The organism is Bradyrhizobium zhanjiangense (assembly GCF_004114935.1).
Taxonomy (GTDB): Bacteria; Pseudomonadota; Alphaproteobacteria; order Rhizobiales; family Xanthobacteraceae; genus Bradyrhizobium; species Bradyrhizobium zhanjiangense.
Genome location: NZ_CP022221.1, coordinates 1,195,406 through 1,249,927 on the forward strand (window position 1 = coordinate 1,195,406; position 54,522 = coordinate 1,249,927).

At 64.1% G+C, this 54,522-nt stretch carries 62 protein-coding genes and 2 tRNA genes (2 of these 64 only partly in view); 46 read left to right on the forward strand and 18 right to left on the reverse strand.

Annotation, left to right across the window (positions count from 1 at the left end):
* Together XH85_RS05585 and XH85_RS05590 are read left to right on the forward strand one after the other, a co-directional pair.
* Positions 1 to 734, forward strand: partial view of a selenium-binding protein SBP56-related protein gene (locus XH85_RS05585; RefSeq protein WP_128931083.1) — the 3' portion only. It extends 667 nt beyond the left edge of the window; the window shows 734 of its 1,401 coding nt (coding positions 668–1,401); the start codon falls outside the window, past its left edge; the stop codon is at positions 732 to 734.
* Positions 735 to 817: 83 nt separating this feature from the next.
* Positions 818 to 1,426, forward strand: a complete 609-nt coding sequence (locus XH85_RS05590) for a hypothetical protein (protein ID WP_128937114.1) — start codon at positions 818 to 820, stop codon at positions 1,424 to 1,426.
* A 202-nt stretch (positions 1,427 to 1,628) separates the two neighbouring features.
* Here the strand turns inward: XH85_RS05590 and XH85_RS05595 are convergent, their stop codons facing one another.
* From XH85_RS05595 to XH85_RS05605, 3 genes are read right to left on the reverse strand one after another with little or no spacing between them, the layout of a single operon-like run.
* Positions 1,629 to 2,327, reverse strand: coding sequence for a DUF1045 domain-containing protein (locus tag XH85_RS05595; RefSeq protein ID WP_128931084.1), 699 nt, complete (start codon positions 2,325 to 2,327; stop codon positions 1,629 to 1,631).
* Positions 2,328 to 2,345: 18 nt separating this feature from the next.
* Positions 2,346 to 3,539 (reverse strand): alpha-D-ribose 1-methylphosphonate 5-triphosphate diphosphatase, encoded by a 1,194-nt coding sequence (locus XH85_RS05600; protein WP_128931085.1) that lies wholly within the window; start codon positions 3,537 to 3,539, stop codon positions 2,346 to 2,348.
* Positions 3,536 to 4,207 carry a transferase hexapeptide repeat family protein gene (locus XH85_RS05605; RefSeq protein WP_128931086.1) on the reverse strand — a complete coding sequence of 224 codons (672 nt, stop codon included), beginning with the start codon at positions 4,205 to 4,207 and terminating at the stop codon, positions 3,536 to 3,538. The genes XH85_RS05600 and XH85_RS05605 overlap by 4 nt, the downstream gene beginning before the upstream one ends.
* A gap of 174 nt (positions 4,208 to 4,381) precedes the next feature.
* Here XH85_RS05605 and phnC point away from each other — a divergent pair, with 174 nt between their 5' ends.
* The 4 genes from phnC (at position 4,382) to phnE (XH85_RS05625) (ending at position 8,009) form a co-directional block, all read left to right on the forward strand.
* Positions 4,382 to 5,191, forward strand: coding sequence for a phosphonate ABC transporter ATP-binding protein (gene phnC / locus XH85_RS05610; RefSeq protein WP_128931087.1), 810 nt, complete (start codon positions 4,382 to 4,384; stop codon positions 5,189 to 5,191).
* 60 nt (positions 5,192 to 5,251) lie between these two features.
* Positions 5,252 to 6,187, forward strand: a complete 936-nt coding sequence (gene phnD, locus XH85_RS05615; protein WP_128931088.1) for a phosphonate ABC transporter substrate-binding protein — start codon at positions 5,252 to 5,254, stop codon at positions 6,185 to 6,187.
* Between the two features lie 92 nt (positions 6,188 to 6,279).
* Positions 6,280 to 7,164, forward strand: a complete 885-nt coding sequence (gene phnE, locus XH85_RS05620) for a phosphonate ABC transporter, permease protein PhnE (RefSeq protein WP_128931089.1) — start codon at positions 6,280 to 6,282, stop codon at positions 7,162 to 7,164.
* Positions 7,161 to 8,009 (forward strand): phosphonate ABC transporter, permease protein PhnE, encoded by an 849-nt coding sequence (gene phnE / locus XH85_RS05625; protein WP_128931090.1) that lies wholly within the window; start codon positions 7,161 to 7,163, stop codon positions 8,007 to 8,009. Before phnE (XH85_RS05620) ends, phnE (XH85_RS05625) begins: the two co-directional genes overlap by 4 nt.
* 132 nt (positions 8,010 to 8,141) lie before the next feature.
* Here phnE (XH85_RS05625) and phnF read toward each other — a convergent pair whose 3' ends face one another.
* Entirely contained in the window at positions 8,142 to 8,870 is a 729-nt protein-coding gene (gene phnF / locus XH85_RS05635) for a phosphonate metabolism transcriptional regulator PhnF (RefSeq protein ID WP_128931091.1), read from the reverse strand.
* 157 nt (positions 8,871 to 9,027) lie between these two features.
* Here phnF and phnG point away from each other — a divergent pair, with 157 nt between their 5' ends.
* The 9 genes from phnG to XH85_RS05680 are packed head-to-tail and all read left to right on the forward strand — an operon-like array spanning position 9,028 to position 15,947.
* The gene (phnG, locus tag XH85_RS05640; protein ID WP_164940125.1) at positions 9,028 to 9,441 is read left to right on the forward strand and encodes a phosphonate C-P lyase system protein PhnG; all 414 of its coding nucleotides are present in this window, start codon (positions 9,028 to 9,030) and stop codon (positions 9,439 to 9,441) included.
* A 4-nt stretch (positions 9,442 to 9,445) separates the two neighbouring features.
* Positions 9,446 to 10,054 carry a phosphonate C-P lyase system protein PhnH gene (phnH, locus tag XH85_RS05645; protein WP_164940118.1) on the forward strand — a complete coding sequence of 203 codons (609 nt, stop codon included), beginning with the start codon at positions 9,446 to 9,448 and terminating at the stop codon, positions 10,052 to 10,054.
* A gap of 3 nt (positions 10,055 to 10,057) precedes the next feature.
* On the forward strand, positions 10,058 to 11,158 hold the full coding sequence (locus XH85_RS05650; protein WP_128931093.1) for a carbon-phosphorus lyase complex subunit: 1,101 nt from the start codon (positions 10,058 to 10,060) through the stop codon (positions 11,156 to 11,158).
* Positions 11,155 to 12,045 (forward strand): alpha-D-ribose 1-methylphosphonate 5-phosphate C-P-lyase PhnJ, encoded by an 891-nt coding sequence (locus XH85_RS05655; protein ID WP_128931094.1) that lies wholly within the window; start codon positions 11,155 to 11,157, stop codon positions 12,043 to 12,045. The genes XH85_RS05650 and XH85_RS05655 overlap by 4 nt, the downstream gene beginning before the upstream one ends.
* A gap of 7 nt (positions 12,046 to 12,052) precedes the next feature.
* Positions 12,053 to 12,850: a phosphonate C-P lyase system protein PhnK gene (gene phnK / locus XH85_RS05660; RefSeq protein WP_128937115.1), complete on the forward strand. Its 798-nt coding sequence runs from the start codon at positions 12,053 to 12,055 to the stop codon at positions 12,848 to 12,850.
* Between the two features lie 8 nt (positions 12,851 to 12,858).
* Positions 12,859 to 13,557 (forward strand): phosphonate C-P lyase system protein PhnL, encoded by a 699-nt coding sequence (gene phnL / locus XH85_RS05665; protein WP_164939768.1) that lies wholly within the window; start codon positions 12,859 to 12,861, stop codon positions 13,555 to 13,557.
* Positions 13,558 to 13,562: 5 nt separating this feature from the next.
* Positions 13,563 to 14,720 carry an alpha-D-ribose 1-methylphosphonate 5-triphosphate diphosphatase gene (locus XH85_RS05670; RefSeq protein ID WP_128931096.1) on the forward strand — a complete coding sequence of 386 codons (1,158 nt, stop codon included), beginning with the start codon at positions 13,563 to 13,565 and terminating at the stop codon, positions 14,718 to 14,720.
* Positions 14,717 to 15,313, forward strand: a complete 597-nt coding sequence (phnN, locus tag XH85_RS05675; protein ID WP_128931097.1) for a phosphonate metabolism protein/1,5-bisphosphokinase (PRPP-forming) PhnN — start codon at positions 14,717 to 14,719, stop codon at positions 15,311 to 15,313. The genes XH85_RS05670 and phnN overlap by 4 nt, the downstream gene beginning before the upstream one ends.
* Positions 15,314 to 15,335: 22 nt before the next feature.
* Positions 15,336 to 15,947, forward strand: coding sequence for a pyridoxamine 5'-phosphate oxidase family protein (locus tag XH85_RS05680; protein WP_128931098.1), 612 nt, complete (start codon positions 15,336 to 15,338; stop codon positions 15,945 to 15,947).
* Positions 15,948 to 16,118: 171 nt separating this feature from the next.
* Here XH85_RS05680 and XH85_RS05685 read toward each other — a convergent pair whose 3' ends face one another.
* Positions 16,119 to 16,850, reverse strand: a complete 732-nt coding sequence (locus tag XH85_RS05685) for an SDR family NAD(P)-dependent oxidoreductase (protein WP_128931099.1) — start codon at positions 16,848 to 16,850, stop codon at positions 16,119 to 16,121.
* A 387-nt stretch (positions 16,851 to 17,237) separates the two neighbouring features.
* On the opposite strand from XH85_RS05685, the gene XH85_RS05695 reads away from it, so the two are divergent.
* Positions 17,238 to 17,441 (forward strand): hypothetical protein, encoded by a 204-nt coding sequence (locus tag XH85_RS05695; protein ID WP_128931100.1) that lies wholly within the window; start codon positions 17,238 to 17,240, stop codon positions 17,439 to 17,441.
* On the opposite strand, the gene XH85_RS05700 is transcribed toward XH85_RS05695, so the two are convergent.
* The 4 genes from XH85_RS05700 to XH85_RS05715 all read right to left on the reverse strand — a co-directional run bounded on the left by XH85_RS05700 (position 17,442) and on the right by XH85_RS05715 (position 21,064).
* Positions 17,442 to 17,942, reverse strand: a complete 501-nt coding sequence (locus XH85_RS05700; protein ID WP_128931101.1) for a DUF6496 domain-containing protein — start codon at positions 17,940 to 17,942, stop codon at positions 17,442 to 17,444.
* Positions 17,943 to 18,003: 61 nt separating this feature from the next.
* Positions 18,004 to 18,786 (reverse strand): alpha/beta fold hydrolase, encoded by a 783-nt coding sequence (locus XH85_RS05705; protein WP_128931102.1) that lies wholly within the window; start codon positions 18,784 to 18,786, stop codon positions 18,004 to 18,006.
* 4 nt (positions 18,787 to 18,790) lie between these two features.
* A complete protein-coding gene (locus XH85_RS05710) occupies positions 18,791 to 20,086 on the reverse strand; it encodes an O-acetylhomoserine aminocarboxypropyltransferase (RefSeq protein ID WP_128931103.1) in 1,296 nt (431 codons plus the stop codon).
* A 186-nt stretch (positions 20,087 to 20,272) separates the two neighbouring features.
* Positions 20,273 to 21,064 carry an IclR family transcriptional regulator gene (locus tag XH85_RS05715; protein ID WP_164940116.1) on the reverse strand — a complete coding sequence of 264 codons (792 nt, stop codon included), beginning with the start codon at positions 21,062 to 21,064 and terminating at the stop codon, positions 20,273 to 20,275.
* A 140-nt stretch (positions 21,065 to 21,204) separates the two neighbouring features.
* Here XH85_RS05715 and XH85_RS05720 point away from each other — a divergent pair, with 140 nt between their 5' ends.
* The 6 genes from XH85_RS05720 to XH85_RS05745 are packed head-to-tail and all read left to right on the forward strand — an operon-like array spanning position 21,205 to position 25,811.
* Entirely contained in the window at positions 21,205 to 22,170 is a 966-nt protein-coding gene (locus XH85_RS05720; protein WP_128931104.1) for a Bug family tripartite tricarboxylate transporter substrate binding protein, read from the forward strand.
* Between the two features lie 3 nt (positions 22,171 to 22,173).
* A complete protein-coding gene (locus XH85_RS05725; RefSeq protein ID WP_128931105.1) occupies positions 22,174 to 22,791 on the forward strand; it encodes a flavin reductase family protein in 618 nt (205 codons plus the stop codon).
* 45 nt (positions 22,792 to 22,836) lie between these two features.
* Positions 22,837 to 23,697 (forward strand): fumarylacetoacetate hydrolase family protein, encoded by an 861-nt coding sequence (locus tag XH85_RS05730; RefSeq protein ID WP_128931106.1) that lies wholly within the window; start codon positions 22,837 to 22,839, stop codon positions 23,695 to 23,697.
* A 3-nt stretch (positions 23,698 to 23,700) separates the two neighbouring features.
* Positions 23,701 to 24,504 (forward strand): 2-oxo-hept-4-ene-1,7-dioate hydratase, encoded by an 804-nt coding sequence (hpaH, locus tag XH85_RS05735; RefSeq protein ID WP_128931107.1) that lies wholly within the window; start codon positions 23,701 to 23,703, stop codon positions 24,502 to 24,504.
* Between the two features lie 25 nt (positions 24,505 to 24,529).
* Complete coding sequence (locus tag XH85_RS05740) at positions 24,530 to 24,922, forward strand: RidA family protein (protein WP_128931108.1); 393 nt, start codon at positions 24,530 to 24,532, stop codon at positions 24,920 to 24,922.
* 13 nt (positions 24,923 to 24,935) lie between these two features.
* Entirely contained in the window at positions 24,936 to 25,811 is an 876-nt protein-coding gene (locus tag XH85_RS05745) for an amidohydrolase family protein (RefSeq protein ID WP_128931109.1), read from the forward strand.
* 73 nt (positions 25,812 to 25,884) lie between these two features.
* On the opposite strand, the gene XH85_RS05750 is transcribed toward XH85_RS05745, so the two are convergent.
* Complete coding sequence (locus XH85_RS05750) at positions 25,885 to 26,613, reverse strand: helix-turn-helix transcriptional regulator (RefSeq protein WP_128931110.1); 729 nt, start codon at positions 26,611 to 26,613, stop codon at positions 25,885 to 25,887.
* 121 nt (positions 26,614 to 26,734) lie between these two features.
* A complete protein-coding gene (locus tag XH85_RS05755) occupies positions 26,735 to 27,742 on the reverse strand; it encodes an LLM class flavin-dependent oxidoreductase (RefSeq protein ID WP_128931111.1) in 1,008 nt (335 codons plus the stop codon).
* Positions 27,743 to 27,938: 196 nt separating this feature from the next.
* On the opposite strand from XH85_RS05755, the gene XH85_RS05760 reads away from it, so the two are divergent.
* On the forward strand, positions 27,939 to 28,427 hold the full coding sequence (locus tag XH85_RS05760; protein WP_128931112.1) for a Crp/Fnr family transcriptional regulator: 489 nt from the start codon (positions 27,939 to 27,941) through the stop codon (positions 28,425 to 28,427).
* A gap of 1,137 nt (positions 28,428 to 29,564) precedes the next feature.
* On the opposite strand, the gene XH85_RS05765 is transcribed toward XH85_RS05760, so the two are convergent.
* A tRNA-Thr gene (locus XH85_RS05765) sits at positions 29,565 to 29,639 on the reverse strand.
* A gap of 328 nt (positions 29,640 to 29,967) precedes the next feature.
* Between XH85_RS05765 and XH85_RS05770 the strand changes: the two genes are divergently transcribed.
* The 13 genes from XH85_RS05770 (at position 29,968) to XH85_RS05825 (ending at position 38,729) form a co-directional block, all read left to right on the forward strand.
* Complete coding sequence (locus tag XH85_RS05770) at positions 29,968 to 30,156, forward strand: hypothetical protein (protein WP_128931113.1); 189 nt, start codon at positions 29,968 to 29,970, stop codon at positions 30,154 to 30,156.
* A 25-nt stretch (positions 30,157 to 30,181) separates the two neighbouring features.
* Positions 30,182 to 31,888: an FAD-dependent oxidoreductase gene (locus XH85_RS05775; protein WP_164940124.1), complete on the forward strand. Its 1,707-nt coding sequence runs from the start codon at positions 30,182 to 30,184 to the stop codon at positions 31,886 to 31,888.
* A 126-nt stretch (positions 31,889 to 32,014) separates the two neighbouring features.
* Positions 32,015 to 32,323 (forward strand): EthD family reductase, encoded by a 309-nt coding sequence (locus XH85_RS05780; RefSeq protein WP_128931115.1) that lies wholly within the window; start codon positions 32,015 to 32,017, stop codon positions 32,321 to 32,323.
* 313 nt (positions 32,324 to 32,636) lie between these two features.
* Positions 32,637 to 33,146 (forward strand): hypothetical protein, encoded by a 510-nt coding sequence (locus XH85_RS05785; RefSeq protein WP_128931116.1) that lies wholly within the window; start codon positions 32,637 to 32,639, stop codon positions 33,144 to 33,146.
* A gap of 247 nt (positions 33,147 to 33,393) precedes the next feature.
* Positions 33,394 to 33,948, forward strand: coding sequence for an alpha/beta fold hydrolase (locus tag XH85_RS05790; RefSeq protein ID WP_420837902.1), 555 nt, complete (start codon positions 33,394 to 33,396; stop codon positions 33,946 to 33,948).
* Positions 33,839 to 34,102, forward strand: a complete 264-nt coding sequence (locus tag XH85_RS47800; protein WP_420837903.1) for an alpha/beta fold hydrolase — start codon at positions 33,839 to 33,841, stop codon at positions 34,100 to 34,102. The genes XH85_RS05790 and XH85_RS47800 overlap by 110 nt, the downstream gene beginning before the upstream one ends.
* A gap of 267 nt (positions 34,103 to 34,369) precedes the next feature.
* Entirely contained in the window at positions 34,370 to 34,819 is a 450-nt protein-coding gene (locus XH85_RS05795) for a DUF2948 family protein (RefSeq protein WP_128931117.1), read from the forward strand.
* A gap of 263 nt (positions 34,820 to 35,082) precedes the next feature.
* On the forward strand, positions 35,083 to 36,378 hold the full coding sequence (gene hisD, locus XH85_RS05800; RefSeq protein WP_128931118.1) for a histidinol dehydrogenase: 1,296 nt from the start codon (positions 35,083 to 35,085) through the stop codon (positions 36,376 to 36,378).
* Positions 36,375 to 36,872 (forward strand): UPF0262 family protein, encoded by a 498-nt coding sequence (locus XH85_RS05805; RefSeq protein WP_091895172.1) that lies wholly within the window; start codon positions 36,375 to 36,377, stop codon positions 36,870 to 36,872. Before hisD ends, XH85_RS05805 begins: the two co-directional genes overlap by 4 nt.
* Positions 36,873 to 36,878: 6 nt before the next feature.
* Positions 36,879 to 37,346, forward strand: a complete 468-nt coding sequence (locus XH85_RS05810) for an arsenate-mycothiol transferase ArsC (protein ID WP_128931119.1) — start codon at positions 36,879 to 36,881, stop codon at positions 37,344 to 37,346.
* A gap of 155 nt (positions 37,347 to 37,501) precedes the next feature.
* Positions 37,502 to 38,131 (forward strand): Maf-like protein, encoded by a 630-nt coding sequence (locus XH85_RS05815; RefSeq protein ID WP_128931120.1) that lies wholly within the window; start codon positions 37,502 to 37,504, stop codon positions 38,129 to 38,131.
* Between the two features lie 154 nt (positions 38,132 to 38,285).
* A complete protein-coding gene (gene yacG, locus XH85_RS05820) occupies positions 38,286 to 38,468 on the forward strand; it encodes a DNA gyrase inhibitor YacG (protein WP_128931121.1) in 183 nt (60 codons plus the stop codon).
* 185 nt (positions 38,469 to 38,653) lie between these two features.
* Positions 38,654 to 38,729 (forward strand) — tRNA-Phe (locus XH85_RS05825).
* Positions 38,730 to 38,906: 177 nt separating this feature from the next.
* Here the strand turns inward: XH85_RS05825 and XH85_RS05830 are convergent.
* On the reverse strand, positions 38,907 to 39,497 hold the full coding sequence (locus XH85_RS05830; RefSeq protein WP_245473397.1) for a TetR/AcrR family transcriptional regulator: 591 nt from the start codon (positions 39,495 to 39,497) through the stop codon (positions 38,907 to 38,909).
* A 95-nt stretch (positions 39,498 to 39,592) separates the two neighbouring features.
* On the opposite strand from XH85_RS05830, the gene XH85_RS05835 reads away from it, so the two are divergent.
* From XH85_RS05835 to XH85_RS05865, 7 genes are all read left to right on the forward strand, one after another.
* Positions 39,593 to 40,438 carry an NIPSNAP family protein gene (locus tag XH85_RS05835; protein ID WP_128931123.1) on the forward strand — a complete coding sequence of 282 codons (846 nt, stop codon included), beginning with the start codon at positions 39,593 to 39,595 and terminating at the stop codon, positions 40,436 to 40,438.
* A gap of 57 nt (positions 40,439 to 40,495) precedes the next feature.
* Positions 40,496 to 41,209 carry a glutathione S-transferase family protein gene (locus XH85_RS05840; protein WP_206734816.1) on the forward strand — a complete coding sequence of 238 codons (714 nt, stop codon included), beginning with the start codon at positions 40,496 to 40,498 and terminating at the stop codon, positions 41,207 to 41,209.
* 16 nt (positions 41,210 to 41,225) lie between these two features.
* On the forward strand, positions 41,226 to 41,627 hold the full coding sequence (locus XH85_RS05845) for a nuclear transport factor 2 family protein (RefSeq protein ID WP_128931124.1): 402 nt from the start codon (positions 41,226 to 41,228) through the stop codon (positions 41,625 to 41,627).
* A 797-nt stretch (positions 41,628 to 42,424) separates the two neighbouring features.
* Complete coding sequence (locus XH85_RS05850; RefSeq protein ID WP_164940115.1) at positions 42,425 to 42,958, forward strand: TetR/AcrR family transcriptional regulator; 534 nt, start codon at positions 42,425 to 42,427, stop codon at positions 42,956 to 42,958.
* Between the two features lie 51 nt (positions 42,959 to 43,009).
* The gene (locus XH85_RS05855; protein ID WP_128931126.1) at positions 43,010 to 44,446 is read left to right on the forward strand and encodes an MFS transporter; all 1,437 of its coding nucleotides are present in this window, start codon (positions 43,010 to 43,012) and stop codon (positions 44,444 to 44,446) included.
* A gap of 39 nt (positions 44,447 to 44,485) precedes the next feature.
* A complete protein-coding gene (locus XH85_RS05860) occupies positions 44,486 to 44,950 on the forward strand; it encodes a nuclear transport factor 2 family protein (RefSeq protein WP_128931127.1) in 465 nt (154 codons plus the stop codon).
* 142 nt (positions 44,951 to 45,092) lie between these two features.
* Positions 45,093 to 46,004, forward strand: coding sequence for an alpha/beta fold hydrolase (locus XH85_RS05865; protein ID WP_245473396.1), 912 nt, complete (start codon positions 45,093 to 45,095; stop codon positions 46,002 to 46,004).
* 64 nt (positions 46,005 to 46,068) lie between these two features.
* On the opposite strand, the gene XH85_RS05870 is transcribed toward XH85_RS05865, so the two are convergent.
* The 5 genes from XH85_RS05870 to XH85_RS05890 form a co-directional block, all read right to left on the reverse strand.
* Positions 46,069 to 47,817 carry a TRAP transporter large permease gene (locus tag XH85_RS05870; protein ID WP_128931128.1) on the reverse strand — a complete coding sequence of 583 codons (1,749 nt, stop codon included), beginning with the start codon at positions 47,815 to 47,817 and terminating at the stop codon, positions 46,069 to 46,071.
* The gene (locus XH85_RS05875) at positions 47,814 to 48,482 is read right to left on the reverse strand and encodes a TRAP transporter small permease subunit (RefSeq protein WP_128931129.1); all 669 of its coding nucleotides are present in this window, start codon (positions 48,480 to 48,482) and stop codon (positions 47,814 to 47,816) included. Before XH85_RS05875 ends, XH85_RS05870 begins: the two co-directional genes overlap by 4 nt.
* Before the next feature lie 95 nt (positions 48,483 to 48,577).
* On the reverse strand, positions 48,578 to 49,717 hold the full coding sequence (locus tag XH85_RS05880) for a TRAP transporter substrate-binding protein (protein WP_128931130.1): 1,140 nt from the start codon (positions 49,715 to 49,717) through the stop codon (positions 48,578 to 48,580).
* 277 nt (positions 49,718 to 49,994) lie between these two features.
* The gene (locus XH85_RS05885; RefSeq protein WP_128931131.1) at positions 49,995 to 50,417 is read right to left on the reverse strand and encodes a CBS domain-containing protein; all 423 of its coding nucleotides are present in this window, start codon (positions 50,415 to 50,417) and stop codon (positions 49,995 to 49,997) included.
* Between the two features lie 114 nt (positions 50,418 to 50,531).
* Entirely contained in the window at positions 50,532 to 51,002 is a 471-nt protein-coding gene (locus XH85_RS05890; protein ID WP_128947201.1) for an aminoacyl-tRNA deacylase, read from the reverse strand.
* Positions 51,003 to 51,640: 638 nt separating this feature from the next.
* On the opposite strand from XH85_RS05890, the gene XH85_RS05895 reads away from it, so the two are divergent.
* From XH85_RS05895 to XH85_RS47235, 3 genes are all read left to right on the forward strand, one after another.
* Entirely contained in the window at positions 51,641 to 52,273 is a 633-nt protein-coding gene (locus XH85_RS05895) for a DUF1326 domain-containing protein (protein ID WP_128931132.1), read from the forward strand.
* Between the two features lie 78 nt (positions 52,274 to 52,351).
* Positions 52,352 to 53,116, forward strand: a complete 765-nt coding sequence (locus XH85_RS05900) for a DUF2182 domain-containing protein (RefSeq protein WP_164940709.1) — start codon at positions 52,352 to 52,354, stop codon at positions 53,114 to 53,116.
* A 333-nt stretch (positions 53,117 to 53,449) separates the two neighbouring features.
* On the forward strand, positions 53,450 to 54,522 hold the beginning of the coding sequence (locus XH85_RS47235; RefSeq protein WP_128931134.1) for a bifunctional diguanylate cyclase/phosphodiesterase. The gene runs 1,498 nt beyond the window's last position; only the first 1,073 of its 2,571 coding nucleotides appear in the window; its start codon is at positions 53,450 to 53,452; the stop codon falls past the right edge of the window.

Sequence of the window (54,522 nt, forward strand, 5' to 3'; positions counted from 1 at the left end):
CGAATAAATATGGCCATCGTCTCCACTTCTGGGATCTTCGCGCCCGTCGCAACGTCCAGACCATCGACCTCGGCGCCAATCATCAGATGGCCCTGGAAGTACGACCGGCGCATGATCCGGTTCGCGAGTACGGCTTCGTCGGCGTCGTGGTCGACACCACGAATCTCGAAGCATCGATCTGGACCTGGTGGCGAGACGGCGGGACATTCCACGTGGAGAAGACGGCGACGATCCCGCCCGAGCCTGCGCCAAAGGAGAAGCTCCCGCCGCTGCTGCAGGGCTTTGGCGCCGTGCCGCCGCTGGTGACCGATATCGACCTGTCGATGGATGATCGTTTTCTCTATGTCTCGTGCTGGGGAACGGGTGAAATGCGCCAGTACGACGTCAGTGATCCGCGCAAGCCAAAGCATGCAGGCTCGGTCCACATCGGCGGCATCGCGCGCCGCACGCCGCATCCGAACGGCAAGGCATTCGCGGCCGGTCCGCAGATGGTCGAGATCAGCCGCGACGGCAGGCGCGTGTACTGGACCAATTCGCTCTATTCCACGTGGGATGACCAGTTCTATCCCGACGGAGTTCCGGGCGTGGAGGTCATGGCCAATGTCGGTCGCGACGGCGGCCTCGAGCTCGACAAGGATTACTTCGTGAGCTTCCCCGACGGATATCGTGCGCACCAGATCAGGCTGGAGGGCGGCGATTGTTCGACGGACTCCTTTTGCTACCCGTCGGCCTAGATTGGGGACACGCGAGCCCGGCGCTTGGCTGGCTCTGGCTCGCGCTTGTTGCGAGCGGTCTCTATCACGGGATCAATCCGGGGATGGGATGGCCGCTCGCCGTTTCGGCCGGGCTCCTGGACAAGAGCCCCCGCGCGCTCTTCCGTGCATTGTTGGCTCTGGCGGCCGGACATCTCCTGGCAACGCTTCTCGTTCTGCTGCCATTCGCGCTGCTGCTCGTGCTGGCCGAGTGGCAGCGTTCGATCCAGATCGGTGCGAGCCTTCTCGTCATCGGCTTTGGCGTCTATCGGCTGATCGAGCGGCGTCATCCGCGCGCGCTGGCCCGAATTCCGCCAACGCAATTGGCGCTCTGGTCATTTGCCGTTGCCATTGCTCACGGCGCCGCCTTGATGCTAGTGCCGATCTATCTCGGTCTCTGCCAGGCCTTCGAACTCGATGCCGGCCATGAGGCCGCCGGCGCGCTAATGAAGGCAAGTCTTGTGAAGACAAGTCTTGGGATGGCGGTGCTGGTGTCACTGGTGCACGTTGCCGCCATGATCGGCGCGGGCGGATGTCTGGCGTGGCTGGTCTACCGCTATCTCGGATTGAGGTTTGTCTCGCGAAACTGGTTCAATCTGGATCTGATCTGGGCGACCAGCCTCATCGTGGTTGGCGTCGTGGCGCTCGCCTTCAATCTGTCGAGCCGGCAGTGACAAAAGCGGAATGGCGTTAGGTTGAATCGATTGCCGCGGGTGGTTCACCTCTCCCGCTTGCGGGAGAGGTCGGCGCGAAGCGCCGGGTGAGGGCTTTCTCCTCTTGGGGATTGCCCCATCGCGGAGACACCTTCTCCCCAACCCTCTCCAGAGGGAGTGCACCTCGCTCGTTGCAACGATCAATGCCTCATCCCATCAAGCTTTATCGCGCCAAAGCCCACTCGCCGACGATGCGGAAGCGAGCCTTGGGATCATCCTGCTTGAACAGCGCGATCCGATCTATCGTCAGCGCATCAAGCTTCAACGTCGCAAACCTCCTCCGCAGCATCTCCAGAATCGGCCCGCGGCGCTCGGCGTCCAGCCGTCCCGTCAGCGTCATGTGGAAGCGGAATTCTTCCATGACGTAAGGGTAACCCCAGCGGTCGAGATAGTCGCGCTGCCGCTCGCTCAGCTTCTCAGGCCTGCGACGTGCGCGATCTTCCGCCGTCATCGCGGCGCGGAACGAGTCGAACTCGCGAGCGCAATCGGCGGCGAGCTGCTGGAGCGTGTGGACGGGCTCAGCCGGAATGACGGCAATGAAGCAGCTGATGGAATCGACGACCGGTCGGATCGCCGGGATCGGCCGCGGCTTGCTGGCGAATGCCGCACAGGCTGCCGCAAGCTCGGCCTCGGTCCTGCCGGCCGCCAGCGTCATCGGCGCCTTCAGCGTGCCGTGGAAGCCGTATTTGCGGGGATCGGCGGTGACGTCGCGCCAGTCGGCCGCGACATGCAGTGCCTCGCGCGGAAACGGCACCTCGTCGCTGGTGTAGGCATCGTAGCCGAGCAGCTCGGCGCCAAAGCGGGAGAGGGCGCTGTCGGCGCCGGCGGCAAAATAGATCGCGTAGCGGAGAAAACCTGTCATTGCCTCAGCATAGCCAATTCATGCCGCAACGACAGTCTCGCGTGGCATCGCCGCCGCTGTGAGCAGCCGCGTCGCATCGGTGAGATGCACGAGCTTGCCGCCTGATATCACGGCGATCAGCCGCGGCCGCAGCTGCACGCTATCGTCGACCAAAAGAATGTCGGCGCGGCGTCCTTCCGCGAGGATGCCGCGATCGGTGAGGCCGGTTGCACGGGCAGGCCCGGCAGAGACCAAATCCCAGGCCTTCTCCAGCGGCAGCAGGCCGTCGGCGGCGAGCCGGAATGCGGCCAGCAGCTGTGCGGGATAGTAATAGTCCGACGCCAGCACCGAGCAGAGGCCCTTGGCGATCATGTCCGACGCCCTGGTCCAGCCGGTGTGGCTGCCGCCGCGCACGACGTTCGGCGCGCCATAGACGATGGCATCGCCGTGGCTTGCTGCCGCCCGCGCCGTCTCCGCGTTGATCGGAAACTCGGCAATCATCGCACCGAGCTCGCGAAACTCCTGGCGCATCGCCGGCGTCGCGTCGTCATGCGAGAGCATCCGCACCCCGGCAGCGCGGGCCGTAGCGGCGAGCCGCGACACGGAGGCTGGAACGTCGGCGGCGCGCGCCACCACACGTTCGACTAGCCGGTCAAACTCCTCGCTCGATAGCCCGGTGCGCTCCACCATCCGGTTGCGCTTGCGAGGCTTGGCCATGTCGGCAACGGTGCCGTCCATGTGGTCATTGAAGGCGAACAGGTCGACGCGGCCTTCGGCGAGCCACTGGCTGATCTCGGCCTCGGCATCGAGATTGTAGGTCTCGTGTCGCAGATGGAAGCGGGTGTCGGCGGCGAATTGCGGACGCTGCCTCTCGATCGCCTCCATCAGGCCGCGCGCATTGTCGGCGCTGCGCAGGCCCGGCTCCCACGAGCAGGTCGTGGCGTGGAACACCGTGGTAATGCCGTTGCTGATCGCCTGGCGGTCGCTGTCGGCGAGCGCGACGTCGATCGGAAAATCGACGCCGGCGCGCGGCATCATCTGGCGCTCGAAGGCATCGCCATGCAGATCGACGATGCCGGGCAACACCAGCAGGTTGCGGGCGTCGATCGCCAGCCGCGCGCTGCCGCGAGAGGCATCGACCTGCGCGATATCAGTTCCGGACACGAGAAGTGAGGTTTCGACGAGCTCGGCGCCGATCAGGGCCCGGCCGCCTTCAAGGAAAATGTCTGTCACGCGACCGCGCTTCGTTTGCTGGCAGGAGAACCGGTGAAAGAGCTCGCCCGTGCTTCGTATGTCGCGAGGAAATCTTCAATCCCGAGCCTGCGGAAATCGGGCAGCGCTTCACGCAATTTGTCGTGATCCCAGTCCCACCAGGCGAGCTTGGCGAGCCGTCCGGCGATCTCCTCCGAGAACCGTCGCCGCACGATGCGGGCCGGGTTGCCGGCGACGATGGTGTAGACCGGCACGTCCTTGGTGACGATCGCGCCGGCCGCGATCACCGCGCCGGTGCCGATGTTGCGGCCCGGCAGCACGATCGCGCCATGGCCGATCCAGACGTCGTGACCGATATGGACGTGATGCTGGCGCCGCCACTCGAAGAACTCGACATCGTCGCTCTCGCCTTCGAAGTAGGCGCTCGACCGATAGGTGAAGTGCGCCTGGGTCGCGCGGTGCATCGGATGATTGCCCGGATTGATCCGTGTCATCGCCGCGATCGAGCAGAATTTTCCGATGGTCGTGTAGGTGATCTGGGCGTCGTTGACGACATAGGAGTAATCGCCCATCGTCACTTCATGCAGGATCGTGCGCGCGCCGACCTCGGTGTAGGCGCCGAGCCTGGCCTCGTGCAGCTTGGCCGAGGGATCGATGGTCGGCTGAATCGAAAGAGCTTTGGCGGCCATGTCGTATCCGAAGCGCGAGGGCGGGGCGTTTCTCTTCGAGCGGCTTGATGACAATGTCATGACGCGGCGATGACAGGGGATGACGTGTGTTGGATCGCCGCACCGCAACGCGGATGTCACACAAGTGTTAAGCGCCGGCGTTAGCGGTGGGCTCCAGTTAATCTGGAGCGCTGCATGCTGGTGGTGGAAGGTCTGACGTGTCGCTTCGGCGCAAAAGCCGCGGTGGACGACGCTTCGTTTCAAGTCTCCCCCGGCGGCTTCGTCGGTGTGATCGGACGGTCCGGCGCCGGCAAGTCGACCCTGCTGCGGACCATCAACCGCCTGGTGACGCCGACTGAGGGGCGCATCCTGTTCGACGGCGTCGACGTCACCGCGCTGCGCGGCAAGGAGTTGCGGCAGTGGCGGGCGCGTTCGGCGATGATCTTCCAGCAGTTCAACCTGGTCGGCCGGCTCGATGTTCTCACCAACGTCCTGATGGGCCGCCTCGCGACGATGCCGGCCTGGCGCTCGCTGTCGCAGCTCTGGCCCGAGCAGGACAAGGCTCTGGCGATGTCTGCGCTGGAGCAGTTCGATATCGCCGCGCTCGCCGCCCAACGCGCGGACCAGCTCTCCGGCGGCCAGCAGCAGCGCGTGGCGATCGCCCGCGCGCTGGTGCAGCAGCCCGATATCATCCTCGCCGACGAGCCGATCGCCTCGCTCGATCCGCGCAACACCAAGATTGTGATGGATGCGCTGCTGCGCATCAACAAGCATTTCGGCATTACGGTGCTTTGCAATCTGCATTCGCTCGACCTGGCGCGCAGCTATTGCGACCGCCTGATCGGCATGGCCGCGGGCCGCGTGGTGTTCGACGGCGCGCCGTCCGCGCTGACCGATCGCGTGGCGCGCGAGCTCTACGATCTCGAAGCCGCCGACGTCATGGGCGGCCTGCCTCTCCCGGCGCCCGAGGGCGTTCCGGCGCTCGGGACGGCCGCAGCGGCCTGAGCCTCGCCTATTTAGTTCAAGTCTTTGCCTCAACCGACCTCAACCGATGAAGAGGGTAACATGATCACTCGCAGATTAATCCTCGCCGGCGCCGCGGCGCTAGCGTTCACGACCTCCGCCTCCGCGGACGACTGGAAAACCAAATATCCCGAATTGACCTTCGCGGTCGTGCCGGCGGAGAACGCCTCCGGCGTCACCGAGCGCTGGGCGCCGTTCATGACCTATCTCTCCAAGGAATTGGGCGTGAAGGTCACGCTGCGCATCGCCAACGACTATGCCGCCGTCATCGAAGGCCAGCGCGCCGGCAACATCCATATCGCGAGCTACGGCTCGGCCTCGTTCGCGCGCGCACGCCTGACCGGCGTCAAGACCGATGCCTTCGCCAACGACATCAACGCCGACGGTTCGACCGGCTACTACTCCGTGTTCTTCGTCAAGGCGAGCAGCGCCTACAAGAAGATCGACGACCTCAAGGGCAAGAATCTCGGCCTCGTCGATCCGAACTCGACTTCCGGCAACAATGTGCCGCGCTTCGAGCTCGACAAGATGGGCATCCACGATGCCGACAGCTATTTCAGCAAGGTCGTCTTCACCGGCAGCCACGAGAACGCGATGCTGGCGCTGGCGCAGGGCACGGTCGACGTTGCCGCCAACCAGTGGACCAGCGATGACGATTCGACGCTGGCGCAGATGCTGACCAAGGGCATGCTGAAGAGTGCCGATGGTTCGGCGATGAAGAAGGACGATTTCCGCATCATTCACAAGTCGGCGCCGATCATCAACGGCCCCTACGCCTACAACTCGGATCTCCCGGAAGATGCCAAGGCCGCCATCGCCAAGGCGTTCTTCGACGCGCCGAGCAAGGACAAGGCGGCATTCGACCGTCTCTCCGACGGCCAGAAGAAGGGTTTTCATCCCGCCACCACCAAGGACTGGGATGGCACGATCGAGCTGATCAAGTTCGTCGATGCGCTGCGTAAGAAGAAGGCGTCCTGATCTCAGGACGAGCTACTCGAGCCGGGTCGACGGACCCGGCTCTTTCTCTTTTTACAGGCTACTCTCTCTTACAGGCCATTCTCCCTGACAAGATGACCGTCGCGGTTTCGATCCTCCCCGAGCAGCAGCTTGCCGTGCTCAACGCCGCCTATCGCCAGGCGGTCGCGCGCAGGCGATGGCGTCTCCTGTTGGGAGCCGGTATCTTTGGCGCAGCGCTGGTTCTTGCCGCGATCGGCGCCGAAGTAAATTTGCGCACGCTGTTCACCTATTTCGGCAACTTCATCAGCTATTTCGACCGCATCCTCACACTCGACAGCGGCCAGCGGGTCTGGACCGATGTCGGCGAGTGGCTGTGGGGCTGGCGCAAATGGCTGAAGATGCTGGGCGAGACGCTGCTGATCTCCTATGTCGGCACGCTGATCGGCGCGACCTTCGCCTTTGCCCTGAATTTCTTCGCGGCGGAGAATACCTCGCCCGCGCCCTGGCTGCGCTTTGTCGTGCGTCGCCTGCTCGAATTCGCCCGCACCGTTCCCGGCATCGTGTTCGCGCTGGTGTTCGTCATCGCCTTCGGCCTAGGTCCGATGGCGGGCGTGCTCGCGATCGCGATCCATTCCACCGGCGCGCTCGGCAAGCTGTTCTCAGAGATCGTCGAGAATGCCGACATGAAGCCGGTCGAGGGAATCCGCTCGACCGGCGCGAGCTGGCTCTCCTGCATGCGCTTCGCCGTGGTGCCGCAGGTCACCGCGGGCTATGCCAGCTACGCGCTGCTGCGCTTCGAGATCAACGTCCGCGAAGCCTCTGTGATGGGTTTTGTCGGCGCCGGCGGCATCGGCCAGGAGCTGGTCGTCGCCATCCGCAAGTTCTACTACTCGGACGTCAGCGCCATCCTGCTCACCATCATCGTCACGGTCTTCATCATCGACATCACCACCGGCTGGCTGCGCGGCCGCCTGTTCGGCAAGGAGGCGCGGACGTGACGAAGCCGCACGAGGTCGACACGCGAGAGATCCGCGCGCGCTACCCCGATGTGTTCGACCGGCCGGCCTCGGCGCGGCTTGCAACGCCCGCGATGATCGTCGCGGCGTTTGCGATCCTCACTTACGGCCTGGTCGATCTCGACTTCGCGCCGTCGCGGTTCCTCGCCGGCCTCAGCCAGCTCGGCTGGATCAGCCTAATGATGATCCCGCCCGATCCCGGCTCCTCGCTGCCGGTCTATCTGAAAGCGCTGGGCGAGACGCTGTCGATCGCGCTGCTGGGCACGACGCTCGCCGCCCTGTTCGCGCTGCCGGTCAGCCTGCTGGCCGCGCGCAACGTGGTGCCGTCAATCATCCTGCGCTTCCCGGTTCGCCGCTTCCTCGATTCGATCCGCGGCGTCGACACGCTGATCTGGGCGCTGGTGTGGATCAATGTGGTCGGGCTCGGCCCATTCGCCGGCGTGCTTGCCATCGCCGTGTCGGATTTCGGCGCCTTTGGAAAACTGTTCTCGGAGGCGATCGAGGGCGCCGACCAGAGGCAGGTCGAAGGCATCCGCGCCTCCGGCGGCAGCGCGCTGCACGAGATCCGCTTCGGGCTGCTGCCGCAGGTGTTGCCCGTGATCGCCGGCCAGGTGCTCTACTTCATCGAATCCAACACGCGCTCGGCCACCATCATCGGCATCGTCGGTGCCGGCGGCATCGGCCTCCAGCTCGCCGAGCAGATCCGCGTGCTGGAATGGCAGAAGGTGTCGTTCCTTATCCTGATGATTTTGATTGCGGTTGCTGCGATCGATTTCATCTCGGGCAAGCTGCGCTTTGCGATTATCGGGCGAAGGGCTGTCGCTTAATCACCGCTGCCGTAGGGTGGGCAAAGCGAAGCGTGCCCACCGCTTCTCGCGAATCTTGGAAAGATGGTGGGCACGGCGCAAGTGCGCCTTTGCCCACCCTACGGCTCCGGTTTCGCGGAGAGAGCTCCGCTGCTACGACTCCACCAGAAACTCCACCCGCTCCGCCGCGAACCGCGAATGCTTCGTCACCAGCGGCTTGCCGTCAAGAGCGTGGTCGGTCGCATCGACCACCAGGATCGGACGTCCCAGCGCAAGATCGAGCCGGGCGGCGTCGGTCGCGTCGACGATGCCGGCGGTGATCCGGGTCGCGCCGCGGCGGTAGTCGCGAATGCCGTAGTGCTCGAGCAACTTCGTCATCGAGCGCGTCGTGGCGAACACGGCGCCTGCGCCCGGAAACAATTCCGCCGACAGCCAGGTGGTGGAGACGCAGATCGGCGTGCGGTCGGCGAGGCGGATCGCCTCGATCCGTACCAGCGGCGCACCGGTCTTCAAACCCAGTTCGCGCGCCAGCTCCCGGGTCGCGACGTCATCGGAAGCTTCGATCAGTTGGCCACGCGGCTCGCGGCCGCCGGCGCCGACGATCTCGGAGAAGCGCGTGCGCGAGCGCAGCGGATAGGCGAGCTTCTGCGCCTCGACATAGGTCCCGCTGCCGCGCTCGGCGCGCACGAGGCCGCGCTCGGCAAGCGCGGCCAGCGCGCGCCGCACGGTGTGGCGATTCACGCGGTAGGTTTCGGCGATCTCCATCTCGCCCGGCAGTTTGTCGCCGGCGGCAAAGCGGCCGTCGGCGATGCCGCGCTCGATGCCGTCGGCGACGAGGCGCCACAGCGCGACGCCCGACGATGCAGTGTCTTGCATGCTCATATCGCCGGTCAGCCTAGCCCAGAAATCACGCCTTTGTCACGAAACAGTCATGGCGCTCCACTATGAAGTTGTCTAGTATCATAGACAACTTAGAATCGGCAAGATCGGTGAACCGGTGACCCAACACAACAATCAGCAAGCCCAGCGCAAGGCCGCGATGGCCGTGCTGGCGCACGCGGAGGCGGGCGAGATCGCCGCTCGCCTCCGCAACTTAGCCCTGCCGGCCCATCAGGATCTGCGCGAAGGCGAAAACGGTCTGGTCATGCTGCGCGGCCGGGTCGGCGGCGACGGTGCGCCGTTCAACCTCGGCGAAGCCACGGTGTCGCGCGCGGCGGTCCGGCTTGCCAGCGGCGAGGTCGGCTTCGGCTACACCCTTGGCCGCGATGGTGAGAAGGCGCGGCTGATCGCGCTGTGCGACGCGCTGGTGCAGTCCTGCGATTTCAGCGCAGCCGTCGAGCGCGACGTTATCGCGCCGTTGCGCGAGCAGCTTATGACGAGGCGCCAGCAGGTGGCGGCGAAGACTGCCGCAACGAAGGTTGATTTCTACACCATGGTGCGCGGTGAGGGGTGAGGTCATGACCACGATTGCGGAACTGCCGCCGGGGTTCGCCGATAAGGTGTTGTCGGCGCAATCGACCTTCCGCTCGGTGATGGACGCGATGGCGCGGCCGGGCTCGGTCCAGCGTATCGTGCCGACAGCCGGAACGCCCCATACGATGATGCGCGGCACCGCCGCGATCGCGCTGACGCTGTTCGATCACGACACGCCACTCTGGCTCGATGCGTGCATGGCGCAAAATTCCGACGGGGTGAAGTGGCTCAAGTTCCACACCGGCGCGCCGGTGGTGCAGGACACCTCGATTGCGAGCTTTGCGCTGATCGGCGACGGCGCACTGCTTCCGCCGCTCGAGCGCTTCGCGCTCGGCACCAGCGAATATCCGGATCGCTCGACCACATTGATCCTCCAGGTCGATAGCCTGGGCGCGGGACGCAGCTTCGAGCTGCGCGGTCCCGGCATCGACGGCGCCGCGACGCTCCAGGCGTCGATCAAGCCGTTCGACCTGTTCGAGCGCCTGCGGTTCAACGAGCCGCTGTTTCCGCGCGGCCTCGATGTGGTGCTGGTCGCCGATGATGCCGTGGTCGCGATTCCGCGCACCACGCGCGTTGCGAACAAGGGAAGCTGAAGCATGTATGTCGCAGTCAAAGGCGGCGAACGCGCCATCGAGAACGCTCATCGCCTGCTCGCCAATGCGCGGCGCGGCGACCAAAGCGTTCCGGAAGTCACGCTCGACCAGATCTCGGAGCAGCTCGGCCTCGCCGTCGACCGCGTCATGAGCGAAGGCTCGCTCTATGACCGCGAGCTCGCGGCGCTCGCGATCAAGCAGGCGCGCGGCGATCTGATCGAGGCGATCTTCCTGGTCCGCGCCTTCCGTGCCACGCTGCCGCGCTACGGCGCGAGCGAGCCGGTCGACACCGGCGCCATGCGCGTGCAGCGACGGGTGTCCTCGACCTTCAAGGACATTCCGGGCGGCCAGATCCTCGGGCCGACCTTCGACTATACCCACCGCCTGCTCGATCCCTCGCTCGCCGAAGGCTTTGTACCGGAAGCACCGGCGATAGCCGAAGCCTCGACCGCGGCGACGCCGCGCGTGACGGATATTCTCGGCCGTGACGGACTGATCGAATCCTCGCCGCAGGCCGACGACGGCGCCGGCGTCGGCGATCTCACCCGCGAGCCCTTGAATTTTCCGGCGGACCGCGACCTGCGCCTGCAAAATCTGGCGCGTGGTGACGAAGGCTTTCTGCTGGCGATGGGCTATTCCACCCAGCGCGGCTATGGCCGCAACCATCCCTTCGCCGGCGAGATCCGCTTCGGTGAGGTCGAGGTCGAATTCTTCGCTGAAGACGTCGGCTTCGCCGTGCCGCTCGGCTCGATCGAGCTCACGGAGTGCCAGATGGTCAACCAGTTCAAGGGATCGGCGACGGAAGCGCCGTGCTTCACCCGTGGCTATGGCCTCGCCTTCGGTCAGAGCGAGCGCAAGACCATGTCGATGGCGCTGGTCGACCGCGCACTGCGTGCCCGCGAGCTTGGCGAGGAGGCGCTCGCCCCGGCGCAAGATGAAGAATTCGTGCTGTCGCATTCGGACAACGTCCAGGCGACCGGCTTCGTCGAGCATCTCAAGCTGCCGCACTATGTCGACTTCCAGTCCGAGCTCGGCCTGCTCCGCAAGCTGCGCCAAGAATTTGCCGAGGCCAATGCTGAGCCCATGAAGGAGGCCGCGGAATGAACGCGCCCGCCTACAATTTCGCCTATCTCGACGAGCAGACCAAGCGGATGATCCGCCGTGCGATCCTCAAGGCGATCGCGATCCCCGGCTATCAGGTGCCGTTCGCCAGCCGCGAAATGCCGATGCCCTATGGCTGGGGCACCGGCGGCGTGCAGGTGACGGCTGCGATCCTCGGTCCTCAGGACGTGCTGAAGGTGATCGATCAGGGTTCCGACGATACCACCAACGCGATCTCGATCCGCAAGTTCTTCGCCAAGACCGCGGGCGTCGCCACGACGACGGCGACGGATAAGGCGACGGTGATCCAGACCCGTCACCGCATCCCGGAGACGGCGCTGAATGAAAACCAGGTGCTGGTCTATCAGGTACCAATCCCGGAGCCGCTGCGCTTCCTCGAGCCGCGCGAGACCGAGACGCGGCGCATGCATGCGCTCGCCGAATACGGCCTGATGCATGTGAAGCTCTATGAGGACATCGCCCGCTTCGGCCATATTGCGACCGCCTACGCCTATCCGGTGAAGGTGAATGCGCGCTATGTGATGGATCCCTCGCCGACGCCGAAATTCGACAATCCCAAGATGGACAATTGTCCGGCGCTGCAATTGTTCGGCGCCGGCCGCGAGAAGCGCATCTATGCGATCCCGCCCTATACGCAGGTGGTGTCGCTCGATTTCGAGGACCACCCGTTCGAGCCTTACCGCTTCAACGCGCCCTGCGCGCTGTGTGGCGCCGAAAATTCCTATCTCGACGAGATCGTCACGGACGACAGGGGCGGACGCATGTTCGTCTGCTCGGATACCGATTATTGCGAGGGACGGCAGGCCGCCGGCCATCACGGCAGCCTGAGCGCCGCGCCGTACAAGGAGAAGGCGGGCTCACATGGTTGACCAAGACATGGCTGATCTCGATACGCTCGAAAACGACCAGCCGTTGCTGGTTGCGGAGTCGCTCAGCAAGTCCTTCGGCCGCATCGCCGCCTGCCGCGACGTTTCCTTCGCGCTCTACCCCGGCGAAGTGCTGGCGATCGTCGGCGAGTCCGGCTCGGGCAAGTCGACGCTGCTGCAAATGCTGTCGGGCCAGCTCGCGCCGAGCGCCGGCCAGGTCTCCTACCGGATGCGCGACGGCGTCACTCGCGATCTCACCACGCTGGGCGAAGCCGAGCGGCGATTCCTGTTCCGCACCGACTGGGGCTATGTGCACCAGGATCCCGCGCAGGGCCTGCGCATGGCGGTCTCGGCCGGCGCCAATGTCGGCGAGCGGCTGATGGCGGTCGGGTGGGATCATTACGGCCGCATCCGCGACACCGCGTCGGACTGGCTGACGCGGGTCGAGATCGACGTCGCCCGCATCGACGATGCGCCGCGCACTTATTCCGGCGGCATGCGCCAGCGCCTCCAGATCGCGCGCAACCTCGTCACCGGGCCGCGGCTGGTGTTCATGGACGAGCCGACCGGCGGCCTCGACGTCTCCGTGCAGGCCCGCCTGCTCGACCTCCTGCGCAGCCTGGTCGCCGAGCTGCACCTCGCCGTCATCATCGTGACCCACGATCTTGCGGTGGCGCGGCTGTTGTCGCACCGCGTGATGGTGATGAAGGGCGGCCGCGTTATCGAGACCGGTCTCACCGACCAGGTGCTCGACGATCCCCGTGAGCCCTATACCCAACTCCTCGTCTCCTCGATTCTCCCGCCATGAGCTTTTCGATGACCGCAATGATCGACGTTGCCGATGCCCAAAAGACCTTTACGATGCACTTGCAAGGCGGCATCGAGCTGCCTGTCGTGCGCGGCGTGACCTTCCACGTCAATCCCGGCGAATGCGTCGTGCTGTCGGGGCCATCAGGCGCCGGCAAATCGTCGATCCTGAAGATGATTTTTGGCAACTATCGCTGCGATAGCGGCCGCATCGGCATCCGCCATCGCGGCGCGCTGATCGATCTCGCCAGTGCCGAGCCGCGGCAGGTGCTCAACGTCCGCCGTTCCACCATCGGCTATGTCAGCCAGTTCCTGCGGGCGGTACCGCGGGTTGCCACCATCGACGTCGTGGCCGAGCCGCTGATCGTCAACGGTCTGGCGCGCGCTGAAGCACAGCAGCGCGCAGGCAGCCTGCTGCATCGTCTCAACATCCCCGAGCGGCTCTGGCAGCTTCCGCCTGCGACCTTCTCCGGCGGCGAGCAGCAGCGCGTCAACATCGCGCGCGGCTTCATCTCGGATTTGCCGATCCTGCTGCTGGACGAACCGACCGCTTCGCTTGATGCCGCCAACCGTGCCGTCGTGGTCGAGCTGGTCACTGAAAAAAAGCGCCAGGGCGTTGCCATGGTCGCCATTGTCCATGACGACGAAATCCGTCATCTGATTGCCGACCGCATCGTCGATGTCACCAGCTTCGCCGCCGCGGCCTGAAGGGAATGGATATGAACGCCAAGGACACCGTCATCGCCAACGCCAGGATCGTGCTGGCCGACCAGGTGATCGAGCAGGGCTGGCTTGCTCTCGCGGGCGGACGCATCGCCGAGATCGGCGAGGGCAGGGCGCCCGCCGGCGCCGAGAATGCCGGCGGCGACCTCATCATGCCCGGCCTGATCGAGCTTCACACCGACCATCTCGAAGCCCATTACGTGCCGCGGCCAAAAGTGTTCTGGAATCCGGTCGCCGCCGTCATCTCCTATGACGGCCAGCTCGCCACATCAGGCATCACCACCGTCTTCGATTCGCTGCGGGTCTGGCGCGAAGAGGGCGCCGAGGAAGTCGATGGCCGCGCCGGCGTGCTCGCCGCCGCAATCACGACTGCGCGCGATGCCAGCCTGTTGCGTGCCGATCACTTCCTGCATCTGCGCTGCGAAATCCCGATGCCGAGCGTCGTCGAGGAGGCCAAGGAGCTGATCGACCGTCCCGACGTCAAGCTGATGTCGCTGATGGATCACACGCCTGGCCAGCGTCAGTTCCGCGACGAGGTCAAGCTGCGCGACTATTATCGCGGCAAGGGCGGCGGCAAGACCGATGCCGAGCTCGACGAGCTGTTCGCAAAGCGCTTCGAGTACCAGAAGCAATATGCCGCGACCAACATGCGCGAGATCGTGGCGCTGGCGCATCAGTACAAGATTGCGCTGGCGAGCCACGACGACACGACCGAGGAGAACGTCGCGGACGCCGTGCGCGACGGCGTCGCCGTGGCGGAATTTCCCACCACGCTGGAGGCCGCGCGCGGCCTGCACCAGGCCGGCATCGACATCCTGATGGGCGCGCCTAACGTCGTGCGCGGCGGCTCGCACTCCGGCAACATCGCCGCGGTCGATCTCGCGCGTGAAGGCCTGCTCGATATCCTGTCGTCGGATTACATCCCGTCGAGCCTGCTGATGGGTGCGCTGCAGCTGCCCGAGCATGTGCCTGCGATCAGCCTTCCGTCGGCGATCCGCACCGTGACCAAGGCGCCTGCCGATGCGGTCGGACTCACCGATCGCGGCGAGGTCGCGATCGGCAAGCGCGCCGACCTGATCCGCGTGCATGTTGCGGGCAGCGTTCCCGTCGTCCGCAGCGTCTGGCGCGAAGGGAGCCGTGTCGCATGAGCGAAACCGCGGCCATGGCGCAGGGCTTGGCAGGCGGGACTGGTCCCGGGCGGCTGGTGCTCGTGGTTGGTCCCAGCGGTGCCGGTAAGGATACGCTGCTGCGCTTGGCGCAGGCAGCGTGTAGTGAGGATCACGAAATCGTCTTTCCACGCCGCGTCGTGACGCGGGAATCCTCCGGTCACGAAGACAATGTCGCGCTCGGCCCCGACGAATTCCGCCGCGCGCAGCAGCATGGCGATTTCGCCGTACACTGGGAGGCACACGGACATTCCTACGCGCTGCCGCTCGAGATCAACGACGATATCCGCGCCGGACGCACGGTGGTCGTCAACGTCTCGCGCACCGTGATCGGCGCGTTGCGCCAAACCTATGCCAATGTCGTGGTGGTCGCGATCACGGCGCCGCCGGACGTGCTGGCGCAACGGCTTGCCGCGCGGGCGCGACATAGCGACGGCAACATCGCGGAACGGCTGTCGCGCAGCGTCGATCATGCGCAGGCGCAGGCCGATGTCACCATCCTCAACGCCGGCAGCGCGGATTATCATGGCCGTCAGCTCCTGCGGGTGATCAGGAACGAAGGCTGGCAGGAATAACCAGCGCAACCAGGAGAGTGGAATGTCGGTGATCGAAACGGTCGAACAGCTGGAGGCCATCTATGGCGTCACCAACGATGCCTCGACCGTCAAAGTCGCCGACCATGTCACGCCGCTCTACCGCATCTACATCGAAAAGGCGCCGTTCGCGGCGCTCGCCACCATTGGACCGGAGGGTATCGACTGCTCGCCGCGCGGCGACCTGCCCGGCTTCGTCCGCATCCATGACCCCAAGACGCTGATGCTGCCGGACCGGCGCGGCAACAACCGGGTCGATTCCCTGCGCAACATCGTGCGCGATCCCCGGGTGTCGCTGATGTTCTTGATTCCCGGCTCCGGCAATGCGGTTCGTGCCAACGGCCGCGCCCATCTCTCGATTGATCCCGAGCTGCTGGCCTCGTTCAAGGTCGAAGGCAAGGCACCGCGCAGCGTCATGGTGATGAGCGTGGACGAGATCTATTTCCAGTGCGCCCGCGCCATCGTCCGCTCCGATCTCTGGAATCCAGACAAGCGCGTCGATCCGAAAACCCTGCCGACGCCCGGCCAGATTCTGGCCGAGATGAGCGAGAACAAGGTCGGCGGCGACGAATACGATCGCGCCTGGCCCGCGCGCGCCGCCGCGACGATGTGGTGAGTCTCCGTTCTCTCTCGTCTCCCTCGCCCCGCTCTTGTGGGGAGAGGGCGGGGTGAGGGGCTCGCTCCGCGTATGAGATCGTCGATAGACCTGTACCCCCTCACCCGGATTGCATCTTCGATGCAATCCGACCTCTCCCCGCAAGCGGGGCGAGGTGAAGAGGGCGCCCCCCTAATTAAACGCCATGCCGCCGCTCAGCGCGATGGTCTGCCCGGTCATGTAGGCGTTGTCGACCAGCAGCATCACCGCCTTCGCCACCTCATCCGCCGTACCGAAGCGGCCGAGCGGAATGCGGCTGACGAGCTGTTGCTGGCCGCTCATCATGTCGGTCTCGATCAATGACGGCGCCACCGCATTGACCGTGATGCCTTCCTTCACGAGGCGCGCCGCATAACCTCGCGTCAGGCCTTCCAGACCGGCCTTGGATGCATTGTAATGCGGCCCGATGGCGCCGGCACCGCGCGCAGCGCCCGAGGAGATGTTGACGATGCGCCCCCACTTCCTCGCGCGCATCGACGGCAGCACCGCCTGCGTACACAGGAAGGCGGATTTCAGGTTGACCAGGATGGTGCGGTCGAAATCGTCTTCGGTGAGATCATCGACGCCGCGCGTGATGGCGATGCCGGCATTGTTGACGAGGATGTCGATCGGCCCGAGCCCACCAGTGACACGCTCGACCATTCCGGCTACGGCCTCGCGCTGCGAGACGTCGGCGGCGATCACGATCGCGCGGCCGCCCTGCTTGCCGATCTCGCCTGCGAGCTGCTCGGCCTGGCCGATCTGCTCGCGGCAGTTGATCGCCACCGCGGCGCCTGCTTCAGCTAACGCGCGACATACGGCGGCGCCAATTCCGCGCGAGCCGCCGGTGACGAGCGCCGTGCGCCCCTTCAGATCATCCGCCATCTCCGGATCTCCCAAATCGTCTGCTTTGCGGTTGCTGGGAGCGTATCATGCCGGCCGCGCGCGGGTGTTGAACTCATCGCGAGATGAATCCGGCTGTCAGCGCTTCCTGCGGGAGAAGCGCCCCGGCGTGCCGCTATCAAATATGGATAGCCATTTCATTGACCAATCGCGGCAATCGCTCGATATTCGCAGCATCGAAACTGCTCCTCGAGCCGAAGCTGCGATATGAGAACCGATCACCAGCGAAATCCAGGCGACATGCACGCTTGCATGACGCGTCGCTGTTTCTCGGCGGCCACCGGCGCCTGTTGTTGTTGCTGACCGACTCCTAGCAGCATCCCGCAAATCTCAAGACAGGAACGCCGAAAACTCGGCGAACGAGCAGTCATGTCCCAAACCCAGTCGAACGCCTACATCATCGAGATCCAAGACCGCGCCGCCGGGATCATCACCAGAGACGCGCGTGGCTTCCGCTTCTTCTCCTCGGAGCGCCTGTTCGACAGTCTCGAAGGCCGTCAGTTCCGTTCGGCGCGCGAGGCCGAGCGCGCCGCCCACGCGGTGCTCTCCGAGCGGAGGCGGCGTCTGAGCTGATCAGCGCCGGCGCGTCCTGGTGCGTGCCGCCTTCTTGGCGGCAGCGGAGCGGGCCTTGGCGCCCTTGGTGCGGCTCGCTTTCCGCGCAGCGGCCGAACGCGACGCCGCGGTTCGCCCGCTCGCGGCGCGCTTGGCCTGCTTCGACAGCGCGCTGCGCGACGCTGTTGAGCGCGGCTCCTTCTTCAGGACGTTCTCGACGGCGCGCGATACGCGCGGCCGGCGCTTCGGGGTGCGTTTGCCCTGACCGGCCTCATAGGCATATTTGGCGCTGCGGCGCGTCGACTTCTTGGTACGCCCCTTGCGCGGCGGCGGCAGATCGACGCCGGCGCGGCGCGCCTCGGACAGGCCGATGGCGATGGCTTGCTTTGTCGACCGCGCGCCATGCTTGCCTTTCCTGATCTTGTCGATTTCGTCCTTGACGAATTCGCCGGCCTGCGTGCTTGCCGATTTGCCGGCGCGCTTGTCCTGCTTGGCTTTGCGGATGATTTCCTGTCTTGGCATGGGTCGAGTTCCCTTTGAAATCACAGGGATGCAACGCGCAAGGCCGCCGATTGATCCTTTTTCAGTTCCTCAGCGCCGCCAGCAATTCATCCGGGCGCTCGGCCATGATCATGTGTCCTGCGCCCGGCACGATGACGGTCTTCGCCTGCGGGATCGCCGCCGCCAGCGCCTTGCCGGCTTTCGCCGGAGTCATCATGTCCCGCTCGCCGAGAATGAGCGTGGTCGGCACCTTCACGCTGGCGGCGGCTTGCAGAGCATTCGCATAGGCATTGCAGGCCGACAGATCCCTGAACAGCACGCCCGGCTCGCAATGCTTCAACACGGCCTGTGCGCCGCCATGCATCCAAAGGCCCGGCGCCAGGCTGCCGCCGAGCTCGGCCTTGAAGCCGAGGCCCCAGATCGAGACCATGTCGACGGCGTCCTGGTCGTTGGCTTCGGCGGCCCTGAGCAGATCCGGGCCGACCGTCATGGTCGCGGCGGTGCCGATCAGGCTCAGCGCGGAGACCTTGTCCGGATGCCGCGCCGCCGCCTCCAGCGAGATCAGCGAGCCCATGGAATGGCCGATCAGGTGCGCCTTCGCGGCTTCTGCTGCATCCAGCAGCGCCGCCGTCCAGTCGGCCATCTCAGCGATGGTCGACAGCGACGGCCCGGCCGAGCGGCCGTGGCCGGGCAGGTCAGGCGCCAGCACCGAAAAGCCGTGATGGGCGAACCAGCGCGTGTGCAGCGCCCAGGTCGAATGGTCGAAGCCGGCGCCGTGGATGAAGACGACCGCTGGCAGCGACTTGTCGAAGTCGCGGCCGCCGGTTGCGACAAACACATCAGTGCCGTTGACGGAGAGCTTCATGGCGTCAGACCTTTTGCGAGATGCGCAGCGCTTGATTGAGATCGTCGATGATGTCGCTTGCCGTCTCGATGCCGACCGAGAGCCGCACCAGCTCCTCGCCGATGCCGGCGGCCTTGAGCTGTTCGGCGTCCATCTGCTGATGCGTGGTCGAGGCGGGGTGGATCACCAAGGTCTTGGCGTCGCCGACATTGGCGAGATGGCTGATCATGCGCAGGGATTCGATGAACTTGCGCCCGGCGGGCCGCCCGCCCTTGATGCCGAAGGAGACGATGGAGCCGGCGCCGCGCGGCAGCAGCGTCTTTGCAAGGTGATAGTCCGGGTGGTCCTCCAGCGAGGGATGCAGCACCCAGTCGACCGCCTTGTTGGCCTTCAGTGCATCCAGCACGAGGTGCGTGTTCTGCATATGCCGGTCCATGCGCACGCCGAGCGTTTCCACGCCCTGCAATAGCTGGAACGCGTTGGTCGGGGAAAGGCAGGCACCGAAATCGCGCAGGCCCTCGGTGCGCGCGCGCATGATGAAGGCGGCGGTGCCGAACTGCTCGTCGAAGACGATGCCATGATAGCCGCCATAGGGCTCGGTCAGCACGCCGAATTTGCCGGAGCCACGCCAGTCGAAGCGGCCGCCGTCGACGATGGCGCCGCCGATCGCGATGCCGTGGCCGCCGATCCACTTGGTCGCCGAATGCATGACGATGTCGGCCCCGAGTTCGATGGGGCGGCTGAGATAGGGCGTGGCGAAGGTGTTGTCGATCAGCAGCGGAATTTTCGCATCATGTGCGATCGCCGCGACCCTCGGGATGTCGAGCACTTCCAGCCCGGGATTGCCGATGGTCTCGCCGATCACGAGCTTCGTGTTCGGTCTGATCGCTGCGCGGAACGCGTCGAGATCGCGCGGTTTGACGAAGCTGGTGGTGATGCCGAAGCGTGGCAGCGTGTGTGCCAAGAGGTTGATGGTGCCGCCATAGAGCGAGCTCGACGCCACGATGTGGTCGCCGGCGTTCAAAAGCGTCGCGATGGCCAGATGCAGCGCGGCCATGCCGCTGGCGGTGCAGATCGCGCCGACGCCGCCTTCGAGCGCCGCCAGCCGCTCCTCCAGCACGCCGGTGGTCGGATTGGAGATGCGGGTGTAGATGTGGCCGGCGCGCTCCAGGTTGAACAGCGCGGCGGCATGGTCGGAATCCTGGAACACGTAGGACGTGGTCTGGTAGATCGGCACGGCGCGGGCGCCGGTTACGGGATCCGGATGCTGGCCCGCATGCAGGCTCAGGGTCTCGAAGGCAGGCGGTTTAGGCGCGGGCATGCGTGGCCTCGTTGGTCGATCGGCGGAGGCGGCTCTTGTGCCACAAAACGAAGCGCGGCGTCAGCCCATTGACAGTGATGGTTGCCTGCATGCAGCGACGACACGTGATGCGAGCCGCGGCCGCGACGGCAGTGCGCTCCCTCGCCCCGTGCTTACGGGGAGAGGCGAAGTCGCGCCGCCCGCGCCTTAGCCGCGAATGGCCTGCTCGATGATCCCAGTCTCGCGCAGCAAAATCTCCGCGACCTCCTGCTCGCGACGGGGGCCGAGCCTCGTCCGCACGGCGGAGACCGTCATCGCAGCAGCCGGCTGTCCGTCCGGGCTCTTGATCCAGGTCGAGATCGATTTCGTGCCCTGTACGAGGCCAATCTCCCGCATGTAGTAGCCGCGCCGCCGCGCCGTGGTGATCTCGCCCATCACGGTTGCGACGTCGGTCTGATAGGCCTCGAACCTCTTCTCGTTGGCCGCGACGATTTTCCGCGCGTCCTGCGCCGGCATCGCGGCGAGGATGGCGACGCCGGCGCTGGAGACGCCGAGCGGCCGGCGCGCGCCGACCTCGATCGACAGCACCTGAATCGGATAGACGCCGATCCTGCGATCGACGCACAGCGTGTCGTTGCCGGTCCGCACCGTCAGGAACAGTGTGTCGCCAATTTCAGCGGAGGCGCGCCGCAGCGAGGGATTGGCGGCGACCAGCAGCCGTGACGGCCGCGGCCGCGCGAGCGCCAGCTCCGGCACCTGGTTGCCGATCGCATAGCGGCCGGTCCGCTCGTGTCGCTCGACGATGCCTTCCTCGATCAGCACGTGGACGATGCGATGCACGGTCGGGCGGGTGAGCCCGGTTGCCCGTACCACCTCGGCCATTGGCACGCCGTCTTCGCGGCCTGCGGCCAGAATGCGCAGCACCGCGAGCGCGCGCCGGATTGCCTGCGCGCCCTGTCGCGGTTCCCCGACGTTGCGGGCCAATCTGGTCCTGTCCATAATATGGACAAGAACGCCACAATTCACTCGACAGGACAAGCGCGCATCTGGAGATTTCGCTCCGATCGAGATGCTTTTCGAATTGCCATGCGCAACGTCGCGGCATCCGAAGTGAGTTGAAGCGCCGCCGGGAGGTTAACATGAGATTAATCTGGATTGCCATCGCTGCTGCAGTCGCGATGCTGGCAGGCCCCGCATCAAGCCAGGAATGGCCGGCGCGCAACGTCAAGCTGATCGTGCCCTATCCGGCCGGCGGCAATGTCGACAGCGCGGCGCGCATCATCGCCGACAAGCTCCAGGAAAAGCTCGGCCAGCCCTTCATCATCGAGAACAAGGCCGGCGCCGGCGGCATGATCGCGGGCGAAGCCTTCGCGAAATCCGCGCCCGACGGCTACACGCTGTTCGTCGGCGCCAATGGCCCGGTGCTGTTCGCGACCGAGATCAACAAGCGCGAGGCCTATAATTGGAAAAAGGACTTCCTGCCGATCTCGACCATTTCGATGACGCCGCTGGTGCTCGAGGTGCATCCGTCCGTGCAGGCCACGACGTTCAAGGAATTCATCGATCTCGCCAAGCGCGAGCCCGGCAAGCTGACCATGGCCTCGCCGGGGCCTGGCACCACCAACCATCTGCTCAGCGAACTGATGCAGTCCAACCTCGGCCTGCAATGGGTTACCGCGCACTATCGCGGCAACGCGCCGGCGATCAACGATCTGCTCGGCGGCCAAGTGCAGTTCGCGTTCGACCAGCTCACGGTCAGCCTCCAGCACATCAAGGCCGGCCTGTTCCGCGCGCTCGCCGTCACCAGCCCGCACCGCCTGAAGTCGCTGCCTGACGTCCGGACCTTTGCCGAGCTCGGCTACAAGGATTTTGACGGCCAGACCTTCACCGGCCTGTTCGCCCCTGCGAGCACGCCGGCGCCCATCGTCGACAAGCTGCACCAGACGCTGGCCGCGATCCTGAAGGATCCGGCCGTGGTGGACAAGTTCGAGAAGCTCGGTGGGGAAGCTACAGTGATGACGCCTGATGAGTTCAAGGCCTATCTCGCGCGCGAGGACGCCAAGTGGATTCCGGTGGTGCGCAAGGCCAACATCAGGGCGGATTGATCGATGCGAATCGATCCCACCGAGCTCGGCGCCGAGCGCATCTACCGCCTGATGACCGGCATCGTGGTGCCGCGCCCGATCGCCTGGGTCACGAGCCTGTCGCGCTCCGGTGTGCTCAACCTCGCGCCGTTCAGCGCCTTCACTTTCGTCTCGCAGAAGCCGCCGATGCTCGCCATCAGCGTCGGCCGCAAGGGTGCCGATTACAAGGACACCGCGCACAATATCCTCGATACCGAGGAGTATGTGATCCACATCGCCGATACCCCGCTGATGTCCGCGGTGCACGACAGCTCGATCGAGCATCCACCTGAAATCAGCGAGGTTGAGCATCTCGGGCTCGAAACGCTGCCCTGCGAGCTCATCAAGGTGCGTCGGCTCGCCGCCGCGCCGGTTGCGATGGAATGCCGCTTTCGGCAGTGCCTGGAATTCGGCGAGGCCCGCAGCCGGCTCATCGTCGGCGAGGTCGTCATGTTCCACATTCGCGATGGCCTCGTGAAGGACGGCAAGGTCGAGACAAAGGCGCTCGATCCGATCGCGCGCATCGGCGGGCCGCGCTATGCCCGGCTCGGCGAGATCGTGACGCTGAACACCGTCTTCCAGACTCCCAAATCGACCGACTGAGCGCGCTGCCCTCGGCCGCGCCCGCGACATCATTGGAGAACGACGATGCGACTCGTAAGCTATCTCGTGGACGGAGAGCCGCGCTACGGTGCGGCCGTCGAAGGCGGCGTCGTCGATCTGACCAAGCGGATCGGCCGTGATTTCTCCGACGTGAAGGCGCTGATCGCTGCCAACGCGCTCGCCGATGCGCAGGAGGCGGTCGCCGGGCAACAGCCCGACTACGCGCTGGAAAAACTCGTCCTGCTTCCGCCGGTGCTGGCGCCGGAAAAGCTCTGGTGCATAGGCGTCAACTACGCCGAGCGCAACGCCGAATACAAGGACAATTCGGACCTGCCCAAATATCCGAGCCTGTTCGTGCGCAGCATGTCCTCGATGACTGGCTCCGGCCAGCCGATCGAGAAGCCCAAGATTTCGGACCAGCTCGACTATGAAGGCGAGCTCGTCATCGTGATCGGGCAGGGCGGCCGTCACATCCCGCGCGAGAAGGCCTGGGGCCACATCTTCGGCATGACCCTATGCAATGAAGGCACGATCCGCGACTGGCTGCGCCACGGCAAGTTCAACGTCACGCAAGGCAAGAATTTCGACCGTTCCGGCAGCATCGGCCCGTGGATCGTCACCGCCGACCAGCTCGACCCGCGCGGGCCTCACGACATCGTCACGCGCGTCAACGGCGAGGTGCGGCAGCAGGACACCACCGAGCGGCTGATGTTCCCGTTCGACTTCCTGATCTCCTATCTCTCGACCTTTGCCACATTGAAGCCCGGCGACATGATCGTGACCGGCACGCCGACCGGGGCCGGCGCGCGCTTCGATCCGCCGCGCTGGCTCAAGGTGGGAGACGTCGTCGAGGTCGAGTCGAGCCGCATCGGCGTGCTGCGCAACACCGTGGCCGCGGAGAGCTAAGTTATGCTGGATGCTGCGACGATCGAACGCCTCGCCGCGCGGCTCGATGAAGCCGAGCGCACCAAGGCGCTGATCCCGATGTTCACGAAAGAATATCCGGACTTCAGCATCGAGGATGCCTACGCGGTCCAGCGCGCCTGGACCAAGCTCCAGCTCGGCCGCGGCCGCGTCATCAAGGGTCACAAGATCGGCCTGACCTCGAAGGCGATGCAGAACGCGGTCGGCATCAATGAGCCCGATTACGGAGTGCTGTTCGCCGACATGTTCTATGCCGACGCCACGCCGATTCCGTTCGACCGCTTCCACGCGCCGCGCATCGAGGTCGAGCTCGCCTTCGTGCTGAAGGCCCCGCTGCGCGGGCCCGATTGCACCATCTTCGACGTGCTCAAGGCCACCGACTATGTGACGCCAGCGCTCGAGATCCTGGAGACGCGCATGCACCGCGTCGATCCCGAGACCGGCAAGACCCGCAAGGTGATGGATACGATCTCGGACAATGCGGCCAACGCGGCGCTGGTGCTCGGCGGCCGGCCGTTCCGCCCTCTCGATGCGGATCTGCGCTGGATCGGCGCGCTCCTGTTCCGCAACGGCGAGGTCGAGGAGACCGGGCTCGCGGCCGGCGTGCTCAATCATCCCGCAAACGGCATCGCCTGGCTCGCCAACCGCCTCACGCCGCATGACGAACATCTCGCCGCCGGCGAGGTGGTGCTGGCGGGATCGTTCACGCGTCCCGTCGACATCCGCCGCGGCGACACCTTCCATGCCGATTACGGCACCTTCGGCTCGGTGTCGTGCCAGTTCGTCTGAACCAACAACAAGCAGGGAGCGCATCATGAGTGGTCAATCGCGGCGCAAGAGCATCCATATCGGCGGCTTCAAGCATGCCAACCCGATTCCGAATGCCTGCCGCATCGGCAATCTCGTGATGTCGGGTGTCATCCTCGGCCGCGATGCGGCTGGCGTCATGCCCGAGAGCCTCGATGCGCAATGCGCCAACATGTTCGCACATATGAAGGCGACGGTGGAGGCGGCCGGCGGTACCACGGATGACATCATCAAGATGACGGTGTGGCTGAAGGACCGCTCGCAGCGCGGTCCCGTCAATGTCGAGTGGCTCAAGATGTTTCCGGACGAGCATTCGCGCCCGGCGCGCCACGCGCTGCCGATGGACAACATGGACGGCGGCGCGCTGGTGCAGTGCGACTTCACCGCCGTGATCGACTGAAGGAGTCTTGCGCATGCCGACCTATCTGCCGTTCGATCCCAATCCGCGCCGCCCGGTGAAGGCGCCGCCACCGAAGACCGTGGACAGTCAGTTTCACGTGCTCGGGCCGATCGACAAATATCCGGAACGCCCCGGTGCGGCCTATCGGATGCCGACCGCGACCTGGGAGGCGGCGCTGCGCATGCACAAGGCGCTCGGCATCGAGCGCGGCATCATCGTGCAGACCACCACTTACGGTGCTGACCATGCCGTCGTGCTCGACGGCCTCGCGGCGATGGGCCCGAACTATCGCGGCTGCGCCAACGCGCTGGTGTTCGCCGAGGCGAGCGACTCTTATTTGGCCAAGCTGCATGACGCCGGCGTGCGCGGCGCGCGCTTCAGCTTCCGCCAGGAGCTCGGCGCCGTGCTGTCGGATGCCGATTTCGCCCGCGCCATCGCGCGCATCCGCGAGCTCGGCTGGTACGTCAAGATCCAGCCCGAGAAGGACGGCATCATGTCCAGCGTCGCCAAATACGAGAATCTCGACGTGCCCGTGCTGATCGACCACATGGCGCGCCCCGATCCCGCAGCCGGCAAGGACGATCCGAATTTGCGCAAGATGCTGGAGCTGCTCGGCAAGGGCAATTTCTGGGTCATGCTGTCGCTCGGCGAGAAGACCTCGAAAACTGGGGCTCCATACGACGACGTGATCCCGATCGCGCGCGCCTATATCGAGGCCGCAAGCGACCGCTGCGTCTGGGCCAGCGACTGGCCGCACCCGGTCTCCGTGAAGCAGCCGCCGAACGACGCCGACCTGCTCGAGCTGATGTACCGCTACGCGCCTGACCAGGCGGAGCTGGAAAAAATCCTCGTCCACAATCCGGCGAAGCTGTTCGGGTTTGCGGACTAGCGCATGATCCGGAAAAGCGCGAAGCGGTTTTCCGAAAAGGTCATGCGCAAACAACAAGCCGTAGCGCGACGCATCAGGGCGAGATGATCCGGTCGCGCATGGCGATCATCACCGCCTGCGTGCGGGTGGTCGCGCCGAGCTTCTTACAGCAGCTCTTGACGTGGGCCTTCACGGTGCGCGGCGTGATCGTCAGCGCGTCGGCGATCTCGTCGGTGGATCGTCCGATCGCGGCCAGTGTCAGCACCTCGCACTCGCGCAGGGACAGCGCGAGTGTCCGAGGCTCGGGCCGGCCGCGCAGCGCCAGCGCGCGGTCGAAGGCATAGAGCGCCATGAGATGCAGGGCCGGCAAGTCACGCTCCGGCAGATCGATCTCGCGGCCGCCGAAGAACACATGACCGACGCGGTTCGAAGGTGAAGCGATCGGGACCATGACGCCGTCGAGCAGCCCGAAGTCGCGGGCGCGGTGGACCAGTTCGACCGCGCGCGGCTCGCGGGCCGGATCGAATGGCGCTTCCCTGAACCATCGGAACGGGCGCAGCGTCGTCTTGCAGTGGCGCAGCGCCGGATCGTCCCAGACGAACTGCTCGGCGGAATACATGTCCAGAAAGCCGGGCGGCAGCCGATGGGCGAGAACGGCCTCGCGCGGGGCTTCGGTCGAGAGCGGGGCGACATAGGCGCAACAGAACTGGTCGGGGCCGTACTGGCCGAGCATGCGTCCCATGGCGTCCAGGACACTCGCCGTGTCGGAAAGCTCTTGCACCGTCTCGATGAACTCGAATGCGCGGCTGCGGATCACATCCATCGTCGATCCTACGATCAGGCCTTGAGGGATCGGCGCTACGCTACCCCGAGTTTAGGACAGCATTGCGGGGCCTGCAATCTCACGCCTGTTTGTCAGCCAGGATGGCGCGCCGGTGCCTGGTTCAGCGATCGGGCGAGGCCGCCAGCCGGTCGCGCACCTCGGCTGCGATTTCGAACGAGCGCAGACGCGCGGCGTGGTCGTAGATCTGCCCCGTCGTCATCAATTCGTCCGCGCCGGTCTCAAGGATCAGCGCTTTCAGCTTCTCTTCGACCACTTCGGGCGAGCCGACCGCGGAGCAGGACAGCGCCTGGCCGACGCCGGCCTTCTCCGCCGGCGACCACAGCGCGTCCATGTCATTGACCGGTGGCGGCAGCGGCCCCGGCGTGCCGCGGCGCAGATTGATGAACTGCTGCTGCAGCGATGAGAACATCCGCTGCGCCTCCGCATCGCTGTCGGCGGCGAACACATTGACGCCGATCATCGCATAGGGCTTGTCGAGCTGCACTGATGGCTCGAAGCGCGCGCGATATTCGCGCAGCGCCGGCAGCATCATCTGCGGCGCGAAATGCGAGGCGAACGCGAACGGTAGCCCGAGCATCGCCGCCAGCTGCGCGCCAAAGGTGCTCGATCCCAGGATCCACAGCGGCACCTTGGTCCCGATGCCGGGCACGGCGCGGATCGCCTGGTTCGGCTGCACATCGCCGAGCAGCGCCTGCAATTCCAGCACGTCGTGCGGAAAATTCTCGGCAGCCGTGGCGAGATCGCGCCGCAGCGCCCGCGCCGTGAACTGGTCGGTGCCCGGCGCGCGGCCGAGCCCGAGATCGATCCGCCCGGGATAAAGCGACTCCAGCGTGCCGAATTGCTCGGCGATGACCAGCGGCGAATGGTTCGGCAGCATGATCCCGCCGGAGCCGACCCGGATCGTCCTGGTCCCGCCCGCGACATGGGCGATCACCACCGACGTCGCCGCGCTCGCGATGCCCGTCATGTTGTGATGCTCGGCCAGCCAGAACCGCTTGTAACCCCAGGCCTCCGCATGCTGGGCGAGATCGAGCGAATTGCGAAACGCCTGCGCTGCGTCGCCACCTTGGCGGATGGGCGCGAGGTCGAGGATGGAGAAGGGGATCATGTGCGGGGTACCGGTGTGGAGGGGCGCGCGATCATGCGCGTCTGCAAGAAGCACATGTAGTGGCGGCGCGTAGGATGGGTAGAGCAGTTGCGAAACCACCCATCATGTTTCGCCATCGAACTGCTGATGGGTTTCGCGTCCGCTCATCCTACGAGCTCTGCTTGCTGCAGATGGCGATGGAGGGTATCCTCGCGTGATGGCTGTCAGCGCTCCCGATCTGAAGGCGTTCTTGCTCGCGACGCCGTTCTTCGGCGGTCTTCCGGACCCAAGCCTCGACCTCCTGATTTCGATGCTGGTCGAGCGCCGCTTCGATGCCGGAGCAACCGTCGTGGCGGAGGGTGAGCCGGGACGCTCGATGTTCATCGTCGAATCCGGTCGGCTCTCGGTGAGCAAACGGACGAATAAGGGGAGCGTCATCCCGATTTCCGGTCTGGAGCGTGGCGACTTCTTCGGCGAGATGACGCTGATCGAAATGCAAAATCGCTCCGCCACTGTGGTCGCGGAGAGTCCGACCGTGTTGTACGAGCTGACCGCCCAAAAGCTCTACGCTTGCTACAAGGCCGACATCCACGCCTATGTGATCGTCCTGCAGAACATCAATCGCGAGCTCTGCCGACGGCTACGCCGTGCCGACGATCGCTTCGCCGCACAGCAGGTGGGCGAAGAGCAAACCCCTGCGAGATGAAACTCTATCTGCGATGCGGGCTACGCACTCATCTCATCGCGCTTTAGACGTCACGACTTATCGTGCGCGTATTTCTCCAGAAGCAGCCGATTATATTCATCTCTCACGGCTCTCCGCGAGACATGCCCTTTTCGGTCTTTGGCAATCTTCAGAAGATCAGGATCAGTCGCTGCCCGTGATTTCCGCCTAAATCTCGCAAGGAGTGGGGTCGCAGGCGCCAACGTCCTTCCAAACAGCCGGTCAAACCATCCCATTGTGTCCTCCCGGACAGACCGCGGACTGTGACACTATCACCACGAATTTGGGAGGCAAACGGACAGTGCGACGCAGTTCAAATGTCGGTTAGGGGGACCAGATGCGGACATAAACGCGCGATGCGCGCCGGGTGCTCCGGATTGCGCCGTATGAAGTTCTCAACGTCCCGCAGTCACTGTGGCAATGGCGGTGCGCTGGCGTAGTGCCAAAAGCGGAAGCCTGCTGACCAGAGGACCTGCACCGTCGGGCAACACACCCGCCTCCCGCAAAATCCCGTCAATCCCCCACCGCAAAAATATTCCACTTTACCGAAATTCGGAATTGCGGCATTCTCCCTGCCATCCCGGTCCGGGGAGAGGGACGATCGTACGTCGTAACGAAACGTGGGCCGGGGTGCGGTGGACGCGGCAGCGTCGGGCACGCGAAGGTGGGACCAGGGCGAGATGAACCTCGTGAGGTCGTGCTGCGTGCGGACGGACGGCGCCCGTGTCCGGCGGAGCCTTTGGGCGAAGCCGGATCGCTGCGTACGGCAAAACCATGTGGTCCTGACCGTCGTTGCTACGGTCAAGCCTTGCGGAGATGCTTCTGGGCTCAACCGGGTCGCGACGCATCGTCAATTCGCGAGGTGACGGAGGCCAGAAGGAACTCGGCTCCGGGGAGAGCAGGCATAAGCCGTCAAACCATCGCGCAGGGAAGGCGGGGTGTTTTCCGGCCCACCTGTTCTCCGCCTGCGCATTTGCGTGTGCAAATTCTTCGCGCAGCGGACCATGGGTGCCAGCCGGCACCCGGCCTTCCCTGCGCCCTCTTCACCGAAGAGGGGCACGGAATAGAGCAAAACTCGGGCACTTCAGCCGCGAGAACGCCTTGTCATGTGTGGAACACTGGTGCTGCCGGACAGGATTGAACTGTCGACCTCTCCCTTACCAAGGGAGTGCTCTACCACTGAGCTACGGCAGCAAATGCTGGCACAGAATCGGGCCGCGACTGGGCCCGCCAAGCGGGGCGATGGATGCCACAAGGCCCCCTCATGTGCAAGCTTGCCGGCCCTGCCAAATCGAGAAAATCGGCGCCGTTGCCGACCGGAGATGATCTTTTTGCCCCGAAATGACCGATTTTGGACGATTTTGGTCCCAGTGATGCCCCTCAGCCAATTGGCCAGTTGGCTGTGCGGTCGGATTCGGCCCATTTTGAAGTTCGCACGATCGGATCGCGCGGGGGCTCTTGAGCTGTCGTATTCCTTGGGCATGCTGAAGCGCGACGCGGCCCCCTGTTGATGAGCCCGGAGATGACCGACGAGACAGATAAGACCGCAGGACGCGGCCAGGACGGGCGACAGGACCGGCTGAAATCCGCCCTGCGCGAAAACCTGAAGCGGCGGAAGGTGCAGGCGCGCGAACGCGCCGCAATGGCCGAGCCCTCGCACAACGACGATGAGTCCCTAAATGAGGGGCCCACCGGCAAGGCCGACGACTAACATTTTGGAGTGCATGACAGTGGCAATGGGGCAGGACGAACAGCAACGAACCGATCGCGACGCGCTGATGTCGCGGTTCACCCGCCCCGAGCAGACCTTTCCGGCGCTGACGCCTGCCGAGATCGAACGCATCAGGCATTTCGGCGAGGTCCGCCGCTATGCCGACGGCGAGTTCCTGTTCGAGACCGGCAAGCCGGGACCCGGCATGTTCGTCGTGCTGAAGGGCCATGTCGCCATCACCCAGCGCGATGGTCTTGGCCATGTCACCCCGGTGATCGACCAGGGGCCGGGGCAATTTCTGGCCGAGCTCAGCCAGCTCTCGGGACAGCCGGCGCTGGTCGACGGCCGCGCCGAGGGCGATGTCGAGACGCTGCTGCTGGCGCCGGACCGGCTGCGCGCGCTGCTGGTCGCCGAGGCCGAGCTTGGCGAGCGCATCATGCGCGCGTTGATCCTGCGCCGGGTCAATCTGATCCAGGGCGGCATCGGCGGTCCCGTGCTGATCGGTCCGTCGCATTCGGCTGGCGTGGTGCGCTTGCAGGGCTTTCTCACCCGCAACGGCCAGCCGCATCATCTGCTCGATCCCGAAAATGATCGCGATGCGGCCGAATTGATCGCGCGCTATTCGCCCAAGCCGGAAGACTGGCCGCTGGTCGTCGCCGCGAGCGGCGCCGTGCTGCGCAACCCCAATGAGACCGAGCTTGCGCGCGCCATCGGCATGATCGGCGGGGCGAAGGGTGATCGCATCTACGACGTTGCGGTCGTCGGCTGCGGACCGGCCGGGCTCGCCACGGCGGTGTATGCGGCGTCCGAAGGGCTGTCCGTCGCCGTGCTCGACACCCGCGCCTTCGGCGGCCAGGCCGGCGCCAGTGCGCGCATCGAAAACTATTTGGGCTTTCCGACCGGCATTTCCGGCCAGGCGCTGACCGCGCGCGCCTTCACCCAGGCCCAGAAGTTCGGCGCCGACATCATGATCCCTGTGACGGTGAAGTCGCTCGACTGCACCCGCAAGGACGGCGCATTTTCGGTGGCGCTCGACGGCGCCGATCCCTTGCGCTCACGCGCGGTGGTGGTCGCGAGCGGCGCGCGTTATCGCCGGCCGGAGATCGACAACCTCGACAAGTTCGAGGGACGCGGCGTCTGGTACTGGGCCTCGCCGGTCGAGGCGCGGCTCTGCGCCGGCGAGGAGGTGGCGCTGGTCGGCGCCGGCAATTCGGCAGGCCAGGCCGCCGTGTTCCTGTCGGGTCATGCGAAGAAAGTCTTGATGATCATCCGTGGCGGCGGTTTGGGCGCCAGCATGTCGCGCTATCTCATCGAGCGCATCGAAGCGACGCCGAACATCGAATTGATGTTCAACACCGAGATCACGGCGCTCGAAGGCGATGAGGCCGCGCTGCTGCGGCGGATCCGCTGGAAGAGCCGCTTGTCGAGCGACGAGGATTCTGCCGACATCCGCAATCTCTTTTTGTTCGTCGGCGCCGATCCCGCGACCTCCTGGCTCGACGGTTGCGGCGTCACGCTCGATCGCGGCGGCTTCGTCGTGACAGGTGCGCAGTCCGAGCAGAACCAGGGCAAGCTGGTGGCGCCGCTCGAGACCTCGGTGCCGGGTGTCTACGCCGTCGGCGACGTCCGCTCCGGCTCGGTCAAGCGCGTCGGCGGCGCCATCGGCGAAGGCGCGCAGGTCGTGGCCTCCCTGCACGGCTATCTCGGCGACGCCGCAAAACCGGCGCTTTAGGCAAGGACAAGACAAGGGAATGGCAAGCCGAATGTGGCTTGCCATCGCGCCGCTTGGTGCAGACTACCCCCTCGTCGCGAAGCGTATCGCCCGTGGAACGAACAAAAGATTCATTGGGAGGACTAAATGGCTGAAATCGTCGTGCTCTACAAAACGCCCAAGGATGCTGCTGCCTTCGATAAGTACTATGCCGAGACGCACATTCCACTCGCCAAGAAACTTCCCGGCCTGAAGAAATACGCCATCAGCAAGGGACCGGTCAGCTCCCCCACTGGGCCTTCCGGAATCCATCTCGTCGCCATTCTCACCTTTGACAGCGTGGCCGACATTCAGGCCGCATTCAGCAGCCCGGAAGGCAAGGCGACCGGCGCTGACGTGCCGAAATTCGCCAGCGGCGGTGCCGACCTGCTGATCTTCGACACCAAGGAAGTGTGAGCCGCGTCGCATCGGCCCGCCGATCGCGGGCCGATGTTGCAACGATCGATTGAAAGCTCGTAGCCCGGATGGAGCGAAGCGTAATCCGGGACAGCAGTATCTACAAGCGAGATCCCCGGATTTCGCTGCGCTCCATCCGGGCTACAAACTGCCGTCGTTCGTGACAGCGCTGCAAGAAATCCGAGCATGCGTTTGTCGATTCGCACGATGACGCATGGCTGCGGGCAGATGTAGGACACCAACGCAGGTGACAATCCCATGAGGACCGTCATACTACTCTGATCGTCTCAATGCGGAGAGTAGGAGAGCTGCCATGGTGCTTGGATTGAGCCTGCCCGCCCTGACGCTGATCCATGTCATCATCAGCCTGATCGCCATCGCCGCCGGTCTCATCGTGATGTTCGGCCTGCTCGGCTCGAAGTCGATGCCGGGCCTCACCGCGATCTTCCTGCTGTTCACGATCCTCACCAGCGCAACCGGCTTCCTGTTTCCCTTCAAAGAGCTGCTGCCCTCGCACATCATCGGCATCATCTCGCTGGTGCTGCTGGCGATCGCCTGCATCGCGCTCTACGGCATGAAGCTCCAAGGCGTCTGGCGCCCGGTCTACATCGTGACCGCGATGGTCTCGCTCTACTTCAATGTCTTCGTGCTGGTGATCCAGTCGTTCCTGAAGGTGCCGGCGCTCGCCGCGCTTGCACCCGCCGTGCCGCCGGCGCCGCCGTCGGGGCCGGTGTTCGCCGTGGTGCAGGGCATCGTGCTGGTGTTCTTCGTGCTACTGACCATCGGCGCCTGGCGCCGCTTCAGGCCGATGGCGTTTGCCTGATCACACGATTCTCAACGTTCCCAGTTGACGCGATGCATCGCATTCGGGGTCTCGCGCAACTATCTGCGGATCATCGGCGCGTGCTTGTTCGCGCGTCGCGCAGATGATTTTCACCGAAAGAGAGCAATCCATGCCCACCATCACCACCAAAGACGGCGTCGAGATCTTCTACAAGGATTGGGGCTCGGGCCAGCCGATCGTGTTCAGCCATGGCTGGCCGCTCTCGGCCGACGACTGGGACGCGCAGATGTTGTTCTTCGTCACGCACGGCTACCGCGTCATCGCCCATGACCGCCGCGGCCACGGTCGCTCGACGCAGGTCGCCGACGGCCACGACATGGATCACTACGCCGACGACCTTGCCGCGCTCACCGCGCATCTCGACCTCAAGAACGCCATCCATGTCGGCCACTCCACCGGCGGCGGCGAGGTCGTGCACTACATCGCGCGTCACGGCGAGAGCCGCGTCGCGAAGGCGGCGATCCTGTCCGCTGTGCCGCCGCTGATGGTGCAGACCCCCTGCCAATCCCGGCGGCCTGCCGAAGAGCGTGTTCGACGGTCTCCAGGCGCAACTCGCCGCCAGCCGTACGCAATTCTATCGCGACCTCCCCGCGGGTCCTTTCTATGGCTACAACCGTCCCGGCGCCAAGCCGTCGGAGGCGGTGATCCAGAACTGGTGGCGCCAGGGCATGATGGGCGGCGCGAAAGCACATTACGACGGCATCGTCGCGTTCTCGCAGACCGACTTCACCGAGGATTTGAAGAAGATCACCGTGCCGGTGCTGGTGATGCACGGCGATGACGATCAGATCGTGCCTTACGCCGATTCCGCACCGCTGTCGGCCAAGCTGCTGAAGAAGGGCATCCTGAAAACCTACAAGGGCTTCCCGCACGGCATGCCGACCACGCATGCCGAGACCATCAACGCGGACCTCCTGGCGTTTTTCAAGGAGTGAGCTTCACGACTCTTACCCTCTCCCTTGCGGGAGAGGGTGGCATAGGCGGCCTTCGGCCGCCGTCCTTAGAACGCCGATGCTTCGCATCGGCTATGGCGCGGCGGCGAGACGGGTGAGGGGTTGCGTCGCCCGGGAGGGGTATCCGCGGAACGTGCTGGAGATGGAGGATATCAATAGCCTCAAGTGTACGGGACAGTTAGCTTGCCGCGGAAATTTCGGCGCCCGCGCGCGTTGAGTCCTGTCCGCCCTGAAGGAGAAGCGTCGGCGATGTGTCCCCAACTCAAGCTGATCGCACTCGATGCTGACGATCTCGCGGTGATCTCGACCCATGTCCAGGACGCCCGTGTCCAGGCCTCCGACATCATCTGGCGGCAGAGCGAGAAACGGCTTGTCATCGGCATGAGCCGGCTGGACTGGGAGCAGACGCTGGAAGGCGCGGCCGAGCCGCGCCGGCTGGTTGCCGCGCTCCGCTTCGACCGCGTGCTTGCCTGCAAATCGCGCAACATCGACCTCGCCACGCCGGACGAGATCCTGGACCTCATCGGCATCGAGTTTCACCCCCAGGATGGCCGCAACGAGGAGCCCGGCGGCAGTGCCCTGCTTTTGTTCGCCCAGGGCGGCGCCATCCGCCTCGACGTCGAATGCCTGGAATGCGAGCTGACCGACCTCGGGGCGGACGCGCTGGGAACGGGACCGGGGATCGCGGGGGAGGGGTGAGGTGGCATGCCAAGGCCACGCATTCCGCTGTCGTCCTGGCGAAAGCCAGGACCCATCACCCTAAGGCTTCGTTGTTGAAACGAGATGTGGCCCAATTGCGCCTCCACCCATCCGCTGGTGGTAATGGGCCCTGGCCGTCGCTGGGACGGCGCTGGAGAGGAACGGCCGGGCCCAAGGGTTGACGCCGCTTCCCGGCCGCGCCATTGAGCAGGGGGTCGGGTGAGCCAATCCGCCCCAAAAGACCAGCCAGAAGCCAAGCCAATATGCCCGTTCGTCTCGACAGCAGCAGCGCCGATTTTGACCAGCGATTCGCGGCCTTCCTCGCCGCCAAGCGCGAGGTCTCGGCCGACGTCGAGGCCGCCGCGCGCGCGATCGTCGACGATGTTGCCAAGCGGGGCGATGCGGCCCTGCTCGAGGCCACGGCAAAGTTCGACCGGCTGACGCTGGATGCATCGGGGCTACGCGTCACCCCCGCCGAGATCGAAGCCGCGACAAAGGCCTGCGATGCTGCGACGCTGGATGCGCTGAAGCTCGCGCGCGACCGCATCGAGACCTATCACCGCCGCCAGCTCCCGACGGACGAACGTTTCACCGACCCGCTCGGCGTCGAGCTCGGCTGGCGCTACACCGCGATCGAATCCGCCGGCCTCTACGTGCCCGGCGGCACCGCGGCCTATCCGTCGTCGGTGTTGATGAATGCGGTGCCCGCGAAGGTCGCCGGCGTTGCGCGTCTCGTCATGGTGGTGCCCTCGCCCGACGGCAAGCTCAATCCGCTGGTGCTGGCGGCGGCATGGCTCGGCGGCGTCACCGAGATCTACCGGGTCGGCGGCGCCCAGGCCGTGGCCGCGCTCGCGCACGGCACCGCGACGATCGCGCCGGTCGCCAAGATCGTCGGTCCCGGCAACGCCTATGTCGCCGCCGCCAAGCGGCTGGTGTTCGGTAAGGTCGGCATCGACATGATCGCCGGTCCCTCCGAGGTGCTGGTCATCGCCGACGACACCGGCAATGCCGACTGGATCGCCGCGGACCTGCTGGCGCAGGCCGAGCACGATGCCAGCGCGCAATCGATCCTGATCACCAATTCCGCGCGGCTTGCCGCCGACGTCGAGAAGGCGGTCGCGGCGCAGCTGAAGACGCTGCCGCGCGCCGCGATCGCAGGCGCCTCGTGGGCCGATTTCGGCGCCATCATCATGGTCAAGGATCTTGCTGACGCCGTCCCGCTCGCGGACGCGATCGCGGCCGAGCATCTCGAGATCATGACGGCTGATCCCGACGCGCTCGCCGCGAAGATCCGCAACGCCGGTGCGGTGTTCCTGGGGGCGCATACGCCGGAGGCGATCGGCGACTATGTCGGCGGCTCCAACCACGTGCTGCCGACCGCGCGCTCGGCGCGATTCTCCTCAGGGTTGTCGGTGCACGACTTCATGAAGCGCACCTCGATCCTGAAATGCGGCCCGGATCAGCTGCGTGCGCTGGGCCCGGCCGCGATGACGCTCGGACAGGCGGAGGGGCTGGACGCCCATTCGCGCTCGATTGGATTGCGCCTCAATCTGTCATGACAAAGCCGCCCGAACAGGACGACTCCAACAATCGCATCGTCGGCGTCACGCTCGACGAGGACTCGATCGGCCGTTCCGGGCCTGACATCGAGCACGAGCGCGCGATCGCGATCTACGACCTGATCGAGCAGAATTTGTTCGCGCCCGACGGTGCCGACGGGCAGGGCCCGTTCACGCTGCATATCGGCATCACCGGCAACCGGTTGATGTTCGACATCCGCCGCGAGGACGGCACGCCAGTCGTTGCGCATCTGTTGTCGCTGACGCCGTTCCGGCGGATCGTGAAGGACTATTTCATGATCTGCGACAGCTACTATCAGGCGATCCGGACCGCGACGCCGGACAAGATCGAGGCCATCGACATGGGCCGCCGCGGCATCCACGACGAGGGATCGCGCACGCTCCAGGAGCGGCTGAAGGGCAAGGTGCGGGTCGACTTCGAGACCTCGCGCCGGCTGTTCACGCTCATTACCGTCCTGCATTGGAAAGGATAAAAGCGGATGGCTGCGCCCCCACGCGCACGCGATCCGCAATCGGTGCTATTCGCCTGCGCGATGAACAGCGTGCGCTCGCCGATGGCTGAGAGCCTGTTGCAGCACATGTTTCCGCAGGGCCTCTACGTGAGGTCGGCCGGCACCAGGAAGGACGACCTCGATCCGTTTGCGGTGTCCGTGATGGCCGAGCTCGGCCAGGATATCTCCGCCCACAGGCCGCAGACCTTCGAGGAGCTGGAGGACTGGGAGGGATTGAACTTCGACCTCATCATCACGCTGTCGCCAGAGGCGCACCACAGGGCGCTGGAGCTGACCCGCACGCTCGCCGCCGACGTCGAATACTGGCCGACGCAGGATCCCACCACCATCGAGGGCAGCCGTGACCAGAAGCTCGCTGCCTATCGCGAGGTCTGCGATCAGCTCTTGATGCGCATCCGCCGGCGATTCGCGAAGGCGGGGGCGGCGAGCGGGTAGGATGCGGCGACCGTAACACCCGCGTCATAGAGCGCAGGCACACGCGTGTTGGCAACTTCGAATCAGCAAACCTCCGGTTCCCGGGTTGTGAAACCGGCCCCCTTCCGATAGGTTCCGCGCGCAATTCACTCCTGCTTCATCCCCCAAATCACCTGATGCTCGGCCGCCCCAAATTCGTACTTGCCTCCGGTTCGCCGCGACGCCTGTCGCTGCTCAACCAGGCCGGCATCGAGCCGGATGCACTCCGGCCGGCCGACGTCGACGAGACGCCGAAGCGGGGTGAGCTGCCGCGCGCCTGCGCCAACCGCCTCGCCCGGGCCAAGGCCGATGCGGCGCTGAAATCGGTGCAGCTGGATGACGAGCTGCGCGGCGCCTTCATCCTCTCTGCCGACACCGTGGTGGCGGTCGGCCGCCGCATCCTGCCCAAGGCCAACCTCGTCGACGAAGCCGCGCAGTGCCTGCGGCTGCTGTCGGGCCGCAACCACCGGGTCTACACCGCGATCTGCCTCGTGACGCCGCGCGAGGCCTTCCGCCAGCGCCTGGTCGAGACCCGCGTCCGCTTCAAGCGCCTGTCGGAAGACGACATCCAGGCCTATATCGGCTCCGGCGAATGGCGCGGCAAAGCCGGTGGCTATGCTGTGCAGGGCATCGCCGGCTCGTTCGTGGTCAAGATGGTCGGCTCCTACACCAATGTGGTCGGCCTGCCGCTGTACGAGACCACGGCCCTGCTCGGCGGCGAGGGCTTTCCGACCCGCTTCGGCTGGCTCAACGCCATCGCGGTGTGAGCCTGACAGCGCCGCCGACAAAAAACGCGAAAACAACCCCATGCACAGTAGAATTGGCCCGCGGGCCCTGGGCGCGGCGCCTGCGCCCTCGCCCGAGGAACTCGTTTGCCGGCAGGCGCTTGACCTGCCTCACCTTGTGTAAGCTGCCCCGACCATGAACGATCACGTCAAAACGCCCGCTGCCCCCCGCAAGACCTGCCCGATCTGCGGCAAGCCGCAGTCAGAGGCCACCCGCCCGTTCTGCTCCTCGCGCTGCCGCGACGTCGACCTGAACCGTTGGCTGAAAGGCTCCTACGTCATCCCCGGCCGCGACGACGACACCGATGACGTGGAATAACTAGCGATATCAATGATTTGGTGAGCTTAAGAAGCGCCGCGCGCCAGCCGCGGCGAGCCCGCCCCACCTTGTACACAGCCGCGCCGCGCCCGGCCGCAGCCTTCAGGCGAAGCCGGGTGGACAGGCCGCTTCTAGCCCACTATAAACCGCCCGCTCGATGGGCTTTGGCCCCTCTCTTGGAGCACGCCCAGGTAGCTCAGTTGGTAGAGCATGCGACTGAAAATCGCAGTGTCGGTGGTTCGATTCCGCCCCTGGGCACCAAAACTACGCTTTTCCACGCTGCAGCACGATCTTGCACGATTGCGTTCGCTAGATGATCGGCGGAACGTTCGCGGATTTCTCTCCCTAGGGGTCGCCAAGTTCACGTACGTTCAAGTCGAGCCCCCGCAACCAATCCGCCGACATCAAGTAAAGCAAGCCCGCCTTTGGCGGGCTTTTTCATTTTGACGGCTTTACCTTAGTTGGCCGCCGGTTCGCGTGATCCTCGAACAAGGCGGCGAGTTGCTTTGCGCAGCTCTTGAGCGGCAGTGAATCCTGCCGGGCTTTCGCGATCGCCATCGCACCCGAGTAAGAAGCCACGACAAAGGTAGCAAGCTCGTCGGGGCTGCCATGCCTCAGTTCGCCAGATTTGTGATCGGCCCTGAATTTGTCGGCGATTGCCCGCTGCCAGCTGTCAAAGACGTCCTGGAGCGCTCTACGGAAATCAGGGTCCGCCAGCGACAGCTCGATGGCCAAGTTGCCAAGCGGGCATCCGAGCACGCTCCCGCGCCTGTCCAGTGTGTTCGCGATCGCGGCGAATGCCTGCCTGACGCCTTCCGCCCCGCTTCGAGCCAACCGCACGGGCTCGATCCAGGTTTGCTCTACCGCGAGCGACACTCGTTCGCGGATGACCGCGAGCCCAATGCTCTTCTTGGATGGGAAATGGTGATGCATGGCGCCGGCCGTGACCGCCGCGTCGCGCATGATCTCGTGAGTCGTGGTCGAATGATAGCCGCGCGACTGGAAGGCCGCGGCAGCAGCGTCGAGCACGCGACGCTTGGTCTCGTCAGGGGCGTTCGATCGGCTGCGTGCTGCTATTGGCATCAATAGAATCCTCAAGGCTTCGATTCCCAGAAAATAGCAACTTGACAAAACAGGTCAACCGGTCTGTATTACAAACAGGTCAATCGGTCTGTTTGGAGGTATCCATGGCAACTGACACAGCGCAGGCATCAGAGAGCCCAATACATGCCGGGGCGTTCGCCAGTCCGATCATTGATCTCCGGCAATACACGCTCTATCCGGGAACGCGCGACGAGTTCATCAACCTGTTCGACGGCCAGTTCGTGGAGACGCAGGAAGCCTGCGACATGAGGTTGATCGGTCAGTTCAGGGATCTCGGCGATCCCAACAAGTTCGTATGGATGCGCGGCTTCGATGACATGCCGTCGAGGGCGCGGGCGCTGAATGCATTCTATCTTCACAGCGAGGCATGGGCGCGTTACGGCGAGAAGGCCCGGTCGAGCATGAGAGACAGTACCGATGCGCTGATGCTGAAGCCGGTAAGCGAAGAGCGCGGTTTCCGCTTGCACGATCCGGCGCTGCGCCCGGCGCTCGAATCGCCGCCTCCCTGCGGCCTGATCGTGGTGACGCTGTATTACCTCCCGGATCGTCCAGAGCCGGATTTCTTCGAGTTCTTCTTCAATGCCGTAGAGCCGCTGCAGGCGCGGGCCGGCGCCAGATCCTTCGGCCTTTTCACGCGCGAATACAGCGCCAACAATTTCCCGCGGTTGCCATTGCGTGAGAACGAGCATGTGGTGGTGTCATTCGCCGCCCTCGATAGCATCGATGCGTATCATCGATATCTGACGGCCATCGGCCATGATGGGGGCTGGCGGTCGGACGTCTACCCCGATTTGGTCCGCAGGCTGTACGGGAGGCCGCAAGTTTTGCGGCTGTCGCCGACCTCGCGCTCACTACTGCGGCCGTAGCCGAGAGCGGAAGTCACCCGCAGCATTCACGCTCTCCCAAAGTGAAGGCAGACTGCGATGACCAGCGTCGAGCCGACCATGCGCATCTATTCCGGCCCGCTCAGCATGTTTGGAGCCAAGGCCGAAATCGCGGCCCGGGAGAAGGGGCTCAATTTCGAGCTAATCATGGTCCCTTTCGTTTCGGACTACGAGCCCAAGCATCCCGAGGTCGTGAGAATCAATCCAAAGCAGCAAGTGCCGGTGCTGGTGCACGGTGATCTCGAAATCTTCGATTCGACCCAAATCTTCGAATATCTCGAAGATCTCAAGCCGGTGCCGGCGCTCTGGCCGTCGGGACCTGCGGCGCGAGCGTGGGCGAGGATTCTCGAGTTGAAATCGGACGAGGTTTTTTGCGCACATTATCCGGCTGATGAATTTGCGAAAGAACCCGGATGCAGCTGCCGCCGCCGCAGCGAAGCAAGTTGCTTGGCGTATTACAGGGAAATGGAAGCGATCCTCTCCGACCGCCGGTTCCTCGCGGGAAGCTTCTCCTCCGCCGATATCGCTTTCTACATGGCGCAGCTGTTCGCTGAACGAATGGGTGCGCCGCTGGATGCGACGACGCCGGCCCTGCTTCGCTGGCGCGACGCGATGAGCGCCCGACCGGCGGTACGCAGCGTAGTCAGGCCAATGGTGAAATTTCTCTATTCAAGCAAGCGACCGGTTCCGGATTTCCTTGCCGACCTTGCCGGCGACGCGGCGGCGAGCCGCGAAGGGCAACGTCCGGTTTGATCGACAGGAGAATGACATGCAGCTTCTTGAGCCAACCGACAACGCCGTCCAGGCCGCATTGCGACAATATGAAAAGCTGTTCGCGGCCGGTGACGTCGATGGAATCCTGCAAGGATTTGCCGACGATGTGTGCGTTCGCTACGGCGCCAATCCCCCGTTTGCAGGCAAGGACGCGCTGCGAGAACTGCTGCTCCGGAGATTCTCGGCGATGCGCGACTACCGGCTTTCCAAGAAGCTGGAATTCATCCGAGATTCCCAAATCGCTTCGTCATGGACGGGAACGTGGATCGACAGCGTTTCCGGGATACGGATGGAGGTGTTTGGGATCGAAATCCTGCGGGTGCGCGATGGGCTATTCGTCGAATGGTCGGCCGCGGTATCGACATGGCAATCGAAACGCTTGGAGCAGGAAGGTTAGCGATCAATTGTTTTGGCGGAGCCGCTGCAGCTGAGACGAGGTTTCGCATCCGTCCTGCAGCGATGGTTATGCAGCCAGCTTTGGAATGGCCCGCTCGATCAATCGCAGGAATCGGGTGTTGCGAGCCCCCGCAACCACCGATTCTTGCGATATCGGCGCAGGCGACCCGGAAGGATCACTTTTCGCTTTTTGGGAAACATTTCGCAGAGATCGGTTGTTGCGCCTGCAGGATTTGAACCTGGCCAGGGGTCGAACAAGCGGCGGGTTCCGGCGGGCAAGGATGCTTCCAGCGAGCTAAGTAGGCTGCTAGCCAATAACAAAGCGGGGCTTCCGCGATTGTGGGGTTTCGCGATGTAGCGAACCGCCGCCACTGTGGCCACGTGCTCACGCACAGCGATTCCTTGTGTCGGTGGTTGCGTATGATTCCCTCCCTGGGCCGCACAAAAGCGCAGTTTGGTTCCGGTCCATATCGGCGAGCACGCATCGTCCCTCCATCGCTTGAACCATGGGACGCAGCCACCAGCTTAACCCGGCGTCCATCAAACCGGCAGCTGCTCAATAGACAGCTCTATGGAGGATTTCGAACGCGGATGTGGCCGATTGGCTTCAAGAGAGGCCATCGGATCAGTGATCCTGCGCTTGTAAATCGTGGGCGGAAATACACATTCGCGGGCCTCCATCGGTGGATAGCTTGGACATCCGTGGGGGATTGACTAGATCGATTTCGGGGAATATCAATTTCGGACCAATCGGTCCAAAAAATGGCGCGACCTAGAGAATTCGATTACGAGAAGGTCTTGGACAGCGGGCTCCAGCAATTCTGGCGCGCCGGTTACGAGGCGACGTCACTCGACGACCTGCTCGAAAAAACTGGTTTGAGCAAAAGCAGCCTCTACGGAGTATTCGGTAGCAAGCACGAAATGCTGCTGGCATCACTTGACCGTTACATTGATACCGTGCTGCAGGCGAACATCGAGGACTTGCAACGCGGACCTGCGCGAGTGGCGATCATGCGCAGCTTCGAGAAGATCCTGGGCTTTGTGCCTTCCTCCAAGATTTGTTTCCTGCAAGTTTGCGCGACGGAGCTGGCAGGGCACGACCAACTCGTCCGCACGCGCGTTCGTCGCGGACTCGAGCGGCTGCAGCGGGCGTACCGTGACGCCATCCTGCGGGGGCAGGCGAGAGGAGCGTTCGCATCCGGGGTCGATGCAGATGCGCTCTCGGGCTTTCTCATCACTAATCTTTACGGCCTTCAGGTGCTGGGACGTGCCGGTTTCGAAACCGACGGCCGGAGGAAGACGCTCGCGCTGGTGCTGAATGCACTGACATAAAAATTTTTGATCTAATGCGGACCGATCAGTCCATAATGATGAGGAGCAGACGTGAGTGTCGAAAGATTCACCGGCCAGCAGCGCTGGGTGCTGGGCTTGATCGCGGCGGCCTCGTTCATCGCCGTGATGGACGGCATGGTCGTCACCACGGCACTGGATGCCATCCGCCGCGACCTGAAGCCGCCGCTGTCAGATCTGCACTGGACGATGACGGCCTATAGCCTGAGCTTCGCCGCGCTCTTGATGGCGGGCGCAGCGCTTGGCGATCGGATCGGGCGCCGTACGATGTTTATTCTTGGTCTGTCCGCTTTCGCCGTTGCGTCAGCAGGCTGCGCAGCCGCGACTTCGATTGGATGGCTTATTGCAGCCCGGGCGCTGCAGGGCGCGGCTTCCGCGCTGCTTGTACCGGTCGCGATGACCATGCTCGGAACGGCGGTGACGCCGGCGCAACGGCCGCGCGCGATGGGCCTGTTCAGCAGCATCACGGGCCTTGCCGTATTGTCCGGACCAGTCATTGGTGGCCTGCTGGTCGACGCTCTCGGCTGGCGCTGGGTGTTCTGGATCAATCTGCCGCTCTGCGCTGTGACGGCGCTCCTCGCGGGCTGGCGCATCGAGCGCAACGATCGTGTCGCCGCTCAAATCGATTGGCTCGGCGTCACCCTGCTGACGACGGCGATGACGGCTACCGTTTGGGGCGTGTCGGAAGGCAATGTATCTGGCTGGTCCGAGGTGACGGTCGTCACGGCGCTGACGGCCGGGACCGCGGCAACGCTTGCCTTCTTCGCTTGGCAGCGCAGGGCTTTGCATCCGCTGGTGCCGAGCCGACTGCTCGCCTCGGTTCAGTTCAGGGCCGGCAATCTCGCGTGTCTGCTGATGTTCATGAGCATGATGGGTACGTTGATGTTCATGGCGCAGTATTTTTCGATTGCCCAGCAGGCGACCGCGTCGGGCGCCGGTGAAAGGATGCTGCCTTGGACGATATCGCTGTTCGCCGTTGCGCCCCTTGGCGGCATCGCCGCTGGTCGCTTCGGAGAGAAGGCCCCGGCCGTGGCGGGTCTGCTGCTGCAGAGCGCTGCGCTGCTGTGGATGTCAGCCCTTTGCGCTGGCGCCTATGACTATGGCGCCTGGGTCGCGCCACTGGTGTTGGCGGGCGTTGGAATAGCCCTAGCGATGCCCGCGGTGCAGAGCGCGGTACTCGGCTCCGTTGCGCCCGCCGACATGGGCAAAGCGTCCGGCATCTACAATACGATGCGGCAATTGGGATGGGCCTGCGGCGCGGCCGCGGCCGTCGCCGTGTTCAGCGGCTTTGGAAATCTCGCGACGGCAAAGACCATGGCGGCCGGCTACTCCGCGGTCTTGCTGTTGACGGCCGGACTCTCGGCGACCGCCGCGCTGGTGTCGTCGCGATTGCCAAGCGCCGCCCGATCGCATCAGCCGGTTGCCAAGCCGGGCAACAACGCTCCGAGTAAGGTCATTGAGACCGTATGATCCCGGCTGGCAAGCCCCCCGCATTCCAGGAGAAGCCAGATGATTGACAGGCGAACATTCGGACTCACTTTGGCTTCGGCCGGCGCTGTGCCGGCTCATGCCGGAACATCCCAGGCCCGAGACGACATCCGCGAAGCCAACAAGCAGACCGTGCTGGCATTTTACGATGCCGCACTAAGGCAGTCGGATTTTGATGCCGCCGCCACCCACTTCGGACCGCGCTACATCCAGCACAATCCGATGATCAAGGACGGCATCGACGGCTTTCGCTCTTTCGTCCATGACCTCAAGAAGCATTTTCTCGAGCTGCGCAGCGACATCAAGCGCGTCTTCGCCGATGGCGATTTCGTCATCCTTCACGTTCACGCGCAGCGCCAACCGAGCGAATTGGGATTGGCGATCGTGGACATCTTCCGGCTCGAGAACGGCAAGATCGTCGAGCATTGGGACGTGCGCCAGCCCCTCACCGAAGCAACGGCGGCTAACGCCAACGGCATGTTCTAGTCCAGAGCATGTCCGCAAAAGAATGCAGCAGGTTTCCGGAAAGATCGTGCTCAATCAAGGAGCTGGCGCGCGATGGCGATTCAGCCAAATACCAGCGCGCGTTAGTGGCGAGTTCAGGCAGGAAGATTGAGAGGAGAACTACGTGGAACAACGCGTTGCCTCATCCAGTATCGGCAAACCGGACAGCCCATCGCTGCAACATGCCACCGCGGATATCGAACCTGGCGTCAGCATCCATTATGTGGTCGCCGGAAGCGGGCCGCGGACGGTTGTGCTGCTGCACGGGTTTCCGCAGACGTGGCGAGCCTGGCGTCACATCATTCCGCGATTGGCCAATGCGGGCTTTCGCGTCATTGCCCCTGACTATCGGGGCGCTGGCAATTCGTCGAAGCCGCTTTCCGGCTACGACAAGCGCACGATGGCCACTGACATCTATCGGCTGCTCTACGAGCACCTGAAGCTGTCGTGCCCGGTGGCGATGGTCGGCCACGATATCGGACTCATGGTGGCCTACGCGTTCGCGCAGACCTATCACGAGGACGTCACTCATCTCGTCGCAGTCGATGCTCCGCTACCGGGAACGGCGATCTTCGACCAACTGTCCGGCAATTCGCGCAACTGGCAGTTTTCGTTCCACAAAGTCCGGGACTTGCCCGAGCTACTGGTGTCGGGTCGCGAACGAGAATACTTGCAATGGTTCTTCAACTTCCGGATATCGAATCCGGCAGCCATCACCGAAGCGGATTTCCGGGATTATCTGACGGCCTACACGGCGCCGGGCGCCATGCGCGCGGCGTTCGAACTCTATCGATCGTTTGACCAGGATTCGAAAGACAATCGCGATCTTCTCGCCAGCAAGGGCAAGCTGAGAATTCCGGTGCTGGTTGCGGTCGGCGCGACGAGCCCGACCGCCTCCCCTGTGCGCGGCATGATGGAGGAGGTCAGCATCGATCCGAGGGTCCTCCCGCTCCCCGGTGCAGGCCATTGGATCGCCGAGGAGAATCCTGAAGGCTTTGCAGCCGGATTGATTGATTTCATGGGGCCGCACCGTTGAGCAACGCTCTCGCTCGTTGCTCAGGGAGCGCGCCTCTCGGGCGCCCGGTGCGCCCCGCTGCGCCTCAACTCGCGTACAGATAGTTCGGCAGCCACAGCGTCATGCCGGGCCAGAGATACATGATCACCATGCACAGGATCACGATCAGCATGTAGGGCATCATGCCGGCGAAGATCTGGTTCAGCGTAACGTGCTTCGGGGCGACGCCCTTGAGATAGAACGCCGACATCGCGACCGGCGGCGACAGGAACGCGGCCTGCAAGTTCACGAACACCAGCGTGCCCCAAAGGATCGGATCGATGTTGAAGTGCTTCAGCATCGGCAGGAAGATCGGCACGAAGATGATGATAATCTCGGTCCATTCGAGCGGCCAGCCCAGCACGAAGATGATCGCCTGCGACAAGATCATGAACTGCACGGACGTCATGTTGAGCGACAGCACCCAGCTTTCCAGCAGCGCCTGACCGCCGAGAATGGCGAATACCGCCGAGAACAGCGCCGAGCCGACGAACAGCCAGCACACCATCGCGGTCGTCTTTGCGGTCAGGAACACTGCTTCCTTGGTGCGCTTCCAGTCGAGCGTCCGGGCGTGGATAGCGAGGATGAAGGCGCCGGCGGCGCCGACTCCGGCGGACTCGGTCGCGGTCGTGATGCCGAACAGGATCACCCCCAGCACCACGACGGTGAGGATGCCGAGCGGCATCACCGACGACGTCAAGAGCTTCAACACTTCGAAGCGCTCGCCGTCCATACGCAAGTAGGAGCGCGCCGTCCACGCTGCCAGCACGGCGGCTGATAGCGCGAACCAGATGTAGAATTGGGTGTCCGGTCCCTTTTCGGCGGGCGACAGCTCCCTCGGTTCGACCGGGCTGCCGAGCTGCTGCAGGCCCTCGACGGCTTCGCTCGCGGCGCCGGCCTGCTGGTGGATCACGACGTACCACCAGACCGTGCCGAGCGCGGCTGCGGTCATCAGGAACGGCACCAGCGAAATGACGAAGTTCTGCACGATCGCGCCATAGCCCATCGGCTTGCCGTCGATCTGGAGCATCTTCGCCTTTGCGGGCGAGAGCAGCGCCTTGAACAGGCCGACGAACAGGTTCGGCGAATACAGCGTCGCGAAATTCCTGATCCATTCCGGCACCTTGACGCGGGTCTGTTCCTCCGGCAGCGCCGGGGCGATCTTGGGGTTGATCATCGCCCAGGCCACGATATAGACGAGGTAGAGGAAGGCCAGGAAGAAGCCGGGAAGCATCGCCGCCGCATAGAGCTTGACCACGGACTGGCCGGCGACCGCGGCATAGACGATGATCATCACCGAAGGCGGGATCAAGATGCCGAGCGTGCCGCCCGCGGTGATGACGCCGGAGGCGAGCTTCACGTCATAACCGGCGCGCAGCATCGGGTTGAAGGCGATCACGCCCATCAGCACCACCACCGCGCCGACGAGCCCGGAGGCGATGCCCCAGAACGTGCACACGATCAGGGTCGTGACCGCGAGCGAGGCGGGCAGGCGGCGGAAGGCGAGCTGGATCGAATAGAACATCTTGTCGACCAGCGCGCCGCGCTCCATCACGTAGCCCATCAGCACGAACAACGGGATGGAGATCAGCACGTCGTTGGTCATCGCGCCGTAGCTGCGCTGGACCATCAGCTCGAAGACCTTGTTGTGCGTCCAGTTCTGCGACGGGTCGTAGAAGGCGATGAAGCCGAAGAACATGCCAAGGCCCATCAGAGTGAAGGCCGTGGCGAAGCCCATCATGATGACGACGACGATGAGCGTCAGCATCAACAGGCCGAGTGCCGGATCGCTCATGTGTTCAGGTCCCCGCCCATGCCGCGCTGCCGCGCCATTTCATCGATGCGCTGCGCGCCCTCGATGGCGAGCTTGCGTGATTCCTCGTCCACGAATTCAGAGTGCGCGAGCTGCTCCTCGATGACGTCGGTCTCGGCGACGTCGGCAAGTCGGCTCGGCCATTCGCCGGTCTTCAGGCACACGATGCAGCGGATGATCTCGGCGATCCCCTGCAGCATGATCAGCGCGCCCGCGATCGGGATGACGGTCTTGAAATGGTAGACCGGCGGCCCCTCGGCCGTGACGTTGGAATGCTCGTTGATGGCCCAGGAATCCGCGGCGTAGAAGTAGCCGGCATAGATCAGCGCGGCGATGCCCGGGATGAAGAACACGAAGTAGAGAACGAGGTCGAGCGCGGCCTGCGTGCGCGGACGCATCGAGGAGTACAGGAAGTCACCGCGGACATGGGCGTTCTGCGCCAGCGTATAGGCGCCGGCCAGCATGAACAGCGACCCGTACATCATGTTCTCGGCGTCGAAGATCCACGCCGTCGGCATGTTCACGGCGTAGCGCTTGAACACTTCGATGCAGACCACGCTCATCAGCAGGATCATCAGCCAGGCTGTCGCCTTGCCGACCCAGGTGGAGATGCCGTCGATCGTGTGCAGTAAGCGCCGTACACTCATGTGATAAGGTTCGGCATTAAATATGACCCCCAATATAGCACAAGGCACCGTCCGGCGGGTGGTCCGGACGGCGCCTTGCCGGCTTTATTTCGTCATCAGATCTTCTTGGCCGCGGCGTTCGGCCCGAAATAATGATCGTAGGCCATGCGGCGGTTCACCACGGTATCCTGCTCCCACTGCGTGGCACGCTTGGCGAATTCGATCTGCGACTGCACGATCTCCTTGAACAACGGGTTCTCCGCCGCCTTCTTCTTCGCCACGTCGTCATAGATCTCGAGTTGCCGCTTCAGGATGGCGTCGGGGGTCTTGTAGAACTTGACGTTGTCCTTGGTCTGCAGCTCGACATAGTCCTTGGAGTAGCGGTCGATCGCCTTCCACGACATGTCGGCCGAAGCCGCGTCCACCGCATTGGCGATGATCGCCTTCATCTTGTCCGGCAGCGCGTTGTACTTGTCCTTGTTGAACATGATCTCAAGCTGTTCGGCGTTCTGGTGGAAGCTCTGCAGCATGCAGACCTTCGAGACGTCGGGGAAGCCGAGCACGCGGTCGGAGGTAGCGTTGTTGAACTCGGCCGCGTCCAGGAGGCCGCGGTCCATGGCAGCTACGATTTCGCCGCCGGGCAGCGCGTTGACGGCTGCACCCATTCCCGAATACACGTCGATCGAGATGCCGACGGTGCGGAATTTCAGGCCCTTGACGTCCTCGACCTTTGCGACCGGCTTCTTGAACCAGCCGAAGGGCTGGGTCGGCATCGGACCGTAGGGGAACGAGACGACGTTGGCGTTAATCGACGCGTAGAGCTTTTCCAGGAGCTCCTTGCCGCCGCCATAGCGGTGCCAGGCCAGCAGCATGTTGGCGTCCATCGCAAAGCCCGGTCCCGAGCCCCAGAGCGCCAGCGCGGTCTGCTTGCCGTAGTGATAGACCAGCACGCCATGGCCGCCGTCGAGCACGCCCTTGGACACGGCATCGAGCAGGCCGAAGGCGGGCACGACAGCGCCTGCCGGCAGCACTTCGATCTTGAGATCGCCGCCGGTCATGTCGTTGACCTTCTTGGCGTAGTCGAGGGCGTATTCGTGGAAAATGTCCTTTGACGGCCAGGTGCTTTGCCAGCGCATGCTGATCGGCCCCTGGGCGCTGACGACGCTCGGCGCGGCTACCGTCGCGGCGGCCCCCGCAGCAGCGACCTTGAGAAAGCTGCGGCGACTCGAAGTGCTGCCCTTCTTTGATTTGGTCATGGTTGCCTCCTCCCCTTTGGAAATAGCGATCCCTTGCGGATCGGCTGCTTTTTTATTGGAACAAGTCAAAGTCTTGCGCAGGGGTTTGGCAAGAATGTTCGGAATGATGCGACGCTACGACGCGGACTGCGGTGATGACGCGCCGCAGCGCTCGCCGCCGAGCGCGGCGAAGCCGAACTGCGGTGAACAGTGCGCTCAATGCACGCTCAAGAGCACTCCGCGCCCGCGGGGGGCTGCGGGCGATCCGACGAAGGTTCGGAATCGAGCCGGCCTTGCCTCAATGATGATGGGCCGACACGCTCTTGACGCATTGCGTCAACAGATCAGGGGTGGCGGATTGGCCGATATCACCGAGACTGATCATGCCGACCATCCGCTTGCTCTTGTTGATCACGGGTAGCCTGCGGATTTTCAGCGTCTCCATGTGATGCACGGCTTTCGCCAGATCATCGTCTTCCCGGCAGCAATGGATACCTTCGGTCATCACGTCCCGCGCCGTCATGCGCGCGGCGTTGAAGTCCCTGCTCGCAAGACCTTTGCAGACAATGTCGCGATCGGTCACCATCCCGACCAAATGGTCGCCTTCGCCGATCGGAATGCAGCCGATGTCGTGCCCTTGCATCAACTTCGCGATCTCGATGATCGGGGTGTCGGGGCTGACCCAATCGACGCCCTTGTGCATCACGTCTTTGACTTTCATGGAGGACCTCCGTTGCGAACGCAGCCCCCGCTGAATTGACTATACATCGAACCGGGCGCGGCCGCACGCACGCCGTGACGGTGCGTACCGGGATCATCTCGCCGCCATGTCGCGTCAGTCATGCATGCTGAAGCGTCCATGCGGTGCACTGGCCGTCAGGCGCTCGAACTGCGCATGGGTGAGCTGGAGCAACGTCTCGTGATCGCCGGCTTCGATATAGACCTCGGGCTGGGCCCGGATGCTGTCATCGACGATGAGATCGAGCCCGTAGCACCGGCCGACCGCCGGAATGGCTCCGTGCGCGCAGTCCATGAACAGCTGGTTGATCTCGGTTTCGTTGGCCATGGCGAGATCCTCGCCAAGCCTCTCCTTCAAGTCCGGCAGGTTGAGATGGTGCGATGCCGGCACGACCGCGAGCATATAGCCGCCGTCGTGCCGCAGCACGACGGCCTTGGCGAGGCGATCGCCAGAGACGTGGCAAGCCTGCGCCGTGCGCGTGGATGACATGGTGAGATCGTGCGGGATCTCGGCATACTGGATGTTCTCGGCAGCCAGATACCGATGCAGTGTGGGGGCGATGGACATGGCTTCGCCTTTCGGATGGATACAACCATCCACCGTGAGGCTGCCCCCGCCGCACGATGGGCGGCTGCGTGATTGCCGGCCTTCAGCATAGGCCTTGCCCTCGAATCCCGCAACTGAGTCGGACGTTTGGAGCGCGCCGCGCTCACCTGATCCGTGATCTTAGGCGCGGCGGCCGCAACGCACGCGCTAGGCTAGCGCTATCCATGCACGCCGCCGCTGCACGGACTTTTTGCCAGGGACGGTTCGGTGTGATGGCAAGACGAGGCCAATCCCGCCTTCATGGAAAGCACTCGCAGTCGCTGCGGCCATGAGCGGGAAGGCGGCTGGTTGGAATTATATAGATATTTCAATCGTATGGGAGTTCGCAGCTTTATTTTAAATGGGGCTCCATTCCCCTGATTTCGGACGTCCTGAAAGCCCGGCTGCTCTGCCGCGTCCGTTCGCTGTACGCGCCCGGCTGCCGCTGATATGCTCTTGGCCATAGGGACAGTGAATGGCAGCTGGCCACAGACTTTCCCGCGATGCCGGCCTTCTGATCGGACTCGATCCCGCTCGCGCTTTTTCGCATTGCCTCGACATAACGCTGAACAAAATCCTCTACGGCTGCCGCGTTCCCCGCTCACATTGGGAGATGTGCCATGGCTGCACCGGACTGGCGTCTCGAAGGCGAATGGATGAAGAATTGCAACTGCGCGTTTGGCTGCCCCTGCGATTTCAATGCTCCCCCCACCCACGGATACTGCAAGGGCATGGTCGGCATGCGGATCACCGCGGGACATTTTGAGGGCGTCAAGCTTGATGGCCTCTGTTTCGCCGTGGTCGTAGATTTCCCCGGCGCGCTGCATGAAGGCAACGGCAAGATGCAGCCCATCGTCGACGTGCGCGCCACACCGGAGCAACGGCAGGCGCTGTTCAACATTCTGTCGGGCAAGCATTCGGCCGAGGGCACGCTATTCCACATCTTCAGCCTGATCGTGACCACCATTCACGATCCGATTTTTGCACCCTTCGAATTTTCCTTCGACAAGGACGGACGCGTCGCAAAACTCGTCGTCACGGGCGTGCTCGAAACCGACGTCGAGCCGATCAAGAATCCGGTGACGGGTCAGCCGCACCGCATCCAGGTGGTGATGCCCGAGGGGTTCGAGCACAGGGCTGCCGAGGTCGCGTCCGCAAACATCCGCTCGACCGGTGCGATCCCGTTCGAGACCAAGGGCACGCACAGCTCGCTCGCCAATGTCGTGCAGACGCCCGAGGGCGTTGCGGCATGATGCGGCGCTGACATCGAGACAAGATTTCGGTGTCAGCTCCTCATCACTATCCTGGGCAAGTCCACGCAGGGGCGCTTGATGCTGGAACACCTGCTCCACCGCGACCGGCTGATCGTCGCGATCGGGACCGCCGCAGTGGTAGCACTCGCCTGGGCCTATCTCGCCAGCGGCGCCGGCATGGACACCGAGATGATGGCCGACATGCCGGACATGGCGCCGATGCCGTGGACGCCGCTCTATGCCGCGCTGTTGTTCGTGATGTGGTGGGTGATGATGATCGCGATGATGGCGGCGAGCGCGGCGCCGACCGTTCTTTTGTATGCGACCGTCAAGCGCAAGCAGGAGACTGCGTCCCGGGCGGCAATCGATGCCTGGATCTTTCTCGCCGGCTATCTCGTGACATGGGCCGCGTTCAGTGTCGTCGCGGTCCTGGCGCAATGGGCGCTCGAATATTTCGGGTTGTTGTCGATGGCGATGGCCAGCACCAGCGCGGTTTTGGGCGGCATCATCCTGCTTGCCGCCGGCCTCTATCAGTTCACGCCGCTCAAACATGCCTGCCTCCGCTACTGCGAGAGCCCGCTGCTGTTTCTCAGCCGGCATTGGCGGCCCGGCACGCGCGGAGCATTCCGGATGGGACTTCGCCATGGCAGCTACTGCGTCGGCTGCTGCTGGTTTCTGATGGTGTTGCTGTTCGTCGGCGGCGTGATGAATCTGGCCTGGATCATCGGCATCGCGCTCTATGTCGCCGCCGAGAAGCTGCTGCCGTTCGGCCAACGATTGAGTCATGCCGCAGGCGCGATCCTCATCCTGTCCGGCACGATCGTTCTTGCGCGCGCGATCTGAGCGGCCGGTACAGACGACCATCGCCCTGCCAATACCGCGTGGTTGCTCAAAAACAGCCGACATCCGTGGTCATACGGATGTTGTAAGCTAAAGAATTGAGCATTATCCAAACAGAAACTTAAGGCTGTCCCGCCTAGCTTCGGGCTATGAACAGCACCCGCGCCACTTTCGGCCGCGGCGGTCTCAATCGAGGCGGAGACAGGCGATGCCATCACTGGCGGCGAGCGCGGTTCTGCCCTGGCGGCTGAGGCGAGGGCGCGTGTCGTGATTCCCGCAAGTTCCGTCCGCAAAGCCGGAAGAACGATCCTGCGGAATGCTCCGCTGCAGATCGCATTGTTCTTCCTGCCCCTGGTCTGGATCGGCTATTTCGCGATCACGTCATCGGAACGGACGGATGCGGTCGAGCAGGCGCGGTCGCACGGCAACAGCGTCGCCGAATTGTTCGAGGAGAACACCGAGCGCATCTTCGAGCGCGTGGATCAGTCGTTGCTGGTGGTGCGAGCGCTCTACGCCCAGGATCCGTTGACCTTCAGCCTGAAGTTCTGGTCCGAGAAGGCTCGCATCGCCACCGGCGACGTGGTCCAGTTCGCCCTGATCGGGGCGGATGGCTACATGACGGATACGACGACGGGCTATTCCGGTCCGCCGCTCTATCTCGGCGATCGCGAGCACTTCATTCAAACCATGTCGCAGACCGACGATCGCCTCTACGTCGCGAAACCGGTTCTGGGCCGCGCGTCCAACAAATGGACCATACAGCTCGCAAGAAAGGTCTTCGATCTTGCCAGGAATCCCGTGGGCGTGGTCGTCGGCTCGATCAGCGTCGATGTTGTCGGTCGATTCTACGACACCGCAAAGCTCGGCGCAGGAGGAACGCTGGTCCTCAGAAATGCAAACCAGGTCGTGCTCGCCGCGCGGGGCATAAACCAGGACGCGGTGTTGGGGCAGCGTGCGCCGAATCGCGTCGAAGGCGAGCTTCGGGACGGCTTCTACGCCCAATATTGGAACGAGAACCATCCCAACCGCGATGACCGGCTGGTGACCGCGCGCAGATCGCGGCTGTTTCCACTCATCTTCACCGTAGGAATCTCGGAGCGCGAGATCTATTCGCGCGCGGATACCAGGCAAAAGGTCTATCTCGGCGGCGCGCTGCTGCTCACGTTCATCATTCTGACTGCGACCATGTTCCACTGGCGACGCCGACAGGCGCTGGATCGCGCCCAGCGCGAGCTGCGCGAATTCGCCAGCAAGTTCGAAGACGCGCTCAGAAACCTTCCCCAGGGCTTGAGCATGTTCGACGGCAGCGACCGCCTGATCGCATTCAATCAACAATGGCTCGAACTCTATGGTCTCGTGCCGGAGGAGATTCGGATCGGCATGGACTTCCGCGAGGTGTTTGCAAAACA

Coding starts and splice junctions, on each gene's coding strand:
- XH85_RS05670 (WP_128931096.1), top strand. CDS start 13,563: ATGGATATGAACGCCAAGGACACCGTCATCGCCAACGCCAGGATCGTG.
- hisD (WP_128931118.1), top strand. CDS start 35,083: ATGCCCGTTCGTCTCGACAGCAGCAGCGCCGATTTTGACCAGCGATTC.
- XH85_RS05885 (WP_128931131.1), bottom strand. CDS start 50,417: ATGAAAGTCAAAGACGTGATGCACAAGGGCGTCGATTGGGTCAGCCCC.
- XH85_RS05760 (WP_128931112.1), top strand. CDS start 27,939: ATGGCTGTCAGCGCTCCCGATCTGAAGGCGTTCTTGCTCGCGACGCCG.
- XH85_RS05880 (WP_128931130.1), bottom strand. CDS start 49,717: ATGACCAAATCAAAGAAGGGCAGCACTTCGAGTCGCCGCAGCTTTCTC.
- XH85_RS05755 (WP_128931111.1), bottom strand. CDS start 27,742: ATGATCCCCTTCTCCATCCTCGACCTCGCGCCCATCCGCCAAGGTGGC.
- XH85_RS05750 (WP_128931110.1), bottom strand. CDS start 26,613: ATGGATGTGATCCGCAGCCGCGCATTCGAGTTCATCGAGACGGTGCAA.
- phnD (WP_128931088.1), top strand. CDS start 5,252: ATGATCACTCGCAGATTAATCCTCGCCGGCGCCGCGGCGCTAGCGTTC.
- XH85_RS05890 (WP_128947201.1), bottom strand. CDS start 51,002: ATGTCCATCGCCCCCACACTGCATCGGTATCTGGCTGCCGAGAACATC.
- phnG (WP_164940125.1), top strand. CDS start 9,028: ATGGCCGTGCTGGCGCACGCGGAGGCGGGCGAGATCGCCGCTCGCCTC.
- XH85_RS05680 (WP_128931098.1), top strand. CDS start 15,336: ATGTCGGTGATCGAAACGGTCGAACAGCTGGAGGCCATCTATGGCGTC.
- XH85_RS05815 (WP_128931120.1), top strand. CDS start 37,502: ATGCTCGGCCGCCCCAAATTCGTACTTGCCTCCGGTTCGCCGCGACGC.
- XH85_RS05700 (WP_128931101.1), bottom strand. CDS start 17,942: ATGCCAAGACAGGAAATCATCCGCAAAGCCAAGCAGGACAAGCGCGCC.
- XH85_RS05860 (WP_128931127.1), top strand. CDS start 44,486: ATGATTGACAGGCGAACATTCGGACTCACTTTGGCTTCGGCCGGCGCT.
- XH85_RS05715 (WP_164940116.1), bottom strand. CDS start 21,064: ATGGACAGGACCAGATTGGCCCGCAACGTCGGGGAACCGCGACAGGGC.
- yacG (WP_128931121.1), top strand. CDS start 38,286: ATGAACGATCACGTCAAAACGCCCGCTGCCCCCCGCAAGACCTGCCCG.
- XH85_RS05870 (WP_128931128.1), bottom strand. CDS start 47,817: ATGAGCGATCCGGCACTCGGCCTGTTGATGCTGACGCTCATCGTCGTC.
- XH85_RS05650 (WP_128931093.1), top strand. CDS start 10,058: ATGTATGTCGCAGTCAAAGGCGGCGAACGCGCCATCGAGAACGCTCAT.
- XH85_RS05785 (WP_128931116.1), top strand. CDS start 32,637: ATGGTGCTTGGATTGAGCCTGCCCGCCCTGACGCTGATCCATGTCATC.
- XH85_RS05725 (WP_128931105.1), top strand. CDS start 22,174: ATGCGAATCGATCCCACCGAGCTCGGCGCCGAGCGCATCTACCGCCTG.
- XH85_RS05720 (WP_128931104.1), top strand. CDS start 21,205: ATGAGATTAATCTGGATTGCCATCGCTGCTGCAGTCGCGATGCTGGCA.
- XH85_RS05730 (WP_128931106.1), top strand. CDS start 22,837: ATGCGACTCGTAAGCTATCTCGTGGACGGAGAGCCGCGCTACGGTGCG.
- XH85_RS47800 (WP_420837903.1), top strand. CDS start 33,839: ATGGGCGGCGCGAAAGCACATTACGACGGCATCGTCGCGTTCTCGCAG.
- XH85_RS05900 (WP_164940709.1), top strand. CDS start 52,352: ATGCTGGAACACCTGCTCCACCGCGACCGGCTGATCGTCGCGATCGGG.
- XH85_RS05805 (WP_091895172.1), top strand. CDS start 36,375: ATGACAAAGCCGCCCGAACAGGACGACTCCAACAATCGCATCGTCGGC.
- XH85_RS05710 (WP_128931103.1), bottom strand. CDS start 20,086: ATGCCCGCGCCTAAACCGCCTGCCTTCGAGACCCTGAGCCTGCATGCG.
- XH85_RS05605 (WP_128931086.1), bottom strand. CDS start 4,207: ATGGCCGCCAAAGCTCTTTCGATTCAGCCGACCATCGATCCCTCGGCC.
- XH85_RS05685 (WP_128931099.1), bottom strand. CDS start 16,850: ATGGCGGATGATCTGAAGGGGCGCACGGCGCTCGTCACCGGCGGCTCG.
- phnC (WP_128931087.1), top strand. CDS start 4,382: ATGCTGGTGGTGGAAGGTCTGACGTGTCGCTTCGGCGCAAAAGCCGCG.
- XH85_RS05595 (WP_128931084.1), bottom strand. CDS start 2,327: ATGACAGGTTTTCTCCGCTACGCGATCTATTTTGCCGCCGGCGCCGAC.
- XH85_RS05845 (WP_128931124.1), top strand. CDS start 41,226: ATGCAGCTTCTTGAGCCAACCGACAACGCCGTCCAGGCCGCATTGCGA.
- phnF (WP_128931091.1), bottom strand. CDS start 8,870: ATGAGCATGCAAGACACTGCATCGTCGGGCGTCGCGCTGTGGCGCCTC.
- XH85_RS05810 (WP_128931119.1), top strand. CDS start 36,879: ATGGCTGCGCCCCCACGCGCACGCGATCCGCAATCGGTGCTATTCGCC.
- XH85_RS05705 (WP_128931102.1), bottom strand. CDS start 18,786: ATGAAGCTCTCCGTCAACGGCACTGATGTGTTTGTCGCAACCGGCGGC.
- XH85_RS05745 (WP_128931109.1), top strand. CDS start 24,936: ATGCCGACCTATCTGCCGTTCGATCCCAATCCGCGCCGCCCGGTGAAG.
- phnL (WP_164939768.1), top strand. CDS start 12,859: ATGACCGCAATGATCGACGTTGCCGATGCCCAAAAGACCTTTACGATG.
- XH85_RS05840 (WP_206734816.1), top strand. CDS start 40,496: ATGACCAGCGTCGAGCCGACCATGCGCATCTATTCCGGCCCGCTCAGC.
- XH85_RS05780 (WP_128931115.1), top strand. CDS start 32,015: ATGGCTGAAATCGTCGTGCTCTACAAAACGCCCAAGGATGCTGCTGCC.
- XH85_RS05875 (WP_128931129.1), bottom strand. CDS start 48,482: ATGAGTGTACGGCGCTTACTGCACACGATCGACGGCATCTCCACCTGG.
- XH85_RS05775 (WP_164940124.1), top strand. CDS start 30,182: ATGGGGCAGGACGAACAGCAACGAACCGATCGCGACGCGCTGATGTCG.
- XH85_RS05790 (WP_420837902.1), top strand. CDS start 33,394: ATGTTGTTCTTCGTCACGCACGGCTACCGCGTCATCGCCCATGACCGC.
- XH85_RS05655 (WP_128931094.1), top strand. CDS start 11,155: ATGAACGCGCCCGCCTACAATTTCGCCTATCTCGACGAGCAGACCAAG.
- XH85_RS05740 (WP_128931108.1), top strand. CDS start 24,530: ATGAGTGGTCAATCGCGGCGCAAGAGCATCCATATCGGCGGCTTCAAG.
- XH85_RS05590 (WP_128937114.1), top strand. CDS start 818: ATGGGATGGCCGCTCGCCGTTTCGGCCGGGCTCCTGGACAAGAGCCCC.
- phnE (WP_128931089.1), top strand. CDS start 6,280: ATGACCGTCGCGGTTTCGATCCTCCCCGAGCAGCAGCTTGCCGTGCTC.
- phnK (WP_128937115.1), top strand. CDS start 12,053: ATGGCTGATCTCGATACGCTCGAAAACGACCAGCCGTTGCTGGTTGCG.
- XH85_RS05770 (WP_128931113.1), top strand. CDS start 29,968: ATGACCGACGAGACAGATAAGACCGCAGGACGCGGCCAGGACGGGCGA.
- phnH (WP_164940118.1), top strand. CDS start 9,446: ATGACCACGATTGCGGAACTGCCGCCGGGGTTCGCCGATAAGGTGTTG.
- XH85_RS05695 (WP_128931100.1), top strand. CDS start 17,238: ATGTCCCAAACCCAGTCGAACGCCTACATCATCGAGATCCAAGACCGC.
- hpaH (WP_128931107.1), top strand. CDS start 23,701: ATGCTGGATGCTGCGACGATCGAACGCCTCGCCGCGCGGCTCGATGAA.
- XH85_RS05895 (WP_128931132.1), top strand. CDS start 51,641: ATGGCTGCACCGGACTGGCGTCTCGAAGGCGAATGGATGAAGAATTGC.
- phnN (WP_128931097.1), top strand. CDS start 14,717: ATGAGCGAAACCGCGGCCATGGCGCAGGGCTTGGCAGGCGGGACTGGT.
- XH85_RS05795 (WP_128931117.1), top strand. CDS start 34,370: ATGTGTCCCCAACTCAAGCTGATCGCACTCGATGCTGACGATCTCGCG.